A 54,458-nucleotide genomic window follows, 5' to 3' on the forward strand; every position below is an offset into this window, starting at 1 on the left:
AAAGCCCTCGTCGCCGTCGAACACTCCATCCTCACTGCAGCGTGGCACATGCTCACCACCGGTGAACTCTACAACGACCCCGGCGCCGACTACTTCACCCGGCAGACACCCGTTAAAACCATGACCCGGGCCGTCAGACAACTAGAATCCCTCGGCTATCAAGTCATTCTCGAACCCCTGCAACAGACCGGATAACACCGCTCACCCCACCGCACTCACCTAATTTTCATGTCAGAGAGCGTTTGGATGAGACCAAAATGAGTGCAAAGCGTAACCGTTCAGGCATCGTCTCGCCTCGCCATCGCTGGTTCACTGGGAGCAGGCGGATTCCCGCCTTTGTGTGCCGGGGAGGCGACGGCGATGTTTCGTTTTCAGCGGACGGTGGCCTTGGGTGCGGTGCTGGGGCTGGCAGCATGCGCGGCCCCGGCCCCTGCGCCACCCGAGTTGGTCAAGGCCGACGGCGTGGAACGGGTTTCGGTGGACCGCGCGGCTTATGCCGCCGAACTGCGCTCCTTCCGGGCTTCCGCCCTGGGCCTTGGCGAGGCGCTGCTGGCGGACGGCGGCGACGGCGCCAACGGGAACGTCGTGTCCTCGCCCGGGAGCCTGCTGATTGCCCTCGCGATGCTTCGCTCCGGCGCGTCGGGGGAGACCGCGGCCGAGATGGACAGCGTCCTGGGACTCCCCGCAGAGAATCGCGACGAGGCCATGAATGCGGTCCTCAGCTCACTTGCGAAGTTCGACGGCGACCCCGGCGCAGTGGATGAGGACAACCCGCCGCGGAAACCGGTCATGCATGCCGCCAACGGGCTGTTCGTGGACAAGGGTGTGCCCACCGGCGAGTCCTTCCTGGACACCCTTGCCCGGCACTACGGAACCGGTGTGTATCCCGTGGACTTCAGCGATGAGGGTGCAACGAAGCCCGCCATCGATGCGTGGGTCAACAGGAACACGGGCGGCCGGATCAAGGAAGCATCGGCAGAGTACGACCGCCGGAACACCTTCAGCCTCCTCAATTCCCTGTACTTTGCCGCCGCCTGGAGCGCGCCGTTCGACCCGAATGACACCTCGGACCTCCCCTTCACGACAGCTGCCGGCAAGGAAATCAACGCGCCCGCCATGCACAACGAGGTGGAGATGAAGTACGCCGAAGGTGCCGGCTGGCGGGGCGTGGACCTTCCCTACGCCGACGGTTTCGTCATGCGGCTGGTCCTGCCGGCGGCCGGAGTCGACGCGGCCGGCGGAGCCGCGTCCCGTCCCGCCTCGGCTGCCTTCGGTGCGCAAACGCTGGCGGAAATCGCGGACGCCTTCGACACCGCGGCGCTGGAGACGGTGCAGATCCAGCTGCCACGCTGGGACCACAAATGCAGCTTTGACCTGCGGAAGGTGTTTGAGTCCCTGGGGCTCCAGAAGACGCTCGACACCACGGAGGATTTCAACAACATCCAGCCCAGGATGATGATCACCCAGGCCGCGCAGGCCGCCAACATCACGGTGGCCGAAAAGGGCACGGTTGCCGCCGCGGTGACCCAGATCAACGGAGCTGTCACCAGCGCTCCGCCGCAGCCTGAGCGGTCCATCAGCTTCGACCGGCCGTTCCACTACCAGATCGTCCATGTGGAAACCGGCCTGCCGCTGTTTATGGGAACGGTGGCCGACCCGCGCTCGTGACCGCGCCTTCCCCGGACTGAGCCTAACTAACTGGTCTTGCGGGAATTGCGGCGGCGCAGCAGGGCGCCATAGCCGGCAAAGAGCCGCGGCACCACGATGTAGACCGCAACCGGAACCACCACGAGCGTCAGGACGAGTGCCCGGAGCACTGGATGCCAGCCCTCGGTCAGGGGTGCCACCACCATCATGCCCACGGCCACCAGCGGAAAGATGGCCAGCCACGTGATGACGGCGCGGACGTGGATGGACAGCGCCTGCGGCACAGGCCCGTGGGAAGTAACCGGAGCCTGGGTTGGGGCGGCTGGCTCGGGAGCAGTTGCAGTAGTGCTGGGGGTGCTGTTCATGGCTAACTCCAACTAGTTGGTTGCTTTTGATAAAAGCGAGACTAGTACGGGCTCCGTAAAAGTGCAACTACTTGGTTGGAAACGGGTAGAATCGTGACATGGCCTGGAATACTGACCGCACCAAAGCACTGCTGCTGACTGCCGCCACCGAGGAATTCAGCGACAAGGGCCTTGCCGGCGCGCGGGTGGACCGCATTGCGGCCGCCGCGGGCGTGAACAAGGAACGCATCTACCAGTACTTCGGCAAGAAGGACGAGCTGTTCGACGCCGTCCTGGCTGCTGAACTGGTGCGGGTGATGTCCGAAGTCCCCATCGAAGGGCATGGCGCAGCCTCCATCGGGGAGTACGCCGGCAAGCTTTTTGACCGTCACACGAAAGACGGCGCCTTGGCCCGGCTCCTGTTCTGGGAAGGCCTGGAGCGCGGGAGGAATACCGTGGACCGGGCCACACGCGCGGACCACTGCGCCACAAAAGTGGACCAGATGCTGGCAGTCCTGCCCGGAATCGACCGCACGGATGCGGCCGACCTGGTCCTCACCATCGTGACCCTGTGCGACGGCTGGACGGTGCTGCCCCAGATCGACGCCCTCTTGGCGGGCTCCGCTCCGGACCGCCTGGACCGCCGTCGGGCCTTTATTGTGCGGACGGCCACGCTGGTAGCCGACGCCCTGCTGGAAGAGGCCCGGCTGGAAAAGACGCCGTTGGAAGACTCAAGAAGCTAGCGCGCGCCGCCCTGCCAGAGGGCATCGAACGGCGCACCGGAGGCCACACGGTTGCGGATCCCCGCGGTGACAAAGTCCTTGGCGGCCCGGGCAGCCTCCAGCGGCGTGGCGCCCTTGGCCAGCTCGGCCGTCACCGCCGCGGCGAGGGAGCAGCCGGCACCGGACACGGCCACCTCGCCCACCTTGGGAGCGCTCAGGACCTCAAGGGTCTCGCCGTCGTAGTAAACGTCGACGGCGTCCGGGCCTGCCAGCCGCACCCCGCCCTTGGCCAGGACCGCGGCGCCGCTGAGCTCGTGGATGCGGACTGCTGCGGCTTTCAGGGACTCGACATCGGTGATCGCCAGGCCGGACAGCGATTCGGCTTCGAAGTGGTTGGGTGTGACAAATGTGGCCAGCGGCAGGATCTGCGCCTTCAGGGCCTGGTCCGTGTCCAGTGCGTGGCCCGGCTCCTGGCCCTTGCAGATCAGCACCGGATCCAGCACTACATTGCGGAACCGGCCCGATTCCAGCGCCGCGGCGACCGTGCTGATGGTGGCCGGGCTGCCCAGCATGCCGATCTTCACGGTGTCCAGGACCGGACGGCCTGGAGCTGACGGCTCGCCTGGAGCACTCTCGGCGGCGGCGCCCGATGCCGGACCGTAGGCCGCCGTCGTGGCTTCCAACTGGTCCGCAATGACCTGCTGGTCCACCGGCACAAAGCGGTGGTTCCAGTTGTCACCCGGATCGAAGGACACGATGCAGGTCAGGTTGGCGATGCCAAACACGCCCAGCTCCTGGAACGTCTTCAGGTCGGCCTGGGCTCCGGCGCCACCCGTGGCTTCGGATCCCGCGATGGTCAGGACGACGGCGGGAGCGGACACGGGGGACTGAAGGGCAGCTGAAGCTAACGTCATGGCACTATCCTGCCATCCGGCGTCGGCACTGTTGCTCAGTGGGAGAATGTCGTGACAGTGCTAATACAGCCGGCGTCCCGCGCAACGTTCGTTGCGCAAACCGTACGCCGAGCGAACCACTACGAATGGAATCCCCCATGCCTTCCCCCTCAGGCCCTGACGCCCAGCCCATCGCCGGCTCCGCCCGGACGGCGCCGAAATTTGCATCTATCGGTTCGCCATACTTCGGCATCATGCTGGCGTTTATGGCCGTGGTGCTGATCCTGTCCAACATTGGGGCATCCAAGGGCGTCGCGATCGGTCCGATCATCACAGACGGCGGGTTTTTCCTGTTCCCGCTCGCCTACATCCTGGGCGACGTCATCAGTGAGGTCTACGGTTTCAAGGTGGCGCGCAAAGCCATTTTCACCACCTTCGCCCTGTCCGTCTTCGCCTCGGTTTGCTACTGGGTGATCATCGCCCTGCCCGGCTTCGATGACGAGTTCGGCACGTCAAAGCAAGCCGCCCTCGAGGGGGCCCTTGGTCCGGTCCCGCAGATTGTGCTCGCCTCGCTGTTGGCATTCCTGGCCGGCCAGACCATTAACTCGTGGATCCTGGTGAAGATGAAGGCCCGCTCCGGGGAGAAGTCCCTCTGGGCCCGGCTGATGGGTTCCTCAGGCGCGGGCGAGTTCGTGGACACCCTGATTTTCTGCAGCATCGCCGCCTCCGTCATCGGCATCACGGACTTCGGCACGTTCCTGAACTACGTGGTGGTGGGCTTTGTTTACAAGACACTCGTGGAGTTCCTGTTTGTGCCGGTGACGTCCCTCGTGATCGGCTGGATCAAGAAGCGCGAACCGAGCTACGGGGGCTAGGCCCGGCGCCTAGCGGTAGTACTGCGCCAGGGTCTCGGCCTTGAACTCGAAGAAGGTCCCCGCCTCGATGGCCAGCCGGGCGTCGTCCACCATCTTCACCACGAAGCGCTCGTTGTGGATGGAGATCAGCGTGGCCGAGAGCATCTCCTTGGCCTTGAAAAGGTGATGGATGTACGCGCGCGAGTAGTTGGCGCAGGCGTAGCAGTCACAGCCATCCTGGAGCGGGCCGAAGTCGCGCTTGTACTTGGCGCCTGAGAGGTTGAAGCGGCCGGCAGGCGTGTAGAACGCGGAGTTGCGGGCCACCCGGGTGGGGGAGACACAGTCGAAGGTGTCCGCCCCGTTCTCGATGGCGGTGAAGATGTCGTCCGGCTCGGAAATGCCCAGCAGGTGCCGCGGCTTGTCCTCCGGCAGCTCCTCGTTGCACCAGCGCACAATCGTGCCCAGGTTTTCCTTCTCCAGCGCCCCGCCGATGCCGTAGCCGTCGAAGTCCATGGCGCCAAGGTCCCGGCAGGCCTTGCGGCGCAGGTCCTCATACTGCGCACCCTGGATCACGCCGAAGAGGGCCTGGTACGGCTTCCCCACGCGCTCGGAGGTCAGCCGGAAATGCTCCTCCAGGCAGCGCAGGGCCCACAGCCGCGTGCGCTCCAGCGATTCCTCCTGGTAGCCGCGGGAGTTCTGCAGTGTGGTCAGCTCATCGAACGCGAACATGATGTCCGCGCCGATCTGGTGCTGGACCTGCATCGAAATTTCGGGGGAGAACCTGTGGCGGTCGCCGTTGAGGTGGCTCTTGAACCAGACACCGTCGTCGTCGATGTGGGCCAGGCGTTCCTTGCCGGGCGCAACGGCGTCGTCAGGCCCGGACGTATCCACCGACTTCATGTCGATGACCTTCTTGAACCCGGACCCCAGGCTCATCACCTGGAACCCGCCGGAGTCCGTGAATGTGGGCCCGGACCAATTCATAAACGCGCCCAGCCCGCCGGCCTCGTCCAGGATGTCCGCCCCGGGTTGGAGGTACAGGTGGTACGCGTTGGCCAGGAGCGCCTGCGCACCAAGGTCCGCCATGGATTCCGGCAGGACGGACTTTACCGTGGCCTTGGTCCCGACGGCGATGAACGCCGGGGTGCGGATCTCACCATGAGGGGTGGTGATGGTCCCCGTGCGGCCCAGGAATTTTCCGCCGTTGGCAGTTGCCTGCGCGGCCGACGGCGCACAGCTGTCAGCAAGGCGGGTGCCAACGGTGAAGGAGAACTGCGACTGGTTGGCTGCAGCGGCGGAGCCGGCCGCCGCTGCTACGGGATCAGCCGGGACAGCCGAAACGGAGACGGATGGCGCGGGGACGGGGTTGGCTGGCACGGTTCCAGTGTGCCAGCAAACGCCGCCGATCCCTCAGCGGGCCGCTTCCGATGTGGGGTAGTTCTCAGCCCGCCAGCGGTCCCAGAGCGATCGGATCGACTCCAGTTTGTGGGCACCCAGATCGAACGTCGACACGATCACCCTGGCACCACCGTGGGGCCTTACCCCTTCGATGACGGGCTGGTCCGCCACGATCAGCAGGCCGTCCCCGTGCTCCGCGTAGCTGTGGACGGTGAGCCCCACCTGGTGGTTGCTGCGGAACCAGACCTTCCCGGTGATCTCCTCGCCGGTGGACAGCGTCAGCTTGTACGTCTCACCGGGTGCGGGCACGTCCGACAATCCCAGCTTTTCGATTTCGGAATCCGGCGTGCCGGGAAACTCAAAGAACATCGTGTGCCGCTTGCCGTGCGGGTGGTGTTCAAGCGCGAAGCGGAGTTGCTGGAGGAACGTCAGCCAGCCTTGGGTGATGTCCTCGTCCCAGGCCGCCCACTCAGAGTTGTGGTCCAGGGCTGCCCGCGTGACACTGACCAGCGTCCCGGTGGACACCGGCTTCAGGTCGAAAACGTCGCCGCCATTGGTGGTCAGGCTGGTGTGGTCCGGGGCTTCAACCACGTTGCTGCTGAAGTAGATCCCGTCTATCTCGTCGGCCAGTTCGTCAGCCTCCCAGCCGTGCCACTGGGCAACTTTGGCCGGTTCACGCAGCATGGTCCAGACCTGCGGCGCATCAGCATTTATCACCACGCTCAGATTGTTCGTCATAGCCCGAATGTACAACGTGGGCGCAACCCCGGGTAGGGGGCAATTCCCCCACCCCGACTGCTTAGGCCCGGACGGCCTCGAGTTCGTTGCTGATCCGGCGCTGGAGTTCGCCGACGCCGATCGTCTCGGACCCGCCATGTGCGCGCAGGAACAGCAGGGATTCGAGGCGAAGCAGCCGCCACTCCCGCTCGGCCTCGTGGTTGGAGTTGTCGATCGAGCGGAAGATTTCTTTGTCGTAGAGGTTGGGTTCGTTCAGCGAACGCTGGCGTACCTTCGCGTTCATCCGCGCCTTGAATGGGTCCGTTTCCTGGGTTTCCGGCAAACGCAGCAGCTTTTCATAGACTTCGGCGCGCTCCTCCTCCCGCTCCTGGCGGCAGATGAAGCTGGACAACGCCAGCGACGCCTCCACGGACGCCCACCGGCCCGGGTTGCCGTCGAACGGCAGGACGTTGAGCAGGTCCGCCACGGTGAGCGCCCCGTCCGGATCCTTGAGCGTGATGAACAGTTCGTGGGCCAGATCGCTGAGGTCCTTGAGGCAGCTGCCGGACTTGAAGTTGATGCCCTTGGCCAGCTTGTCCGCCAGCAGCAGCACCCCGACGGCGTCCGGGTGTGCTTCCGCGGCGGCCTCCACTACCGCTTCGGGTGTGCCCTGCGGCGCCGGAATCCGCGCCAGTTCTTCCGCGGACGGGCCGCTCACCGCGGGCGGGATGGCCGGCAGGGGAGGCACGACGGCGGCGGGAGCCGCCGGGGCAACATCCGGTTCGCCGGTGTGCTGGGGCTGTTCGGCACGGGGTTGCGCCGCGACCGCAAGCTGCGTGACGGCGTCGGGCGTTGTGCCCAGACCGGGGATGTCCTGAACGGTACTGTCCGGAACCGTGAGGACCGGGATTGTTGTGTCCAGGATCTTTACGGTGGAGCCGGCTGCGATGCGGAGGGTGCCGCCGCCGGTCAGGTTTGCCAGGACCACCGCGGGGGTCCCGAAATCATCCGGTTCAAACTCCACGTGCTGGATTTCGGCGGTGCGTTCACCGTCGGGGAGGAGGAGCTGATCGCCGGTGGTCAGAGATCCAGCCTGCTGTTCGCTGTAGTGCCTGGCGGCTGGGGTTTCGGTCATGGGAGTCCTTAAGTTCTCTTGCGGTCCGCCCTACAGTCTACAAAGCGGGGCGCCGGAAGTCGGGGACGCCGGGGAACCCGCGGGCGTCAGTGACCCACTCCCGCAAAGGCCAGGGCCTGGCGGACCAGGGCGCCGCGTCCGCCGCTGAACTCGAGCTGGACGTCGGGGCTTAGCACTTCGGCCGGAGTCATCCAGGTCAGCTCCAGGGCGTCCTGGCGGGGTTCGCATTCGCCCGTCACGGGGATGACATACGCCAGGGACACGGCGTGCTGGCGGTCGTCAGTGAAGCCGGTCTGGGACGGGGCCGGGAAGTATTCGGCCACCGTGAAGGGGACCGGGCTGATGGGGAGCTGCGGAAAGGCGAGCGGCCCCAGGTCCTTTTCCATATGGCGCAGGAGTGCGGCGCGGATGGTCTCGCGGTAGATCACGCGGCCCGAAACAAGCGACCGGATCATGTTCCCGTCCTCGTCGGCCTGGAGCAGCGTGCCGACCTCGTTCACAAACCCCAACGGATCCAGCCTTACCGGCACGGCCTCCACATAGATCATGGGGAGCCTCCCGCGGGCCTCAAAGAGGTCTTCTTCGGAGAGCCAGCCGGGATTGGGGTCAGGAGTGCGAACGTTCATGGTTAAGTTCTACCCCATCGGACGGCGTCGGACCGCTGAGGGGTGAGCTATCAGCGTAAATCGGCGCCCAAAAGCGCCGGAATCTTACCCCTCGGCCGGATCACTGCGCGGCGCGGCGCTGCGAGATCCAGAGAGTAGGCGGGACATGCGGTGCTGCGGCGTCTTCCGGGGCGGGGCTTGCGGCTCCTGATGCGGCGTCGGGGTTGGCGACATGCAGGGTCCGGCCGAAGGCTTCCTCGGTTTCGCTGACGTCCAGCCCGGCGGCGGTGAGCCGGTCCCGCAAGGCGCCCAGATCGCCGTCGTACTCAAATCCCAGGCCGGACCGCGGCTGCCCGGATGCCGGCCGCACCATCAGCACCCCGCCGTTCTTGGCGGTAAAGTCGGCGGTTTCGTCGGCGTCCGGGACGGGGCGGAACCTGGCGCCGATGTCCTGCAGGGTCACGGCGGCGGCGCCGGGATCCTCCGTAAACCAGACGCCGACGACGGTCAGCGCCGGATCAGCGGCGGCCGCGTTCGCCTCCCGGGCGCCTTTGTCCGCCAGGAAGCTGAAGCCGTCCCGGCCGGTGATGCGGCAGGACTCGCCGTGGTCGGCGGCGATGAGCTCGGCGACCGTGTTCCCGGATTCCTCCGCGGCCAGGGCGGTGCGCCGCGCGAATTCCGCCAGATCGCCCACCTCCACGCCCAAGGCAGTGGTGCCGTCGTCCGTGGCGCCGGCGTCGGCCACATGCAGGGCCAGCCGGCCGGAACCGGCGTCGAACTCCCGCCACTGACCCTGATCAACGGTCTTGGCCAGGCCCAGGGCAGCCAGGAGCTGTTCCCAACTGTCCGGCCGGGAGGTGAAATGGACGGGTCTGACACGCAGCATGGGTTCCTCCTCGAAACCGGGACAGGTCGGCTACCGCCATCATGCCACTTCCAGCAGAGGACGGGCAGAATAAGGCCATGGCCATTGAACTCGAGGAACTGCTGGTAGCGGATGCGGCGGAATGGCGTCGGTGGCTGGAACAGCACCATGCCACCAGCCCCGGCGTGTGGCTGGTGCTGCATAAGAAGGGCGGCAACACCACGGAACTGGACTACGACGCTGCGCTGGACGAGGCGCTCTGCTTCGGGTGGATCGATGGCCAGGTGATTAAGCGCGACGCCGACAGCTACAGCCAGCGCATGACCCGCCGCACCCTCAAGAGTCCGTGGTCAGCCCGGAATGTTGGGCATGTTGCCCGGCTGGAAGCCGCGGGAAAAATGACCGACGCCGGCCGCGCCGCCGTCGACGCCGCCAAGGCGGACGGGCGCTGGGAGATTGCCTATTCCGGGCAGGCGACGGCGGAAGTCCCGCCGGATCTGGCCGCCGCCATCGCTGCCGTCCCCGCGGCCCAGGCCATGTTCGACGTCCTCACCTCCGTGAACCGGTATGCCCTGATTTACCGGACGAATTCCGTGAAGCAGGCCGCCACGCGGGAACGGAAAATCGCCGGCTTTGTGGAGATGCTGGCCCGGGGCGAGGCGCCGTATCCGCAGAAGAGGAAGCCTGCCGTCCCGCCCAACTGAGTAGCAGTAAGTGTCGCTATGAGGGCTCATAAGGACATCTACTGCTACCTAGTTGGGGTCAGTCGTCGAGCGGGAACGCTACCGCTTCGCCGACCACCCGCAGGCAGAGTTCCATGCCCGGGCGGGCGATGGAGGCGTTCCAGTGGCGGATGGTGATGACTTCGCCGCCGCCGGGGTAGCGGTGGTCGGCGCGGTCGGCCAGTTCGGGTGGCACAGAGAGTTTGAGGCGCACGGTGGTTTCCGGGCCGAAGTAGTCGGTGTCCACCACCACGCCGCGGATGGGGCCGTCCTCGGCAATGCGGATCTGCTCCGGACGCAGCATCAGCTGCACCCGGCCCTGGGCCGGCGGGCGGCGGACAGGAACTTCGCCCAGTGAGCACGTGGCAAGCGAGCCTTCCATCCAGGCGTCCAGGAGGACGGCGTCGCCCAGGAATTCCGCGGTGGCGCGGTCGGCGGGGCGGGTATAAACCACAAACGGGTTGCCGATCTGGGCCAGCTTGCCGCCGCGCATCACGGCCACCTGGTCCGCGAAGGACAGGGCCTCGGCCTGGTCGTGGGTGACCAGGACGGTGGTGACGCCGGCTTTGTTGAGGACCTTGGCCACGGCCCGCCGGGTTGCCATGCGCAGGCCGGCGTCCAGGGCTGAAAAGGGCTCGTCCAGCAGCATCAGTTCGGGTTCGCGGGCTAGTGCACGGGCCAGGGCCACACGCTGCTGTTGCCCGCCGGAGAGCTGGTGCGGCCGCCGATTGGCCATGGAGGCGTCCAGGGAGACCATGTCCAGCAGTTCGCTGATGCGGCCCGCGGCCCCGCGGCGGCCACCCGCGAGCTTGGCCGTGTCCAGGCCGAACGCGATGTTCTGGCCCACCGTCAGGTGCGGGAAAAGCGCCCCGTCCTGAGCCACGTACCCCACCTGGCGCTTGTGCGCAGGCAACCACACGCCGTCGCCCGCAACTTTGGCGCCGTTGAGTGAGATGCTGCCGGTGGCGGGGTGTTCAAAGCCGGCGATCAGCCGCAGGAGGGTGGTTTTTCCCGAGCCGGAGGGTCCCACGATGGCGGTGGTCCCGCCCTTGGCCACGGATAGGTTGACGCCTTTGAGGACGGCCTGGGAACCGAAGTTCTTGGTGACGTCGGTGATCTGCAGATGGCTGTTGGTGGTGGGTGCCACCGAAGGCGCGATCCGCGGTTCCGGAAGCCTGGCGGGGGATTGTTCGGTCACTGTCCGGCCACTTTCTTGGACTGCTGGAAGAGAAGGTAGGTCATGGGCGCCGAGAGCAGGATCATCAGCAGGGCATACGGGGCTGCGCCGGCGTAGTCGATTTCGCTGCTCTTGCTCCAGAACGCGCTGGCCAGGGTTCTGGTTCCGTTGGGGGAGAGCAGCAGCGTGGCGGTCAGTTCGGTCACGACGGCGAGGAACACCAGCGCTGCGCCGCCGGCGGCCGCGGGAGCCGTGAGGCGCAACGTGATCTTCAGGAAGGCATTGAACGGAGACCTGCCCAGGGCGCGGGCCGCTTCGTCCAGTTCCTTGGGGGCCTGTGCCAGCCCGGCGCGGATGTTCACCAACGCGCGCGGAATGAACAGCAGCACGTATGCGGCTACCAGCAACCCGGTGGTCTGGTAGATGTCCGGGGCAACGTTGATGGCCACGGTGACGAAGGCAAGACCCACCACGATGCCGGGCATGGAACTGGTGACATAGTTGGAGAGCTCCAGGGACTTGCTGAACCACCCTGGATACCGGACGGCCAGGTACGCCATGGGGAAGGCGACGACGGTCGCGGCCACTGCGCCGGCAAGGCCCAGCCCCAGGGTCTGCAGCAGTGCGGGGACAAACTCGTCCACATCCCAGATCTCGACGCCGCCGGCCACGATCCAGCGGATCACAAACCACAGCGGCAGGCCGAACGCCAGGCCAGTGAGCGCCATCAGTCCCAGCTGGGCGGGAACCTGGTAGCGGTGCAGGGGGAGCCGCAGGGGCTTGGACTGGGCGCCGGAGCCGATCCGCGCGTAGCGTGCCGTGCCGCGGCTGCGGACCTCCACCACCAGGAGTATCAGGCAGAAGAACACCAGGACGCTGGCCAGCATGTTTCCGGCCGTGCCGTTGAACGTGGAAGCGTACTGCTGCATGATCGCCGTCGTAAACGTCTCAAAGCGGATCATCGCGAAGGCGCCGTACTCGGCCAGCAGGTGCAGGCCCACCAGCAGGCCACCGCCGGTGACGGCGATGCGCAGCTGGGGCAGCACCACGCGGAAGAAGACCTGCCAGGGGCCCAGGCCCAGGGACGCCGCCGACTGCTCGATGGCCGGATCCAGCCGGCTGAGCGTGGCAGCGGCCGGAATGTAGACCAGCGGGAAGTAGGACAGAGTCGCGATCAGCGCGCCTGACCAGACGCCTTCCAGGGAAGGGATGGCGGACACCCAGGCGTAGCTGTTCACAAACGCGGGAATGGCCAGCGGCGCCGCCAGGAGCACGGCCCACCACTTGTGGCCCCGCAGCTTGGTGCGTTCCACCAGCCATGCGCCGCCCACGCCCGCCACCAGGGTTGCGGGCACCACGATGAGCATCAGCAGGAGGGTGTTGACCAGCAGTTCGCCCACCCGGGGGCGGAAGATCAGCTTAATGCTGGTATCCCAGCCAGTGACCGCCGTCATGTAGATGACATAGCCCAGCGGGATGAGGGCGAACAGGGCCAGCAGTGTGGCCAGGAGCGCAACCGCCAATGGCGGGCGAGGGCTGTTGCCCTTGCCCGCCATCGCCGCTTTGGCGGTTAGTTCTGGGGTTGAAACCAAAAGCTAGAGCAGACCGGCCTTGGTCATCAGCTCCGTGACCTTCTTGGAGTTCAGTTTGGAGGAGTCAACTGTCGGAGCCTGCAGTTCGGCCAGCGGCACCAACTTGTCGTTGGATGCCACGCCGGCGCCGACGGTGTACTCGAAGTCCTTGCCCGTCTGCAGCTGCTCCTGGCCCTTCTTGCCCGTGATGAAGGCGAGGAACGCGTCGGCAGCGGCCTTGTTCTTGGAGGACTTCAGCACGCCACCGCCTGATACGGAGACAAACGCGCCCGGATCCTGGTTCTTGAAGTAGTGGCTGGCCACGTTCTTGGAGTTCTCGCCGGTCTTGGCCTGGTCACCGAAGTAGTAGTAGTGGTAAATAACGCCACCTTCGATTTCACCGGCGTTGACAGCCTTCATGACCGCACCGTTGCCCTGGTAGCCCTTGAAGTTTTCCTTCATGGCCGTGAGCCACTTCTCGGTTTCGGCCTCGCCCTTGAGTTCAAGGTAGGCGGATACGATCGCCTGGAAGTCGGCGCCGGACGGCGATGCGCCCCAGCGGCCCTTCCACTCCGGACCGGCCAGGTCAGAGAGGGACTTGGGCAGCTTATCTTCGGTGAGCTTTTCCTTGTTGTACACGAACACGGTGGAGCGGGCTGCGACGCCGGTCCACTTGTTGGTGGACGGGCGGTACTCGGCCGGAACCTGCTTCTTGACCTCGTCAGTGAGATCGGCGAACAGGCCTGCGTTTTCCACCTGGGTCATGGCGGGGGAATTCTCGGTGATGAAGACGTCAGCCGGGGACTTGTCGCCCTCCTGGATGATCTGGTTGGACATCTCGGTGTCCTTGCCCTGGCGCAGGGTCACCTTGACGCCGGTCTCCTTGGTGAACTCTTCCACCCAGGCCTTGGTCATGGATTCGTGCTGTGCGTTGTAGACCGTGATCTCACCGGACACCTTGGCGTCTGCAGAGGCGGAACCGGTGGCTGCCGGGGACGTGCTGCCGCCACAGGCGGTCAGTCCGAGGGCTGCGGTGGCGGCGAGTGCGATGCCGGCCAGGGCGCTGTTGCGGATCTTCATCGGGGCTACTTTCTGGGGAAAAGTCTGGCGGACGGTCGGTCCTGGCGAGCCCGGAGTTAGGGTTGGCTCACTCGTGAAACTGTAGGTTAGCCAAACCTAAGACGCCAAGCCGCATCGCCCATAAGTGATCAGGATCACATGCATTACGGAACTGTTGCGTGCCCTAATTCATTCATGGCTCTTGTGGATGGCCGCTGCGGCCTCCAGCGCCATCCAGGCCTGCAGCTGGGTGGAAAGTTCGACGGCGGCGCCTGGCGGGTAGGTTGTGTCCGCCGGTTGTGCCGCGTGGATGGAGAACAGGACGCTCCCAGCCGTGGCTGATGCCGCTCCGCGGCCGGCAGGCCGGCGGCCCGCCCAGAAGGCTTCGGCAGTAGCTGTCACGAGCTCCTTTGCGGTGTTCCGGGCGGACTCCGGGAGCCGGGCATCGACGGCCGCGAGTGCCAGGTACCGGCAGAGAATCCCGGTGAAGAGTCCGCCGTCGCCCGTTCCATCGCAGCGGAGGATGCGCTGCCCCGGTACGGTGAGCCGGTTGGCGACCGCGTCCACCAGTGCCGCGGCCCTGGCGAGGTTGGCGTCGCCACCGAGCTCCAGGAGGGCTCCCAGTACCGGGCCCTGGTTGTAGGTGTAGATGGTGTTCTCCACTAGCACTTCGCCGGCCGCGCTGAGCCGCGCCCCGTCAATATAGAGGCCCTGTGACTCATCAAAGAGGACGGTATTAAGCCAGTCCACCAGCCGCTGCGCCTTGGCCTGCTGGCCTGTCCGGGCGTAGTAGAGCGCTACGGGGGCGGTGGCCGGGGTGTTCTTGAAGTCGCGCTTTTTGCTCCAGAAGGTTCCGCCGCCCAGGTCATCGGTTGAAGCGGAATCGAACTGCAGTGTCAGCGTCTTGCGGACCCCGGCGTTCCGGCGGCGACCGGGCAGCCGCGTCTCCCCGGCCAGGCTTTGCAGGCGGTGCGTCGCCAGCGCCAGCCAGGCCATGTCGTCGTAGTAGTTGTTGACGAAGGTGAAGGCGTTCCGCAGCCGGATGGTGGTGACCAGCCTGGACGCGAGCCTGCCGGCGCTGGGGTGGTCCGGGCCGTTGAACCTTGCGGCGGGGGTTGCTCCGTTGCCCAGTTCGCGGCGACCGGCATCCACCAGGCAGTCCGCATAGTGCGCCTGCCACCAGTAGTGCCAGGGGTGGAGGAGGTTCTTCAGGTGTTTTGACGGCCATTGCACGGCGGCCAAGTGCGTTCCCGGCAGGAACAGCAGCCGCCGGCCGAAGAGTCCGGTGACGGAGCGGGCCGCCACGTTGGCCCGGTCCTGCCAGTGGGCAGGTTCGGCATCCGGCATGGTCATCCGTTCAGCCTAGTGGGTGCGGCCCGCGGGAATTTCAGTTAACATGCACTAACTAATGTTCCGCGCCGGTCTTATGGTGTTGGGGCCGCATCAAGGAGGATGTATGGACGTCTTGGGTACTGTCGCGCTAATTACGGGTGGGGCGTCCGGGCTTGGCGCTGCCACAGCGAAGCGCCTGTTCGACGCCGGCGCCTCGGTGGTGCTGATCGACCTGCCGGCCTCTGCCGGGGCGGCCTACGCCGCCGAGCTCAACGGGACCGCCTCCTCCGGCGGCACCACAGCGGGCAGGGCTGCCGTCTTTGTCCCCGCGGACGTCACCAACGAGGCTGAGGTGCAGGCCGCCGTCGACACAGCCGTGGCGCTGGGATCCCTGCGCATTGTTGTGAACTGCGCCGGCGTCGCCACGCCGGGCAAGGTCCTGGGGCGGGACGGCGTCCTTCCGCTGGACACGTTCAACCGCGTCATCCAGGTCAACCTGATCGGGACATTCAACGTGCTGCGTCTGGCCGCTGCGGCCATGGTTTCAACGGAACCGGTGAGCACGGAGCTCGGCGGCCCCGAGCGCGGCGTCATCATCAACACCGCCTCCGTGGCAGCTTTCGACGGGCAGATTGGCCAGCCCGCCTACGCCGCTTCCAAGGGCGCCGTCGCCGCCATGACGCTGCCGCTGGCCCGCGAGCTGGCCCGCTCCCTGGTGCGGGTAGTGACCATCGCCCCGGGCATCTTCGAAACACCCATGATGGCAACGCTCCCGCAGGACGCGCAGGATTCGCTGGGCCGGCAGGTCCCGCATCCGTCGCGCCTTGGCCGGCCCGCCGAATACGCCAGCCTGGTGGCCCACATTGTGGAAAATGCGATGATCAACGGCGAAACCATCCGGCTCGACGGTGCCATCCGGATGGGCCCGAAATGAACGACCTGCCCACCGCCGACTTTTTTGCGTTCGAGTCACTCCTCAGCTCGAAGGAGCAGGCCAAACTGGCCGAGCTGCGGGAGTTTCTGGCCACGGAGATTGCCCCCTACGCGTCGGACTGGTGGAACAGGGCGGAGTTCCCGGCGCACATCCTGCCCAGGCTCGCCGCGCTGGAGCTGAGCACACCGGCGCAGCGCGGCTACAGCAACCTCTTCGCCGGACTGGTCATCGCAGAGATGACGCGCGTGGATACTTCGATCGCAACATTTTTCCTGGTCCACCACGACCTTTTTGTGGAGTCGCTCTACGGTTTCGGTTCGGCCGGCCAGAAAGAGCGGCTGCTGGCGGACGCCTCAAGCCTGCGCATCACGGGCGCCTTCGCGCTCACCGAACCCGGCCACGGCTCCGACGTTGCCGGCGGGATGGAAACGAGTGCCCGGCGCATCTCCAGCGCAACGGGAGAGCCCGACGACGACGGCGACGCGTGGGTGCTCAACGGCGCCAAGCGCTGGATCGGGAACGGGACGTTCTGCGACTACATGCTCGTGTGGGCCAGGGACGAGGCCGTGGCTGCCAACGGGCAGGGCGCGGTCCGAGGGTTCATCGTTGATGCTTCCTTGCCGGGCGTGAGCCGGAGCCGGATCGAGAACAAGATTGCGCTCCGGACTGTGCAGAACGCGGACATTGTGCTTAGGGATGTCCAGGTCGCCGAGGCCGACCGGTTCGCCGGCATCAGCAGTTTCGAGGACACCAACCAGCTCCTGCGCGGTTCGCGGATCATGGTGGGGTGGCAGGCGGTGGGGCAGCAGCTGGCGGCGTTCGACGTCGCCCGGCAGTACGCCGTCGAACGCCACCAGTTCGGCCGGCCGCTGGCGAAATTCCAGCTCATCCAGCAGCAGCTGGTCACCATGCTGGGCAACGCCGTAGCCAGCATGGCCATGATGGCGCGTATTGCCCAATTGCAGGACGACGGCGTGGCGGACATGCCGCAGGTGGCCCTCGCCAAGTCCTACACCAGCGCCCGGATGCGCGAGACAGTGGCGCTGGGCCGGTCCCTCCTGGGCGGCAACGGCATCGTGACCGACTACCGGATGGCCAAAATCTTCGCCGACGCCGAGGCCATCTACACCTACGAGGGCTCGTTCGAAATCAACACGCTCATTGTGGGCCGGGCCGTCACCGGCGTCTCAGCGATCGTCTGACCCGGCACCGCAGGCTCAGTCGGTGAGCATCGGATCCTTCTCGCCGGCTTCGATCCGGTAGTCCAGGCTGTTGTTCTTCACGGGCATGGGGCAGGTGCCGAACGGGGTGAAGGCGCTGGGGTAGTTGATGGCGCGGTTGAAGTCCAGGACCACGGAGCCATCCGGCCTGGGCCGTGCCGTGGAAACCTTCCGCCAGTCGTCAGTCGAGTCGCCGTTGGTCTCGTCGTGGAACGTGACGGTGAGCGCGCCCAGTTTTTCCTCCTCGGCGTGCAGCCGGTACTCATGGTCGATCCCCGGCAGCCGGAAAACCACCTCGCCCACCGAATAATGCACGCCGTCCACCAGCGGATTGGCCGTTCCGATCGGGACGGCCACCGGTTCCGGATACGCCTCGTAGGCGGCCTCAATCACCAGGTCCGGGTTGTAATCGAAGGTGGGCACGCCGTCGAACTCCGTCAGCACCGGCGAGCCGGAATCGCGGGTCCGGATCGCGTACCGGTCCGCGCGCATGGCGAGTTCCACCACTACCTGCTGCCCGTCCGCGCCGCCGAACTGCACCCACATCAGGGATTCCTCGTTGGCCAGGGAGGCTGTAATGGTCCCGTCAACGGGCTCGCCCGTTTCCACCAGCGTCAGGCCATCCTGCGCCGCAGCGGTGAGTGTCGCCGTCGTGCCGTCCGTTGACCAGAGGCCGGGGGCGAGTTCGACGGCGGCGGGCCGGGATTCCAGCCACTGGAAGGAGGTGGGCGTCAGCCAGCCGTGGCGGGTGGCGAGGGCCTTGTTCCGGTTCGTGCGGAAACGCTGCCAGCGCTCCAGCTGCGCGGTTGCGGTGGTGTCCATGTGTCCATTCCACCACGGACCCCGCGCCGCGTTGCTGCCGCAGACCTTGTCCTGCAGGCGGCAGAGAGTAACGTCGAAAGCGGCGGAGCTTCGTTTCCGGACTCCCACGGCTGACCTTGGAGGAACCATGAAAATCGCGGTCCTGGGCACGGGTTTCGCAGGCCGGACCCTCGCGGGCGCGCTGTCCGCGCTGGGACACGACGTGGTGGTGGGCACCCGCGACCCGGGGGAGACTCTCGCTCGCACCGCGCCGGACGCCATGGGCACCCCGCCGTTCAGCGAATGGCACGCAGCGAACCAGCACATAGCCCTGGAAACGTTCGCGGAGGCAGCAGCCGGGGCGGAACTGATAGTCAACGCAACGAATGGAGCGGGCGCACTCACTGCCCTCAGTGCCGCGCGTTCGGCCAACCTGTCGGGGAAAGTGGTGGTGGACGTTTCCAACCCGCTCGACTTCTCCCAGGGCATGCCGCCGGTGCTGAACCCGGTCAACACGGACAGTAACGCCGAACGGATCCAGCGCGCGTTCCCGGAGGCGCGGGTGGTCAAAACCCTGAACACCATGAACGCAGGGCTGATGGTTGACCCCGGACGCCTGGGCGGCGGGGACCACTCGGTGTTTGTTTCCGGCGACGACGCCGGTGCCAAGAGCACCGTGACGGCGCTCCTCCGGGAGCTGGGCCACCGCGATATTATTGACCTCGGAGACATCACCACCGCCCGGGGAGCGGAGATGATGCTCCCGGTGTGGCTTCGCCTGTGGTCGGCGTTGGGGACTCCGGATTTCAATTTCAAGATCGTCCGCTGAAGTCCGGCGCGGCAGGGCCGGTGACCGGCGCAATATCTGAGACGGATTCCGCCTTCGCCATCCCGTGCAGGTAGCATCGATAGCTAGTAACGTGGCTCACAGTATCCAGCGCAGTGTACGAGCCAAGTCCGAACCCTCGAAAGACAGTTTCCATGGCTAACACTGCAATGAACTCCTCGACCGACCTCGCCTCTGAACTGAGGGCCGACGTCCGGCGCGTCTCCACGCTGCTGGGTGAATCCCTGGTCCGCCAGCACGGACCCGAACTCCTTGCCCTGGTGGAGCAGGTCCGCCTCCTTACCAAGGAGTCCAAGGAAGCCGCCCGCGGCGGTGCCGATGCCACCGGACCGTGGAGCGCGCACGACGTCGTCGAGCAGGTCCGTGAACTGCTCGGCTCCCTGCCGATTGAGCAGGCCACCGACCTGGTGCGTGCGTTCGCGTTCTATTTCCACCTTGCCAACGCGGCCGAGCAGGTCCATCGGGTCCGCGGACTGCGGACCCGGCAGGAGAAGGACGGCTGGCTGGCCAAGGCCGTCACCGAAATTGCCGCCAAGGCCGGGCCCGAAGTCCTGCAGGAAGTGGTCAACGGGCTGGACGTCCGCCCCATCTTCACGGCCCACCCCACCGAGGCTTCGCGCCGTTCCGTGCTGGACAAGATCCGCAAGCTCTCTGATGTCCTGGCCGAGCCCACGAAGGAAGGCACCTCCGCGCGCCGCCGGCAGGACCGCCAGCTTTCGGAGGTCATCGACCAGATGTGGCAGACCGATGAACTGCGCCAGGTGCGCCCCACCCCGGTGGACGAGGCCCGCAACGCGATCTACTACCTCGGCGGCATCCTGACCGACGCCATGCCCGAGATGCTGTCGGATTTCTCGGAACTGCTCGGCGAGCACGGGGTCAGCCTTTCGTCCCAGGACGCACCCATCCGGTTTGGGTCCTGGATCGGCGGCGACCGGGACGGCAACCCCAATGTCACGGCGGCGGTCACCCGGGAAATCCTGCAGATCCAGAACCAGCACGCCGTCCGCATCAGCATCGCAATGATGGATGAGCTGATCTCCATCCTGTCCAACTCCACCGCGTTGTCCGGCGCGGACCAGACCCTGCTGGACTCCATCGACGCGGACCTGAAGAAGCTGCCGGGCCTGGACCGGCGCGTCCTGGAACTCAACGCCCAGGAGCCCTACCGCCTGAAGCTCACCTGCATCAAAGCCAAGCTCATCAACACGGGCAAACGGGTGGCCGCGGACTCCACGCACGAGCACGGCCGTGACTACAGCTCCACCGAGGAACTCCTCAACGACCTCGAACTGCTGGAGCTGTCCCTCCGCAACCACTCGGCGTCGCTCGCTGCCGACGGCGCCCTGGCCCGGGTCCGCCGCGCCGTCGCGTCCTTCGGCCTGCACCTGGCCACGCTGGACATCCGCGAGCACGCCGACCACCACCATGACGCCGTTGGCCAGCTGATGGACCGGCTGGGCGGCCCCGGCATCCGCTATGCCGAACTCAGCCGTGAGGAACGCTTCGAGGTGCTCGGCTCGGAGCTCGCCTCACGCCGGCCGCTGTCCGGCCACCCGATCAAGCTCGACGGCGTCGCTGACGGAACGTACGACGTCTTCCGTGAGATCCGCCGTGCCCTGCGCACGTACGGTCCGGACGTCATCGAGACCTACATCATTTCCATGACCCGCGGCGCGGACGACGTCCTGGCCGCGGCCGTGCTGGCCCGCGAGGCAGGCCTGATCAACCTGTTCGGTGAATCTCCCTACGCCAAGATCGGGTTCGCGCCGCTTCTGGAGACCGTGGAGGAGCTGCGTGCCTCGGCGGAGATCGTGGACCAGCTGCTGTCCGTACCGTCCTACCGCGACCTGGTCCGGCTGCGCGGCGACGTCCAGGAAGTCATGCTGGGATACTCGGACTCCAACAAGGAATCCGGCGTGATGACCAGCCAGTGGGAGATCCACAAGACCCAGCGCAATCTGCGCGACGTTGCGGCCAAGCATGGCGTCCGTGTCCGGTTGTTCCACGGCCGCGGCGGCTCCGTGGGCCGCGGCGGCGGACCCACCTACGACGCCATCATGGCCCAGCCCAACGGCGTGCTGGAAGGCGAGATCAAGTTCACCGAACAGGGCGAGGTCATCTCGGACAAATACTCGCTGCCGGAGCTGGCCCGGGAAAACCTGGAGCTGTCCCTCGCCGCAGTGCTCCAGGGCTCGGCACTGCACCGTGATCCGCGCACGTCGGACGACCAGCGCGAACGGTACGGGCACGTCATGGAAATCATCTCCGACGGCGCTTTCGACCGGTACCGGAACCTGATCGACCATCCTGACCTGCCCGCGTATTTCCTGGCCTCCACTCCGGTGGAGCAGCTGGGCTCGCTGAACATCGGCTCCCGCCCGTCCAAACGCCCGGATTCCGGGGCGGGGCTTGGCGGCCTGCGTGCCATTCCCTGGGTGTTCGGCTGGACCCAGTCCCGGCAGATCGTCCCGGGCTGGTTCGGTGTGGGCTCGGGCCTGAAGGCTGCCCGCGAGGCCGGAAACTCCGCGCAGCTGGTGGAGATGATGGAGAACTGGCACTTCTTCCGGTCGGTTGTCTCCAACGTGGAGATGACGCTGGCCAAGACGGACATGGACATCGCCGGGTACTACGTGGCCACCCTGGTTCCCGAGGACCTGCACCACATTTTCCGGGCCATCCGTGAAGAGTACGAACTCACGGTCACCGAGATCCAGAACCTGACCGGCGAGAACGTGCTCCTGGACGCGCAGCCGACGCTCAAGCGGTCGCTGGAGATCCGGGACCAGTACCTGGACCCCATCAGCTACCTGCAGGTGGAATTGCTCCGCCGCGTGCGGGCTGCCCAGCACGCCGAAGGCGGGAGCATCAGCGGCGCCGAGATCGACGAACGGCTGCAGCGGGCCATGCTGATCACCGTCAACGGGGTGGCGGCCGGCCTGCGCAACACGGGGTAGGACCCATGTTGCACAGCCAGCGGCCCGCTGACCTCTCGGAACGGATCGCTCTTACGGTTTCGGGCAGTGAACATTCGGGTTGTAGGTTGCCAGGGCGCCGTCCGGATTACCTTGCCACAGGTATGCATGGAGGTCGTAGTGGATCGGCATACCGGGAGCGTGCCCGAGCATGGGTCCGTCGAATGCCTTGCCGAACATGCTCGGCCGGTCTGTGTCGGTCGCCAGGTCCTGGTCGGCGTCGACCTTAAACCACTCCGCTGCGACCAATCTGAGCTGGCCCGTTTTGTTCGCTGCATACGTCAGTGCGTCCGGGACCAATCGATCCATCTCACCGAACTGGCTGAAGTTGACGTAGTGAAAACCCATGCCTGGAACGCACTCACCCACGGGCTGGTAGCCCTCGGCAATGGCCGCACTAACGTCGTGATATTGGATTGTGGCCTGTCGCACTTCGGCCAGGTCACTCCGGCCGTCGGCAAAAGCGACGCCGATCCCTAACATTGATGCCAACATGCCGGCCGATACCGCCGCAATCACTCGCATTGTGATCTGTCTCATGTTCAGTCTTCTTTCTTGATGATTGTCAGGTGTGACTATGAGACCGCGGCCACATCCTAGTCCTGTCCCGCGCGGAAAACCATGGTAATGCGGTTCCTGACAGACCTCGGCAGCTGCTTGAGGTTCTTTGCCTGCCGCTGGCGCTGTCCCGCTATCCCACTACAGGGAAGGAACCAGGAACACCCCGTATTAGGGTTGACGCATGCCTTCGTTCCAGACCCGCCTGAAAATCACCGGACTGAAGCCTGGCAACCCGCCGGAAGCCGTGATGGCCGCCGCGGTCGAGGCATTGGAGACCCGTCACCATGTGGAATCCAACCAGATCGAACTTGCCGCCGGCGTCCCCCAACTGAACCTCCGCTTCCTCGTGGAGGCGACCGAATACAGCGGTGAGAACCAGCAGGCGCGCGAATCGGCAGCGATGATGCGCGACGCCGTCGAACGCGTTGCGCTCACCGGCTCACTGACGGTGCTCCGCCGCAACCGCGGGCGCTGGGCACCCGTTTAGCTCACTCGTCCCGGCTCACTCGCCGGGGGCAGGCTCGTCCACCGGTGAGCGCGTTCCGCGCCGGCGGGTGACAATGATGCCGACGGCGGCGCCGATCACCAGGCCCAGCACCACGCCTATCAGCGAACTCGCCCAGAACGGCAGCTTGGTTGCCGATCCCGTGAAGTAGCCCAGGCCCACCAGCCAGCTGGCCCAGAGGACCGCGCCGAGGCCGGCGCACAGGCTGAAACCCCGGGCCGAAACGTCGGCAATGCCCGAAGCCGCCGACGTCGCCAGCCGCCCGCCGGGGATGAAGCGGGCGCCGATGATGGCTCCGTAGGTGGAGGAGCGGCCGGCCTTGGCGATGGCCGCATGGATGCCGTGGTGGACTTTCCGGCCCCAGCGCCAGCGGTCCAGGACGTGGCTGAGCCGGCGCTTGAAGAGCTGGAATACCACCATGTCCCCGGCCCAGGAGGCTACCGCGGACAGTGCCCCCACCAGGAAGACGTTGGCCCGGCCGTCGGCCGAGAGGGCGCCGCCCGTAATCACCACCATCTCTGAGGGGATGGGCGGGAAGATGGCATCGCCGAGGACCACGGGGATGATCCAGAAGTAGATCGCCGCCCCCCAGCTGTCGGCGTTGCCAAAGTCCATGGCCACAAAGTACCGCACTTTTGCGCGGCAGCACGGCCTGAGCCGGCCGGCGGCACGGACTTGCCGGGCGTTGGGTTCGGCGAGTGCTTCAGTACCCGGTGCCGATGTTCCGACGGCGTGGACCTGGGGCTCCGCCGGGAACTTCCCTGGGGACGTGGCTGAGGTGCCGGGCCGCGAGGAAATACCAGTACGGCCAGGCGACCCACGCCGTGGCGCCAAAGGCTATTCCCGCCCCGCCGATGCCCCAGCGGATCCAGGCCGGCGCCTGTTCCACCGCGGTCAGCGCCGCCAGGGGCAACGCCACCACCAAGGCGCCGCCAATGAACTGTCCCAGCCTCGCGAGATCCCGGGGATAGCTGCCCCTCGTGAGCAGCGCCCGGTGGGCCAGCAGGAACCAGCCGGCCTGGACCACCATTGCCCCCACCGAGATGCCGGTGGACACCGTGAAATCGAGCTTCTTCGCGACCAGGAGGAACGAGCTTGCTGATCCTGCGCCGCTGGCCCCGATCACCAGCCATTTGGCGGCCTCGGAGCCGGGTGTGCGGCGCAGGCGCCGGTGAACCTGGACGATCACCGGGATGATCACCAACTGGAAGACGCCGCCGGTGGCATCGTTGATGGTGCCGAAGACGTAGGGTCCGTTCTTTGGCACTTCGATGGCGTACATGGCTCCCAGGGTTGCCACGCCCACGACGCCCAGGCCCGCGGCCACGTAGGCGAACTTGGCCGCCGTGCGGTCTCCGGGGATTTCGATGAGGGTATCCATGATGATTCCTCTATCAGTGAGGATGCTCGATCAGTGCAGGTGCTCGGTCAGTGCGGATGGAACGCCGAGACAAGCTCGCTCAACTGGCTTGAGGGCAGGACACCGAGTTCGCCCTCCAAGCGGCTGGCAAACATCGTGTAGGCGCGGACCGCGGCGGCCCGGTTCCCGGCGGCCAGATGGGCCTGGACCAGCAGCAGATGGGCCGATTCCCTGAGTGGTTCGATGCTTGCAGCGGACAATGCCGCGATGACAGCTCCCCCGGGTTCGCCGGCCGCCAGATGCTGCCGTGCCATGAGCTCCAGTGCGCTGAGGCGCAACTGCCGCATCCGCTCCTGTTCGAAGACCACCCAGTCGTCGTACCAGCCGGGAAGCAGGTCGGCGCGGCTCAAGTCGTCCAGATAGCTGTCAGGAATCCGGGCTTCAGGCTGCGACTGCAGGGTGGCGACGTGGTGCTGCAATGCGGTGACATCGACCCGGACCGATTCGTGAAGCTCCAGCGTGTCCGCGCCGGTCCGGAGGAGGTGCGGGAAGGCGTGGGAGATGCACCAGACGGTGGTTCGCAGGTTCCCGGCAGCCTGCGTTTCGCTGCTTTTGGGCCACAGCAGGCCGGCCAGGAAACTCCGGTGCCTGCAGCCCAGGAGTCCCACACACGCGATGAGCCGCTGTTCCCGGCTGGCCACCGTCACGGTATTGCTGCCGCGGCGCAACCGCCAGGCCCCCAGCAGGCTTAAATGCCAGTCCTGTGCGAGAGCCACCGTCATGCCTATCCCCTTCAAGCGACCGGACAACACGCGATACCCCAGATAACCATCGTGGCACTGGGGCGCATCAAGTCAAGCCAATTTGGAAAGAGGGGGTTTTTGGGGGTTATATACCGGGAATAGGTCCACATGCCCGTCAATTCACATGGCGCCGGTTGTCATTCAGGAAGGGTTGCTGGAATCAGCCCAGCCGATAAGGGGACTTCGGTTTATGCGCTGGCAGTGCTTTCTGAGGCTTTCAGCACATCGAGCCAGCGCTGCACAGCCATAATGATTTCTTCTTCATCGCCGGCCGTTTCCACAATTTCCTGGTCCTGGCCAGGATGACTGGAGATCAGGCGCGCCCGTACGCGGTGGTTCTGGGCAGGCTCCGCCCACGCGCGGATGACCATGGTGCCTTCAATGTCCGCCATGAATCGGCGCCTGCTTTCCTTGTCTGCAATTTACGTCGTCCAGGAACATTACTGTCCGGTATGACCATCCTAGGCAAAGATTATTCGGCGCCCAAGTCAAGACTGCCACCATATTAGTTTCACGAAACAACGGAAAAATAACAGCCCAGTAACGAAGCCGCAACGGGGCGACGCGTTGACTGATCGCGGGACGTCGAAAGGGGGTGATTGACATGATGAAGGAACTTACCGTTCACGAACTGGAAAGCCAGAAGGTGGAGCTGTTGCCTTCGCGGGAGACCCTGTTTCTGGACACGAACTGGGCGGGTGTTTACGCAAGCAACTCGTCTGTGGCCCTGAACGCTGCCTCGTTCTTTGCGCTAGCAGACAGCACTGCGCTTCAGAACATCGCCGTAGTCCAGGGTTAAGTCCGTCTATCATCCGATATCTGGACCCTGGGATTGCCCGGGGGAGAGAGGTGAGGTGCTATGACGGCATCAACCGCGCTATTACCGGTGGATCTCGACGCCGAGGTTGCAGAACTGCTTCCAATGAGGGAAACGCTGTTCTTCAACATCAACGTTGCTCCCGTGATCGCCGTGAACCTGTCGTTCGCCATCAATGCGGCCTCGATCGGTTCAATCGCGAACTCGGCCGCCTGGCAGGAAGTGATTGTCCTGCAGCAGTAGGTCCGCTGGATCAACAGGAAACCCGGAGGGCATGCTTCAGCGTCGGAGCATGCCCGCCGTTCTTAGTGGCTCAACCTAGGTGGGGACCGTGACCACAGCATCCGAAGCTGACTTTGTCCGGCATTGGTCGCCGTCACCCGGGCTTGTTTTCCTGGGACCGGTTGAGGGGTCCGGCCTGAAGGACCGCAGCTACCTGCTGCAGCGCGGAGACGGGCAGATTGTCCAGCTGTCGGAGCTTCTCCAGCTGGTCATGGCCACCGTCTCGCCGCTGAAATCCGCTGATGAGCTGGCGCGCGATGTCAGCGACGCCTACGGCCGCGAACTCAGTGTCAGCGGACTCCTTCACCTCATCGACACCAGGCTGGAGCCGATGGGCCTCGTTCACGACGCCGATACGGACGCCGCTGATGCCGTGCCCCCGCCCACGGCGAACCCGTTACTGGCCCTGCGGCTGCGGGGAACGCTGCTGCCGGAAAAGCTGGTCAACACGCTGGCCATGGTCCTGGCCCCGCTGTATTGGAGTCCGGTGGTGGCCGCCGTCCTGGTCGGGCTGGCCGCCGTCGACCTCCTGGTGCTGGCCAAGGGCGACTTCCTGGCTTCCCTGGAGCAGGTACTTCTCACGCCGGCGCTGCTGCTTGGCATCTTCGCGATGCTGACGGCGGGAGCCGTGATCCACGAACTGGGGCATGCCACTGCGTGCCGGTACGGCGGCGCCAGGCCCGGAGTGATCGGCGTCGGCGTTTACCTGGTCTTCCCGGCATTTTTCACAAACGTCACCGACTCCTACCGGTTGGGCCGGGCTGGCAGGATCCGCACGGACCTTGGCGGGCTGTACTTCAACTGCCTGTGCCTGATCGCCCTGGGCGGCGCCTACCTGCTGACAGGGCAGGGCCTTTTCCTCCTCGCGGCGGCACTGATGCATTTCGAGATGATCCAGCAGCTGGTGCCGACGCTGCGCTTCGACGGCTACTTCGTCCTGGCCGACATCGCCGGTGTCCCTGACCTGTTCAACCGCATCCGCCCGGTTCTGCTCAGCCTCGTTCCCGGGCGCGCGGTGGATCCGCGGGTTGCCGAGCTCCGGACGTTCGCGCGCCGCCTCGTCACTATCTGGGTGGTCACGGTGGTGCCGCTGCTGTGCCTGGCGCTTGGCTGGATGTTGCTGAGCCTCCCCCTGATCATCGAGCAGACCGCTGACGCCATCCGGCAGCATGCGGGGCTCGCCAGCGAGGCCATCGCCGCCGGCGACCCGGCCGCCGCTGCGCTCTCCATCCTGTCCATCCTGATGCTGTCCCTGCCGGTGATCGGCCTGGCCATTCTGCTGTACCGGTTGCTGTCGGTCCTCCTCGACCTGCTTGGCCGCCTGGGCAGGCGCCTGTGGCGAATGACGGCGGAGTCGGAAGGCGTGGTGCCACGGCACCTCCGGGCAGTGAAGCCGCAGGCGGGGAAGTCGTTACAGATGGGGCAGCCGTTACAGCTGGGGAAGCCACTACAGAAAGGAAGGTCCGCCATGGCCATCGCACTCCCTCCCGCGGCCATGCCCGACGAGGTCCCCCCGGCGCCATTGCGTGCTCCCGCCCATTTTCAAGCCCGTGCGGCCATCCCGGCTGGAGCCATTCCCGACGACGTTCCCACCCTCCAGGACTTCCTCGCCGACAGGCCCGCCCGGCCCGCCCCGCTCGCCGAATTGGGCTGGCAGGGTGCCGTCCGGCGGCTCAGCCGCAATTCCCTGAGCCTCGGTCCCGGCAGGCGGGAACTCTCCCACCTGGACGCCGTCGAAGAGGTCCAGCGGCGTCTGGACGGCCCCCGGACCGTCGTCGTCGTTAATCCCAAGGGCGGCGCGCACAAGACCACGGCAACGCTGCTCCTGGCCGCAACGCTGGGCATCCAGCGGGGCGGGTACACGCTCGCCTGGGACAACAATGAAACGCGCGGAACCATGGGGTGGCGGGCGCCGCTGGCCGGGCATGCCGGCACTGCCGTTGACCTGATGCGGGAAGTGGACCGCTTCGAAGACCCCGTCCTGGGCCGGATCGGGGACCTGGACCGCTTTGTGCGTTACCAGGGATCCGCGCAGTTCGATGTGCTGGCCTCGGACGAGGACGCGGCCGGGGCCGCCACCATCGGCAGCCGTGAATTCGACCGGCTGCACACGGCGCTGCGCCGGTTTTACCGGATCATCATGGTGGACACCGGCAACAACATGCGGTCCACGAACTGGGAAGCCGCTGTGGCGGCGGCGGACGAGCTGGTCATCGTTTCCACGGTCCGCGAAGACACAGTGGCCAGTGCGGTCTGGCTCGTGGACGGGCTGCGTGAACGCGGCTACCAGGAGAAAGTCAGCAACGCCGTAACCCTGCTGGCCGCGCCGTCACTGCACACCGATCTGCGGCTTCATGACCGGACCCGGACCCACTTCGAGACGCTGACAAGGGAAGTCCTCGACGTTCCCTATGACAAGTCCCTCGTCTCCGGCGGGCCGCTTAACTACCAGGCGCTGATGCCGGGCACCCGCGAGGCCTGGTTGCGTGCCTCAGCTGCGGTGATGCGGGGTCTTTGAGCCGCACGCCGTAAGTGGGAAACTGGCGGCATGCGGATCACCATCTTCCAAGGCGATATCACCACCCGCACGGTTGACGCGATCGTGAACGCGGCCAACTCCAGTTTGCTGGGCGGTGGCGGTGTGGACGGGGCTGTCCACAGGGCTGCCGGGCCGGAACTGCTGGCCGCCTGCCGCGAACTGCGCGAAACGGACCTGCCGCACGGGCTGGCGCCCGGAGCCGCCGTCGCCACTCCTGGATTCCGGCTGCCGGCACTCTGGGTCATCCACACTGTTGGGCCCAACCGGCGCGTGGGGCAGACCAACCCGGCGCTGCTGGTCTCCTGCTTCAGCGAAAGCCTGCGGCTGGCGGACTCGCTGGGCGCGGCGTCCATCGCCTTCCCCGCGGTGGGCGGGGGAGTGTACGGCTGGCACGGCCGCCAGGTGGCGGAGGCCGCGCACGACGCCGTCACGGGGTTTGGTGCCTCACATCCGGCCAGCGCGCTCGAGTGGGCGGAGTTTGTGCTGTTCAGCCCCGAGATGGAGCAGGCCTTCAGGACGGTGTTTGAGCAGCCTCGCTGAGATTCAGCCCGCTGCGATACTCCACGGGCTTTTTGCTGATGGGATCCACAAAGCGGATGCCGCGGGCCAGCAGTTGGAGCGGTTTGGAGTAGTCGTCCGGCGCCTTGTCCAGCAGGTCCGGATAAAACGAGTCATTCACGATGCCCAGCCCCAGCGAGGCCATATGTACCCTCAGCTGGTGCGTTTTTCCGGAGTGCGGCTCCAGCCGGTAGCGCGCCAGGCGGGCTGGGTTGGTTTCGGCACCGATGCCGACGGCAGGGGTGCCAGGCGCGCGGGTGCCGGCGGCACCTGCCGAAGTGCCGCCGTCGAACGTTTCCAGCCGTTCGATCCGGGTCTCCGCGTTCGGCACGCCCTCGATCACTTCGGCCAGCAGATAGCTGCGGGATTTGGTCATCCGGTTCCGGACCACCACCGGGAAGTCGACGGCGGGGTGTCCGGCGGCGGGCTCCGCGGCGGAGACGCACTCGTATTCCTTCTGCACCTGCCGCTTCTCGAAGAGCACCTGGTAATTTCCGCGGGTTTCCGGGTTGGTGGACAGCAGCAGCACGCCTGCGGTCATCCGGTCCAGGCGGTGCATGGGGATCAGGTCCGGCAGGCTGAGCTGGTTCCGGAGCCGGACGAGCGCCGATTCCTGGATGTAGGTGCCGCCGGGGGTAGTTGGCAGGAAGTGCGGCTTGTCCACCACGAGGAGGTGGTCGTCCTGGTGCAGGATGCTGATTTCCACCGGGATACGGGTCTCCGGCGGCAATGAGCGGTAGTACCAGATGAAGGTGTGGTCCTCGAGCCTGGTGGCCCGGTCCAGGGCGACGCCGCCCTCGCCGACGATCTCGCCGGCGTCGAACCTGTCCTCGATGCCCTGCGGATCGATGTGGCCCCAGCGGTGCATCATGTAGTCCATGGCGGTGGTCCACGGCCCCTCGTCCGGGAGGCGCAGGCGGGTGGCGTTGACGCCTTCGCGCACGGGGAGGGGGGATTGCATCACCGGTCCATTCTACCCGCGGCCGTTCTGGAGCCCCGGCCGTCCGCGGCCGTCCGCGGCCGTCCCGCCCGCGCCCGTTTAGACGGTTCCCTGCGCAGACGATGGTCCGAATCATCGATCGGGCAGGGAACCATCGAATCGGAGCACGGATCCGGCCACCTCGGCACCGACGGTAAAAAAGTTCTTGACAGAAAAAGTTGTCGGTTGGCAGGATGGAAGCATGTTGGACATCGAAGTGATTGAGGACCCGGCCGCGGCGGAAGCGTCGTTGGACCCGATCCGGACGCTCATCCTCCGGGAGCTCGCGGAGCCGGCGTCGGCCACGCAGCTTGCCGCCAAGGTGGGCCTGCCGCGGCAGAAGGTCAACTACCACCTCAAGGCCCTCGAGCGGCACGGGCTGGTGGAGCTGGTGGAGGAGCGGCGCAAGGGGAACGTCACCGAGCGCGTCCTCCAGGCGACGGCGGCTTCGTACCTGATTTCGCCCGTAGCCCTCGCGTCGGTGGCACCGGATCCGCACCGGTTCTCCGACCGGTTCTCCGCCTTCTGGCTGCTGGCGCTCGCCGGCCGGATGGTCCAGGAGGTGGGCAAGCTGATCGCCGGCGCGGCTGCTGCCCGGCAGAAGCTCGCCACGTTCGCGATCGACGGCGAGATCACCTTCCGGACGGCCGCGGACCGGGCAGCGTTTGCCGAGGAGCTCGGCGTCGCCGTGACCCGCCTGGTGGACAAATATCACGACGGCGGCAGCTCACCCGCGACGCCGGGCGGCACTGCCGCGAGCGGCGGACGAAAGCACCGGCTCGTCGTCGCCCTTCATCCCGTGCTCAAAACCCCCATCAAACCCCTTTCAGCGAAGGAGCAGGACAATGACTGACAACCGCGAATTTGAGATCGTGTACGACACCGAACTGCCCGGCACGCCCGAGCGTGTCTGGGAAGCCGTGACCAACGGAACGCCGGCGTGGATGTTCCCCACGGACCAGTGGCCGGACGTCAAGACCGTGCAGGAGCATCCCACCCATCTCGTCTCCCGGATGGACGGCCCGGATGGCTGGTTCAACCAGCTGGAGCACATCCTGGAACCGCTCGAGGGCGGCCGCGCCCGGCTGCACTATGTCCACAGCGGGATCTTCGCCGACAACTGGGACGAACAGTACGACGGCGCCAGCAAGCACACCGAGTTCTACCTGCACACGCTGGGCCAGTACCTGCAGCACTTCGACGGCAAGCCGGTCGTGTTTACGGACATCCAGTCTCCGGCGGCGTCGCAGACCCCGGACGGTTTCGAACGCCTGAAGAAAGCTCTGGGCGTGGATTCTGCGGCGCAGGGTTCCGCTGTTGAGCTGGAGCTCGACGGCGTGGGGCGGCTGTCCGGGGAAGTGGACTTCTCCAGCGAGCACTTCCTGGGCCTGCGGACGTCGGATGCGATGTACCGGTTCTTCGGACGTAATGCCTTCGGCGCTCCCGTGGGCATGACCGTGCACGACTTCAGCGGCAGCGGTGACTCGTCAGCCACCGCCGAGGCCTGGGGCCGCTTCCTCGAAAAGGTCTACGCGTAAGGGCTCCTGAGCCCGGCACCTGAATATCGACTCGCACATTATCTGGCGCACCGGGAAATCCACCTGCGTCAGATAATTTGCGCGTCGCGGGCGGATCGGCGCGTCGGGAATCCAACCGGAGGTCGCCTCAGGCGGCCCAGCCGCGGGCGACGGCGTCAAGGGCAGCGCTATACGCGGCAGCCCAGTCTGCGTCCGGTGGCCCCACTTCAGCCAGTTCCAGGCTCACCAGGCCGTGGACCTGTCCCCAGATGGCGACGGCGACCATCTCGGCAGGTGCCGGCAGCAGCCTCCCCGCCGCCTGGGCGGAGGCGACGGCGTTGATCAGGGGTGTCATGGCATCTGCGGCCACATCCGGGCTTGGCTGGCAATCGACATAGGCTGCCAGGGCGCCGCCGAACATCAGCCGGTAGAGCGCCCGGTGCTCCAAGGCCCATTCACGGTAGGCCACGCCGAGTCCCTGCAGGCCGCCCGCCGCCGCTGCGGCCTGGGAGTCATGGAATGACCGGAACCCGTCGTCCACCACGGCGGTCAGCAGCTGGGATTTGCCGCCGAACAGCGAATAGACGGCCGTGGTGGACGTGCCGGCGGCCGCTGCCACATCCCGCAGATTCACGCGTGCCGGACCGTCTCGGTCTACCAAATCGGCCGTGACGGCCAGCAGGCCCTGCCTGAGGGAATCGTTATGCACCACGGGTCTTGCCATGGAGTCCATTGTTTCATAACCTTGTTTCGTAACGGCGTTATGAAACAAGGTTATGAAACCGCGAACCGAAGGAGTTCCCATGGCGCAGAAGGTATTTCCGGGCCGATACACCGCTGACCCGGGCCGTGAATCGGTGACGGTCTTCCTGATCGGCATGCGGGCGAACCGATGGTGGAAGGTGGGAGCCGTCGGCAGGGTGGCTGCGGCCATGCCGCGGATGCTCCAGCACCTGGCCGCCGACCCCGCGGCAGGAATGCTCGGCTGTGAGCAGTGGTTCGGGCGCACCACCATCCTGCTCAGCTACTGGGAGAGCCCCGAGCACCTGCGGAAGTTCGCCGCGGACCGGGAGTCCCCGCACCATGAACCGTGGCGACGATTCATGAAGGAACTCTCCGGGACCGGCGACGTCGGCGTCTGGCATGAGACGTACCAGGTGCCGGCCGGCGGGATCGAGGTTGTCTACAACGGGATGCCGGAGTTTGGGCTGGCCAAGGCGACGGCGCATGTCCCGGTCGGGGCCGGGACCCATACGGCCAGGCAGCGGATGGGCCGGGCCGCAGGCCGCGGTGCCGGCGGCAGCTGAGCCCGAAAGCCCACAAGCCCGAAAGCCCGGCGCGTCACGCAATGGCCAGTGCCGGCGCGTTCTTCAGGGTCCGGCGGAGCTGCGGGGCGGCGTCGAGCCGGTCCTGGGCTGAGCGCAGGGCCAGGACGGCGGTCTCCAGCTGGTCCGGCGGCAGGGTGAAAGGTACCCGGAGGTAGCGTTCGAACGCGCCTCCGATGCCAAACCGCGGCCCGGCTGCCAGCCGGATACCAAAGTCCGGAGCGATCATCGTCAGCGCCGTGCTAACCGGTGCTGGCAGCCTGCACCAAACGGACAGTCCGCCGGCCGGGCGTGCCGATTCCCAGTCCGGCAAGTGTCCGGCAAGGAGCTCCAGAAGTGCGGCGCGGTTGTCCCGGAGGGCGCTAAGTCGGGCGGGAAGGGGTTCGCTGAGGGAGCGGACAAGGTGGGCGGCCGCCAACTGTTCCATCAGCGGTCCGCCCAGATCCAGGGACGTCCGTGCCGCCGCAAAGCGCTGGATCATGGCTTCGGAGGCGCGGATCCAGCCTGTCCGAAGTCCGGCCCAGTGGGATTTGCTGAGCGAGCCGATGGTGACCACGGCGGGACCGAAGGCTGCCACGGGACTGGTTTCGGCGCCGTCGAGATTCAGCTCGCGGAGAGTCTCGTCCACCACCAGGACCGTCCCGGCAGCGACGGCCGCCCGGACCAGCTGGCGGCGCTGGACATCAGGCATCAGCTGGCCGGTGGGGTTATGGAAGTCCGGCACCACGTACGCCATCCTGGGACGCTGCTCTGTCATGGCGGCCTGCAGGGCGTGCATGTCCCACGCCAGGGCGGGACCGCCGTCGGCCTTTGTGGTGCTGGTGCCGTGTGCTGTGGTGAATGCCACCGGGAGGGGGCGGCACCCGGCCGCCCGGATGGCATCCAGGGCGTTCGGATAGCTGGGGTGTTCCACCAGCACCCTGTCCTGCCGGCCCGCCACGGCGCGGATGATGATGTTCAGGGCGTGCTGCGCGCCCGAGGTCACCAGGATCTGTTCGGCAGTGGTCGGCACGCCGGCCGCCGTATAACGCGCTGCCACGGCTTCGCGCAGGGGGAGCAGACCCATGGCGTCGTAGCCGAATCCCGGCAGCAGGGCGGGAAGTTCGGTGAGGGCTGCCGCGAACGCGCGATGTACCACCTCGCCGCTGGCGGGCAGCGACGCGTAGGCGAGGTCAAGCAGACCCTCCGGTGCCGCGAGCCCGGGAGACGTTGTTCCGGGCGTCCGCCCCGCGGTTGTAAGGCCCGGCTCCGTGAGCACCGTGGCACCCAACGCCGTCAGGCGCGGAATCCGGGTCCGGCCCCTGCTGCCCTGCCCGCTGCTGAGGAAACCCTGCTCGCGGAGGTGGCCGTAGGCGGCTGTGACGGTGGTGCGGCTGACGCCCAGCGCCTCAGACAGTGACCGCTCGCTGGGCAGTGCCGTGTCAAGGGCCACCCGGCCGTCCAGGACCAGGAGGCGGACGACGTCGGCCAGCTCGCGGTAGGCCGGAGCGACGCCGAGGTTCCACTCACCCAGGAGACGGGCCAGCGCAGGCGGGTTCAGTGAGGGGGACATGATGCCAGTATCTCAGACTGGCTATGTAATTCAATGCCAGTTATCTGTCAGAGTGGTCGTTATGTTGACTCGCAGACTACTCCAGCTCTTTACCGGCCTCGCCATGTACGGCATCTCCCTGGCCATGTTCATTCGTGCCGGACTTGGACTGGATCCGTGGGATGTTTTCCATCAGGGAGTGGCCGGCCGGACTGGGCTGAGCATCGGGGCAGTGGTCATCATTGTGAGTTTCCTGGTGCTGCTCCTCTGGATCCCGCTCCGGCAGTGGCCAGGGTTCGGCACGCTCTGCAACGCCGTGCTGGTGGGCGTTTTCGCTGACATCGGCCTCGCGTTGATCCCTGCGTTCTCGCATCTTGGCGGCCAGATCGGCATGCTTGCCGGTGCCGTGCTGCTGAACGGCATCGCGTCCGCCTGCTACATCGGCGCACGGTTCGGTCCGGGGGCCAGGGATGGCCTGATGACCGGGCTGGCGCGGCGCACCGGCTGGTCCGTGCGGGTCTCGCGCACCCTGATCGAAGTGGTGGTGCTGGGAGTCGGCTGGCTGCTGGGCGGTTCCGTGGGCGTGGGCACGGTGGTCTACGCCCTCGCCATCGGGCCCTTGGTCCAGCTGTTGCTTCCGCGGTTTATGGTGCCCGCAGCGCTTCCGTCGGTCACTGCCGTCCTCGAGCCGGCCCCTGTCGAACCCCTTGCCCGGACTTCCTAGGTACCTCAGGGCAGGACCGGCTGGCACTGCGGGCAGAAGTAGATGTCCCGTTCCTCCTCGCCGTTGGGTTTGCCCAGCACGCCGCGGCGGATGGGGGCCCGGCATTTCAGGCACGGCTGGTGTTCGCGCCGGTAAACCCAGTAGCCCGGGCGGCCCGCCCTCCGTCCCACGGGCATGCCTCGCGGGTTGAGGACGGTCACTCGGCGTGCCGGGCCCAGGTTGGCTTCCAACAGCTGCTTGGCATCGGTCACCAGGGTCCGGACGTCGTGGACAGCTGAGACCGGAGTCGCTGGGTGCACCCCGGACAGGAAGCAGGCCTCGCAGCGATAGATGTTGCCGATGCCCGCCAGGTTGCGCTGGTCCAGCAGGGCGACGCCGATGGGTACGTCGGGTGCCGCGCGGATCCGCTGCTCTGCCTCGGCCGGGTCCCAGTCCGGACCCAGCAGGTCCGGGCCCAGGTGGCCCACTATGGTGTCCTCGTCCGCGGTGCGGACCACCTCCACGATGCCCAGGGAGAATCCGACGGCGTCCGCTGCCGCCGTGCGCAGAACGCACCGGGCGGTGAATCCAGGCTTCCGCCAGCGCCCTCCCGGCGGATAGACCTGCCAGGTGCCTTCCATCTTCAGGTGCGAATGGATGGTGAGTTTCCGCTCGTTCGGTCCATTCCCGTCCGGTCCCACCACGCGCATCAGCAGGTGCTTGCCCCGGGGGACCACCTCCGCCACGGTCCAGCCGGCCAGGTTAAGCGTGGCGAACCTCGGCACGCGGAAGTCCGATGCCGTCAGCGTCTGCCCGGCCAAGGCCTGGTGGAGCTCGGCGGCCGCCCGCCAGACGGAGTCGCCCTCAGGCACGGATCCTCAGACCCTTGGGCGTTGAGTATGCCCCGGCGGCCGCGAGTGCGGCCGCCACCGGTGTGTCCAGGATGCCGTGGCCGTTGACCTTTTCCATAATGAGCTTGTCCACCGCTCCCCGGGTGACCACACTGACCAAGGCTGCCCCAGCGGCGGACAGCACGGCCGCGTCGTCGCTGAAGGCCAGCAGCGTTTTCCCGCCCCGTTCCACGTAGAGGACCAGGGCACCGTCCACCAAGACCACCAGCGCCCCGGCTTTCCGCCCAGGCCGGTGGCCCGTTCCTGCCTCCACGTCGAGGGCAGGCCAGGACAAAGCAGCCCCATAGGGGTTGGCGGGATCCGTGGCCGCAAGGGCCAGCGCCATTGGTTCGGGCTTGGCCAGCTGGGTGTCCTCGGCATAGGAGCGCAGCCGGTCCACGGTTGCGGGGACAGCGAACTGGGCGGCCCCGAGGTGCTCGATGAAGTACCCGCGGCGGCAGCGTCCGGCCTCTTCAAGCCGGGCCAGCACCTTGTACATCAGGCCGAACCCGCCCAGGATCTGCTCCGCCATGACCGATCCCCGGGTCACCACGCCATACCGGTCCAGCAACAGCTCAGCCGTGGCGCGGGCGTGGATGGTGGCGTCCAGCTCGGGCGAGGGCAGGGCAGACCAACGCCCCGCGGCCAGCGGAGGTGTGGCCGCCGTGCCCGACAACGAGCCGTACCGTCCGCCGCCCAGCGCAGGGGAACCCAGCCCAGTGGAGGCAAGCCCGGGCGATCCCAGGAGGCCGGTGCCGTGCGAGCGGCCGAGCCGGCTCAGCCTGGGGGCACGGGCGCGGGGCGGGCGGGCCACTTGGCGGTGCGCTGTGTGGCCGCCGGCGATGAGCGCGCGGACCGGGGCGAAAGTGTCGCCTGTGATGCGGCCAGCCCATGCCAGATCCCACAGCGCGGACACTACTTCCTGGTCGCTAAGCACCGAGTCCATGCCACCGGCCACGTCCTTCAGCTGGCGGAAGAAGTAACCGCCGCCGTTGTTCCTCAGGTGGTCAAGCAGGCGTTGCTGCGCGTCGCCGGGTTCGTATTCGACGGCCGGATTCAGCGTCAGTTCGGCGGAATCGGCCAGGTGGAGGCTGACCCAGCCGTCGTTTCCAGGCAGCGCTCCCGCCCCGGACCAGAGGACCTCGCCGGCGGCCATAAGCTCGTCGAGCATGGCGGGCTGGTAGTTCGAAACTCTGCTGGCCAGGACCAGCGGCTCCCACGCCGAAGCCGGTACGGGTACGCCGGAAAGCTGGTCGATCGCGGTGACAATACCGTCCAACCCCCGCAGTGACGGCTGCCCGCGCCCGGTTCCCGGAGTGCGGACATGCTGCCAGGCCGGCAGGAAGCGCCCATAGGCGGCGGCGTCCACCGGTTCCACTTCGGCGCGCAGTGCTGCGAGCGAACGACGCCGGAGCTTGCGGAGCACTTCGGCGTCGCACCATTCGCTGGTGGTAGGGGCGGCAAGATGCGTCTGAGGGGGCTCTGCCGCGAGCGGCTGACCCGTTTGGACATCCTCAACCGGTGTCTCGTCCGGTGGCCCATGGCTGGCCGCCTGTTCCGCTGGAGCGGCGTGTGGCCGGAACTCGCCTTCCACCACCCTGCCGTCCGCGGCGAGCCGTTTCAGCGCGGTGCCGACCACGGCGACGCCGAGCCCCAACCGGGCCGCGGCTTCCGCCGACGTGAACGGTCCGTGAGTACGCGCGTACCGGGAAACCAGGTCGCCCAGGGGGTCTGCAACCGGTTCGATGAAGGCCAGGGGAACGCCCATGGGAAGCGGAACGCCGATGGCATCACGAAGCCGGGCGGCATCCTCGACCGCGGCGTAGCGTTCGGCCCCGCCGATGTTGACTCTTATGGCCCGGTTGGCCCGCAGCAGTGCGGTCAGGTGCGTCGTGGCCAGCGGAGTGTCGGCATCCGGGGTTTCGACAGGCCCAACCACCGGAGTTCCGGTGGGCTCCGGGGTTTGGGCAGGCTCCACCGCCGGCAGTGGCTCGGCCTCCAGGCGGGCGGCGACCTCTTCCGGCGTCAGCGGACCCAGCAACCTGAGCAGGTCGGCGACTCCTTCCACGCCGCGGGCCCGGCGGTCCGGCGCAAGGCGCTGGAGTTCAAGCTCGGTGGCCTCGATGACCTTGGCGTCGAGCAGTTCGCGGAGCTCAACGCGGCCGAGCAGCTCGTTCAGGAGCGTCGAGTCCAGGGCCAGGGCTGCGGCCCGACGCTCGGCCAGGGGCGAGTCCCCTTCATACAGGAACTGGGCCACGTACCCGAACAGCAAGGACTTGGCGAACGGCGACGGCTGCTGCGTGGTGGTCTGCACGATCCTGAGTTCGCGGCGTTCCACCGAGGCCGCAATGTCCTTCAGGGCCGGAAGATCGTACACGTCCTGCAGGCATTCACGGACGGTTTCCAGCACGATGGGGAACGTGGGGTATTTCCGGGCGACGTCGAGCAGCTGTGCCGACCGCTGGCGCTGCTGCCAGAGCGGCTGCCGCTTGCCGGGGGTTTGCCGCGGAAGCAGCAGCGCACGCGCGGCACACTCCCGGAAACGCGAGGCGAACAGTGCGCTGCCGCCCACCTCGGCGGTGACAATCTGCTCCAGCTCGTCGGGATCAAACAGGAAAAGCTCCGCCCCGGGCGGTTCGTCCTCCATCATGGGGACACGGAGCACAATTCCGTCATCGGCGGCCATCGCAGACCCATCCAGGCCGTACCGCTGCTGCAGGCGCTGCCCGACGGCGAGTGCCCAGGGAGCGTGCACCGGCATCCCGAACGGGCTGTGCAGGATCACCCGCCAGTCGCCCAGTTCGTCGTGGAAGCGCTCCACCACCAGCGTGGTGTCGCAGGGGACCACCTCGGTGGCGAGCTTCTGTTCACTGAGGTACTGGATCAGGTTGTTCGCGGCGAATTCATCCAGCCCGCTGGCCTTGCAGCGTTCGGTGGCAGGGCCGACGTCGGACGCGGACAGTTCACGCACGAAGGCGCCCAGCGCGCGGCCCAGGTCAACGGGCCGCCCCAGCGAGTCCCCCTTCCAGAAGGGGAGTTTGCCCGGCTGGCCGAAGGCGGGGGAGACCAGGACGCGGTCGTGGGTGATGTCCTCGATCTTCCAGCTGGTGGCGCCCAGCGCAAAAATGTCACCCACCCGGGACTCGTAGACCATTTCCTCGTCCAGCTCGCCCACGCGGCGGCCGCCTTTTGCCGGTGACGCGGCGGGTTTGCCGTCCGAGCCCGGCGTGCCGGAGCCCTCCACCTCCGTGCCGATGATGTAGACACCGAAAAGGCCACGGTCCGGGATGGTGCCGCCGGACGTCACGGCAAGCCGCTGGGCCCCGGGCCTGCCTTCGATGGTGCCGGCGTTCCGGTCCCAGATGATCCGGGGCCGCAGTTCCGCGAATTCATCGGACGGGTACCGGCCGGCCAGCAGGTCAAGGGTTGCCTCGTAGGCGGACCGGGGGAGGGACGCGAACGGGGCGGACCGCCGGACGGTGGCGAACCATTCCTCCACATCGATGCTGCCCAGGGCGGTGGCCGCGACGGTCTGCTGGGCCAGGATGTCCAACGGATTGGCCGGCACAAAGAGCCGCTCGATCTTCCCTTCGAGCATCCGCTCCACAGTGATGGCCGTGTGCACCAGGTCTGCGCGGTGCTTGGGAAACAGCACTCCCTGCGAAATTTCCCCCACCTGGTGCCCGGCACGGCCCACACGTTGGAGCCCGCTGGCCACCGACGGCGGTGATTCCACCTGCACCACGAGGTCCACAGCGCCCATGTCGATGCCGAGTTCCAGGGACGAAGTGGCCACGACGCAGCGCAGCCGGCCGGACTTGAGATCGTCCTCAATGAGCGCCCGCTGGTCCTTGGAAACCGAGCCGTGGTGGGCGCGGGCCAGCAAAGGATCGGCTCCCGCCGTGCTGCCGGCCTGCGCCATCATGTGGGCCGGCGTCGCGGTGGACGCAGGCGTGGAAGCCGGGGTGAAGGCAGGACTGAAGGCAGGACTGAATACCCCGTCGCTGGACGGAAAACCTGGATCTGCGGCACCGGCGTCAGACGAGTCCCAGCCGCCGCCGACCGCGATCAGTTGCCGTTCGGCGTAGATCTCGTTGAGCCGCGCGGTGAGCCGTTCAGCCAGGCGACGGGAGTTGGCGAAGACGATGGTGGACTGGTTGGCCAGCACCAGGTCAACGATCTTTTCCTCCACGTGGGGCCAGATCGAGGCCTGGGGCTGCAGCCCGGATGCCGGACCGGAATCGAAGGCGCCAGCGGCGCCCGGGAGGTCGGACATGTCCTCCACCGGGACGGATACGGTGAGGTCCCAGTTTTTCCGTGACGGCGGGGCCACGATTTCCACCGGCGCAGCACCGGCCAGGAACTGGGCCACCAACTCGCGGGGCTCCACCGTTGCGGAGAGCCCGATCCGCTGGGCGGGCTTGGCAAGCAGTGCATCCAGCCGTTCCAGCGAGACCGCCAGGTGCGCGCCACGCTTGGTTCCGGCGACGGCGTGGACCTCGTCAACGATGATGGTGTCCACCTCGGTGAGGGTCTCACGCGCCCTGGAGGTGAGCATCAGGAACAGAGATTCCGGTGTGGTGATGAGGATGTCCGGCGGGTTGCTGAGCAGCGCGCGACGGTCCGCCGTCGTGGTGTCACCGGACCGGACCCCCACGGTGATCAGGGGCGCCGGAAGTCCCAGCCGCTTGGCAGTCTGGGTGATCCCGATCAGCGGCGAGCGGAGGTTGCGTTCCACATCCACACCGAGGGCTTTCAGCGGCGAGATGTACAGGACGCGGGTCTTGCGTTTGGGCGGGCGGGGGCGCCGTCCTTTGGCTTGCCCTTTCACCGCCCCTTTGACCGATACAGCATCCATGCCCGGCAATACAGCGTCACCCGGTTCCGGACCGGGGGAAGGAGCCTCAACAAGCAAACGATCCAAAGCCCAGAGGAACGCCGCGAGCGTCTTGCCGGACCCGGTGGGTGCCACCACCAGCGCATGCGAGCCGGACGAGATCGCGTTCCAGGCGCCGGTCTGGGCAGGGGTGGGCTCCGCGAACGCGCCCAGGAACCAGTCCCGGGTGGGCCGGCTGAAACGGCCCATGGGTTCCTCTTTGCGCCCGGCCGGGCGGGCTGCGTGGCCCGCTTCCGCTGGCTGATCCTCCTGCATTCCTCCATCATGCCCTACCCCACCGACAGTATTGCCGGCACCGCCGGAGGCGCGGATCAACCCTGCTCAAGCCTGGGAAGATCGTTGGTGGCGGGTCCTTCGAGGAGCTTGCCGTCGGGGCCGAAGCGCGAGCCGTGGAGCGGGCAGTCCCAGGTCAGCTCGCTGTCGTTCCAGTGGACAATCCCGCCCAGATGGGTGCAGACGGCGGAGAGCCTGCACGTGGTGCCGTCCACCGTGGAGACCGCGGCCGGCCGCGCGCCGTCGCGGTAAACCATCGCGTCGCCGTCGGCCGGTACGGGACCTCCGGGGGGTGGGCCCGTCGGCACCCCGGTTTCGGCAGGCTCAACGGCAGGCTCAACCACCGGCCTGCCACTCACCGACTTGCCAACCGCCAGCTTCCCCCAGTCGGTGGCCAGCCGCGCAGCCACTCCGGCGTTGACGGCGACGGCGGCCATTGCCCCGCCCGGAGACGTCACGCGGTGATGGATCGTGTTGGCCCAGCGGAGGCTGCCGCCGAGGATGTCCGCGGAGATGCCAAGGGCGGCGGCCACCGCGTTGGTCATGCCCCACTTGTTGTAACCGGTACCGAAGAAGATGTGGCCCCGGCCCCGTGGCAGTCTGCCGAAGAAGGGCATGAGGTTGGTGGCCTGGTAGTCCTGGGCCGACCACGTGTGGGTGGTTACCGCACCCGGGAAGTGTCCTGTAGCCCAGTCCAAGAGGCCAGACAGATGGGACTTTTCCGATTCAGTCCGCCCCACCTGATGCCCGTGCCCGCCCACCAGCAGGAACTGACGGCCGTCAGCCGCATAATCCCGCAAGGAGTGGGTGGGTTCCTCGGCCGAGAGGTACATTCCGGGCGGCGCGGTGACTCCGGCAGGCAGCTCCAGGGCCGCGGCGTAGGAACGTAAGGGCTTGAGCTTGGTGAAGTAGAGCCCGCGGTCCAGGACGGGGATTCCGGTGGCGAGAACAACGTTGTTGGCGGTGACGGTGCCCTGGTCGGTGTGGACAGTTAACGGCCCGCTCCCGGAGACATTCCGCAGCCGGGTTCCGCCCACCACGCTCCCGCCGCGGGCGCGGACGTCCCCGAGTAAGGCCCCCAGGACGTCCATGGGATTGATCTGGGCCTGATTGGTCAGGAGCAGGGCGCCCTGGACAGGGAAGGGGAGGCGTGCATCGCGGACGTACTCGACGTCCAGGCCGGCGGTGGTCGCCGCGCCGAGTTCCTCGAGCAGCCGCTCCGTCCCCTGGGCGGTGGTGGCGTACGTGTAGGCATCACGGCGCTGATACGGCACGTGGTGATCGTCGAGATAGCGGAGCAACCACGACTGCCCCTCCCGGTTGGCTTCTACATAGGCCCCAACCTGCTTCTGCGCATACTGCCTGGCCAGGGCAGCCAGGACGGTCCCCTGCAGCAGGCTCACTTTCGCCGTTGTTTTTCCGGTGGTCACAGCCCCGGGAAACCAGGCCTCCAGGACCAGGACCCGCTGCCCGGACCGGGCCAACAGAAGCGCGGTGACCAGCCCCGTCAGCCCGGCTCCTGCCACCACGGTGTCGTAGCTGCTGCCTGCCTCGAACGTGTCAGTCTCGAACGTGTCAGTGCTGAAGGATTGCCCGCGGTCCAACCAGAGCGACGTCATGGAAGCTAAGTGTACTTATCACGCCGCGTCAGGCCCAGATCGTCGGGCGCAGATCGTCGGGCGCAGAGCATCAGGCGGGCTGGAACGCCCCGACGCTCAGGAGGGCGATGTTCGCGTTGCTGCACGCGCTGGTGGGCTGCGGCAGGAACAAGGATGCCGTGTCCTCCGGCGGGTAGATGCGGTAACCGGCCGCGTCCGTCAGCGCGCAGTCGCTGTAATTCGCGGCCTGGGTGTACCGGAGCACGGCGGTTCCGGCCTGGCCCGGCGCCAGCAGGACGTCCGCGATGGGGGTGGTTTCGTCGCGGGTCGCCGCCGCGCCGATCGGTGCGCCGTCGGCGTTGGCGGTCAGCGACACCCCCGGGTAGCCCTTGAGCAGGCAGGGCGCCGTGCCCGTATTCGTGAGGTTCAGTTTCATGTAGACGCTGCCCGCCGCGCCCCCGCCGGACGCATCGGTGGCCGCGGACAGCGTGGCCGCTTTGCAGAGCCCGGGACCGGCCTGGGTGGTGCCGGACGACGACGGCGACTGGGACGCGCCCGGAGACGCCGGCGTGGTGGACGGGCTGGCGGAGGTGGTCCCCGGCGTCGTCGTCCCCTGCGTCTGCGGCTGGCTCGGTCCGCAGGCGGTGAGCATCAGCGCCGCCGCCGCGACCGCCGTCGTAGAAACAAACACCCGTGACATTCGCTGAGAGCTCATGCCATAACAGTTGCGGCCCGTGTGGCTGGAGTCAACGATGCCACGGGCCGTCGGGAGGATTTGATGCCCGGATCGTGATCATCCGGGCATCAAATCCCGCGATGTTACGTGGCGGAGTCCTGCCGGGGCTTCGAGCCGCTGCGTGCGAAGGCAACTCCGCCCAGGGCGAGTCCGCCGAGACCTGCGGCAAGCCCCGCCCAGCTGCGGGCGTCCGCCCCGCTGTCAGTCACGGCGGCTGCTTGCTCGGTGGCCGGGGTTTCGGTGGTGTGCGCCGCGGAAGCAGCGCCGTGGCCGTCCGCGCTGGCCGGCTCGGTGATGGTGATGGACGGCGCCGGCGCCTTCAGCGAATGCGGGTCCTGGCCGTCCTTGGCGATCTCCGACCAATCAGTCTGCCCCGTTTCGCACGACTGCAGCGTGGGGAAGTACAGCGTGGAGCCGGCCGCGTCAGGCAGCTTGACCGACAGCACCAGGGCATCGCGAAGCTCATGCTCCAGCGGGGCTTTTGCCGTGTACACAATCTGGCTGGTGCGCTTGGTGATGGACGAGCCGTCGGCCAGTTTTTTCGGCTCGGCGAGCTGTTCGGTCACCTTTTCCACGGTCCAGTTGGGGTTCACCGTGGGCTGGGCGTCGTTGAGTTCGGCCGGCAAGGTGATGGTCACCTTGATGGTGCCGGACTCCTCGCAGCCGTGCGGAATGCCGAAGGTCAGCAGGGCATACGAGTTGGCGTCAGTCTTGTCCGGCTTGACGCCGACGTGGGCGGACGCCCCTGCTGCTGCGGTCAGGATCAGGACAGCTGCGCCGCCGGTGGCTGCCGCAGCGGTGAGGGTGCGGCGAAGGAAGGTGGTGGTCATGGGGTTGCCTTTCGGACGCACGCCGGGTGGGGGCGTGCGGAAGTACGGGATGGGGCCCGCGGCCTGCGGAAGTGCGGTGCGGGCGGGGTCAGGAAAGCACGACGGCGGAAGGCGGGCCGCGTCGGCTGTGTTGCCTGAGGTTCCGCCAGGGGCGGAGGGGGAGAACCGCTGGCGGGCCGGGCGCCGCACGCGGTGTGCCGGCGTCGGGCGTCACTGCTTCGGGGAGCCGGACGAGGGGCCTCAGCCACGCGGCCAGTGCCCACAGCGCGGCCTCGCCCTTGGCAAGCAGGAGGGCGCACGCGGCGGTGGCGAGTGCGTGGGTCAGGAGCATCAGGATGCCCGCGGATCCGGGATCGTGGACGTGGACGTGGCCGACGGCCGCGATGGCGGCGGCGCCGGACAGGTGGGCGTTATGGAGCCCGGGGGCAGCAGTGCTCACAGCGGTACCTGAGGAACTGAAAGCCGTGAAGGCTTCGTGCAGGATGAACTGGCCCGCGCCGAGGACGCCGAGCAGAGCCGGAAAATTGAGCCGCAGCCTCGTGGCGGAGGTGGCTGCCAGGACTGTCAGTGCGAGCACGGCCAGCATGATGCCTGGGGCGGGAAGGTCGCCGCCGCCGGCCACGTGGGCGCCTGCGGCAAGTGTCAGGATTCCCGTGGACAGGGACGCGGCGCGAAGGAAATGGAAGGGTGGCCGGGCGTGGTTGGTGCGCACGGATCCAGATTCTACCGGCCTTTGCGCGGGCCACCGGTGTGTGACGGTCCGTGCAGCGCAATCACGTTGGACGGATATTCTGTCGTTTCGGATGGTGCGGCTGGCAACTTCAAGAAACCCAGGGCCAGGTCGAGGCACTGGATGGCGACCGGGGGAACGCGGTAATCGGTCGCCGCCTCCACCAATCCGAGTTCGGCGAGAAGGGTCAGCTTCTGCTGTGCCTGCAGGGCCGCGAACGACGCGTAGATCTCTTCGAGGCCCGTTTCTTCGACTTCCGTGTCTTCAAGGTCTACGTCTTCAAGGTCTGCGTCCCTGAGCAAGGCGCCCTCAAGGTCCGGCGACGCCATCCGTTCGAGTTCCGCCACGGGCATCGGTTCATCGGTGGTGCCATAGGTGAGGACGGCCAGCAGGGTCCCGGCTACCGCGTCCTGGTCCCACACCTGGTCCTCGTCGGTGAGCACTCCGACCAAAAGGACCACCGACAGCATCCGGCGGATGTCCAGCCGTTCCTTGGTATTCGTGCTGTTCCAGGCGGCCACTTCCGGGCCGGGAACGGCTTTGGTGGATCCGAGCCTGATCAGATTTGCCCCCACCATGGCTGACCAGATCTCGCGGAGCACCGGTACGTCGTGCATGGTTCCGACTTCCAGCAACGTTTTGGGCCGGCTCTCGGCAGTTTCCAAATCGAAAAGTGGGAGGGTCCGGCTCGCGGCCCGCTTTCCGCGGGCATGTACTCCTACGGCAGCAGCTGCCGGCTCGATGTCCTTAAGCCGCAGGGCACCCGTGCTGGTGATTTCCTTGCCGGTTCCGATCCAGTCCAGCAGGGCGGTGGCATGCTGGATCAGCGGCATGGCACTGAACGCAGCCTCCTGGTGGTCGTCGCTGAGGTCAGGTACCTGGATAACCGGCAATTGCGGGACAGCGGCGGCGATACCGTTTCCGAGCGCTGTATGGAGTTCCTCGAAATCGGCGTCCGTGCCGCTCCAGCGGCCGGTCCCTTTCAGGAAATGGATGTACGAGTGAAGGGCGAAGTAGATGTCGTCGAAGGCCTCATCCATGTCGTCCGGGTCCAACGACGCCGCGATGGCTCCGGCCGCCTGCTCCACGCCTTCGCTGTCGATAGCGGTGGCCGAACTCGAACCGTTGATGGCGTGCTGCGCCGTGAGGAAAAGCTTGACCAGTTCGAGGGACTCGAAGGCATCAGCCGGGTCCGGGGCTTCAGCCGCGTTCCATTGAAGAAACTCGACAGCCATCGAGTCAATCACCCGGTGGTTCAGGACCAGCTGCAGCGGCATCTTGGGGGCCGAGGGAACAGCCTTGAGGTGCCGCCGGTCCTTGTTCTTGTTCTTGCTCTTGCTCTTGGGTTTGCCGGTCTTTTTGGTCAAGGTTGCCTCCGGTGTCAACGGGCGATCGTCCCACATTCGATGGCTGGGATAACCGCGGATGTATCGAGCTTACAAAGCCGGCCCGCCGGCGAGCAGTTCCGCCAGGACATCAGTGGCGGAATCATGCCGGATCAGCGGTGTGGCCTGCCCCGCCCACAGCGACATAAGCTCCGTGTTTCCGTGGGCGGCTGCCTCCGGGCGGAAGCGGCCGGTGAGCCAGTTCTGGACAGGGAACGGGGCTGTGTTCAGTTCTGACAGTTCGGCGATGATGCGGTTGGGGATGCCGCGGGCAAGCCGTCCGCTGAGGGCTCGTGTCAGCACTGTTTCCCGCGGGGCCCGGCTGTGGAGGATGGCCCGGTAGGCCGGCACAGCCGCGGATTCGCGGGTGGCCAGGAACGCCGAGCCCACCTGGACCGCGTCGGCGCCGAGGGCTCGTGCAGCAGCGTAGCCGCGGCGGTCCGCAATGCCGCCGGCGGCGATGACCGGAATGCCGACGGCGTCAACCACCTGCGGAACAAGTGCAAAGGTTCCGATCAGGGACTCCTCCGCGGGCTTCAGGAACGAGACGCGGTGGCCGCCGGATTCCATGCCGCTGGCAACCACGGCATCCACGCCGCCTGCTTCCAGGGCAACGGCTTCCGCGACCGTGGTGGCGGTTCCCACCACCACGATTCCACGCCGGTGCGCCGCCTCAACCAGTTCCGGCGCGGGCACACCGAACACAAAGCTGACGACGGCGGGACCCGCCTCCAGGGTTGCCTCCACCTGCTCGTCGTAGTCAGGCAGGTAGCGGTCCGGCATGAGGGGAACCGGCAGGCCCAGTTCATCAAAGTACGGCTTCAGGGTCCCGACGTAGTGGTCGAAATCCGGCTGGGGGAGCGAGGTGGTTTCGTCGCCGGTGGGAATCCAGAGGTTGAGGGCGAACGGCTTCGCCGTTGCCTTCTTGAGCTCGGCTGCCGTGTTCCGAATGGCGTCGGCGCCGTAACCGTAGAGGCCGTAGGAACCCAGCCCGCCGCCGTCGCTCACGGCTGCCGTCAGCTCCACGGAAGAGACGCCACCGAAGGGGCCCAGCACCACCGGAACGTCCGTGCCGAACAGTTCGGTGATGCGATTTGGGCTGGCTGAAGTGCTGTTCTCGAGAGTCATGCGGTGGCTCCTGGCAGATCGACGTCGGCTTCAGGACCAGTCTCGCAGGGCTGGCGGCCGGTGCCCAACCTGTGGCTGGGTTCAGTCTGTCTCCGGGCCTGAGCAGTAATGGCAGTCGTCTGGGCAGGTCTCGGCCACTGCTTGCTCCAAGGGATTTCGAGGTCTTCGCAGACCTGGAAGAGTCTGCGTCCAGCCATTGGCGCGATTCGTCGTCGAAGTCACGGTTGGTCCTTAAAGATCGGGTGCCGGTCAGGTATGCCGGTCCAATTCATCCAACCCGAAGGGCAAGGGTCTGCTCAATGGAGGATGTGACCACGGTTGCCGCACCCCTTTGTGCAGGCATCCAGTAGGGCCATGTACCGCGACATTGGGGCGGGCTAGACTGCTGGCGTAAGTCGCCAACCACCTCAGGGAGCACATGATGAACTACTCAGGAACTGGCAACGAAAAAGCCACCCCGGCCAGCGAACTCAACAGGACCCACGTGGGTCAGACCGTCAGTTTTGAGCCAGACGAATTCACGCTGGTGTTCGGAAAAATCGCGGCCATTGCACGCAAGGAAGGCGGCGTGACCATCGCCCTGCAGGGCGTCGAAGGAAGTGGCGGCCTGCAGTCCAGCTACAGCCTCCCGGGGAGTCAGCACGTCTACCTGCAGCCGGACATGCTCACCAATACCGAGTCCACCATCAAGGACCTCTTCGGCAAGGTCCAGGAAAACCTGCGCGGCGGGCACAAGGGAGATGACAGGACGGACAAGCTCTGACGGAGGAGCTGTCAGCCGGTACAACAAAGCCCTTGCCTTCGAAAACGCGGAGGGCCCGAATTGGGCTGGGCGTAGGGTGGAAGCTGGACGGAAGGAGCACTTCATGAAGAAAATCCTCATGGTACTGACCAGCGTTTCCGAGATCGGCGATACCGGAGAGAAGACCGGGTACAACGTAGCCGAGGCTGCACATCCCTGGAAGGTCTTCAAGGATTCCGGGCATTTCGTCGACTTTGCCTCCATCAAGGGTGGCCAGCCCCCGCGCGACGAGGTGGACTCAAAAGATCCCATCCAGGTTGCCTTCACGGAGGACGAGACCACGCGCGCCGGTCTCTACAACACTGCCCGCGTTGACGTCGTGGATCCCGACCAGTACGACGCCGTCTTCCTCGTGGGAGGCCACGGCACCATGTGGGACTTCCCGGACAGCGAAGGCCTGCAGAACCTCGTAGCCAGCGTCTACAACGCCGGCGGCGTGGTGGGCGCTGTCTGTCACGGGCCGGCCGGACTGCTTAAGGCCGAGTTGGCCAACGGCTTTCGGCTGGTCGAGGGCAGGAAGGTCGCTGCCTTCACCAACGACGAGGAGGTTGCCGCAGGGAAGGACAAGGTCATCCCGTTCTTTCTGGCAGACCGGCTTGAGGAGCAGGGTGCCACCCATGTCTCCGCTGGTGTCTTTGAGGAAATGGTCGTAGTCGACGACCGGCTGGTGACCGGCCAGAACCCGGCCTCAGCCGCCGGCGTGGCCAAAGAGATGGAGAAGCTCCTGGCAGAGGTCATCCATCAGGAAAAGGCCGAGGAGCAGCACGAGGCGGAGGCTCTGCGCGCCGAGAAGGACGCCGAAAAGAGCGCCAAGAAGGCTGCTGCGGCTGGGACTGAGCACTAGCTAGCGCCTTCAGGAGCACTGAAACTGGCGGCCGCCCCGCGACGGGGCGGCCGCCAGCAGGCTTCCAGCCGGTGCACGCCTACGTCACGAAGTGAAGATGCGGCTGTTGACTGTCTTATCGGTCGGGTCGACCCAACCTTGGTAATGACCAAAGAACCCGAAGCCCGGGCACTCATGGCAGTCTTCGACCGCCGGACAGAACGCTTTCCCGATGAATAGCGTTCCGTCGTCCTTGTGGAACGGGCCGCGAAGCTTCGACTCGCACACCCGTGGTTCTCGGCGGCGGGTGTCACGACTCGCCCTCATCCAGGCCACAGGGAAGGGCTCTCGGGTCGGTGGTAGCTCCTGCCCAATCCCAAGTTGACCCCCACCTGTCCCTCGATTTCTATTCGCGGCTTCCGGGCTGCGTTGCATCGAAGAACGGGACCTCACTGACTTGGACGGCATCCACGTCCGTTCCTTTTTCGTGAATAAAATCGAGGTCTTCACGGGACAGCATCATCTGCCCGTGCCCGTCGACTTCGATATGCCCGGCGGCGTATTGTTTGATCCGGGCGGTGACGGTTCGAGGCACTATCACGCATCCCGGATTGTCCACCAGCCACGTGCGCGTCTTGGAATCAAGCCGGTCCCACTCGTCTTTGAGTGTCATTTCGTTCATGCCGTTTCCCCGTTTCCCCTGGGACCCAATGCCGGGGCAGGGATTCCGCTCAGAATACGCCCCGCCTCAGGAGAAGAACAGTATTCGACGAGACTCACCTATAGTGCTCGCGAAACGGGGTGCGTGCCACATTTGAGAAACGCTCGCGAAATCGCATGCCTCTTCGGGGACTGCGGGGACGTAAGGGAAGGACCTATCTATGGCAACGCGTAGGGAAATCACGAAGAAATACGCAGCGGATTATGCGAACTCATGAGTTAAATAATTCTTGCGTCAAATCAGCATGTTTTATGGAAAATTGAAACTTTCTCAACGCTGCATGAATTCAAACCATAATGTCAGTTATGTTGTGGGCCTAGAAGCCAACCAACGGCCCGGCGCACGATCAGATGGTCGGTCAAAGTTCAGAACACGTTCCGAGCTTGTGTTGGGGCGTGAGCGCACCAATCAGAGCCCGGACGGCGTTTCAGTCTTCTGAACTGCATCCGGCCCGGACAACGAGTGAATGATCGACCCAGTCGCCGAAACGTGCGCAGCAGCGGAAAGTGCTGAGGAAACCGATGCAGATACTGCACCGCACGGCAATTGTCCTGGAGGGATTATGATGCAAATCACATCCCGGTATGGCGAATGTCGGTGAGTGCATCTAAAGTGCATGTCATGATGAGGCATGATGTCTGACACTTCCCAACCCTTCGCTATCAGCGACGCACCCCTTGGGGGTCTCCCGTCGGCTGACACGACACTGCTCGCGAACGCGCCCCTGGAGGTCGCCATCTGCGAGGTCAGATTCACGGCTGAGAGCATTGGTGTGCCTGTTGAGACTGCCGAGCGCGTCCGAAACTCCCTCTCTGAGTCGCTGGGCATCGATTTCACCAGCATTCAGCCCGCCACTCAAAACACCATGGAAATCAACTTGAATGCCGGGGGTGCATCCTGGTCGGGCGACGAGACGAGAGGTTGGCAGATCGCGTCGGCGAACGGCCAGCACAGCGCGACCGTTTTTCCAGGCAGCGTGATCTGGCAAGTTGCCGACTACAAGCGATGGAGTATCAGCATGCGGCGCCCGCTCGACATGCTCCTAGGCGCCATCGCAACGGACTTGTCGCCGTCGCTGATACAGCGAATCGGACTCCGCTATGTAGACCGCTTTGTCGATCACTCTTGTCTGAAGCCGCAGGACTGGGAAGGGAAAATCGACGGAACCCTGCTTGGCCCCATTTGCAATCCGGGTTTCGGATCGTTGGTCACGGGTGCCCAGCAGCAGGTGGAGCTCGCTCTCGACGGCCGTCACGGATCTGTGCTGCGACATGGCCCAATTCCGGATCCGGCCTCGAAAAGCATCAACTATCTGTTAGACCTTGACGTTTTTGCCAATGCAACGTGGCCGTTCAGGGTTGAAGAGGTGCTGGATACCGCCGAGAGACTGAACCGAACGGCGCTAAGCCTGTTTCAGGCGTGTGTCTCGTCCGACTATTTGAAATCGCTTCAGGGAGAAGGGCAGAGCTGATGACAGCAATGGCAGTACCCTCACGCTCCGGGATGGCCACGCCCTGGCTGTCGAGCTTGAACAAGGGCTTCCTGGGCCGCGCCCCCGAGGACGACATCGAGCTGACTCCCCTGGCCACTGCACCGGTCGTTCCCGCCCTGCGTGAAGCCGTTCTACGGTTCGAGGAGACATTCAATCCGATCCACGATCACGAGACAGTTCGGGTCGTGATCGGCGGTTACGCGCCCTGCCGGACGTGGATCTCAAGTGCCAGCATCTCCGGACCGCTCCAAGTAGTCTTCATTGGCGAGACTCCAGCCGTAGGAGACACCGCCTTACCGGTCGACCCGGAAACGGCTGACCCATTGGCAGTGTTCGACCGATTGCAGATCGAGCTCGGAGTCACACAGAAGGACCTGCTTGCCGCTACCGGCATCAAGCGCAGGACGTACTACTCGTGGAAGAAGCCTTCGACGCCCCGGCCCCGTCCAACAAGTCTGGGAGCCCTGTGGCATCTCGCCGACGCCCTGGTGGATCTGCGAGAAGAAATCGGCCGACCGGTTGCTGCTTGGCTGCATGCATTGCCGGAGCGAGAGGTTGCGCTCCGGGAGGGCCGTTTCGACGACCTCGTGGACCTCGCCGTGGCGATGCCAAGACCAAGCCGGCGGGCGATGGGGACGTCCCTCCGTCTGGGCGTCAGTCCGGACATTGACGTGCCGATCACACGACCCGGCAGACCGAAGGTCACCGTGATCGAGCGAGGTGGACGCCGTTGACGGTCGATTCCCTGCTGCCCGATCCGTGGCCAGAAGAGGTTGCCGCCGCACTCGATATATGGCGGCAAGGTCATCTGATCCGCGGCGATCTCGGGGCATGGTTGGCAACTGCCGGTTGTGTGGACCTGGTAACCGGTGACGATTTCTCCGACAGAGGCGGGGGGCTGCTCGCCGCCGCAGCCGAGATTGGTGACACGGGCTATTTCGCGGTGGTCTCCCAAACCTGCGACATCGCGGCCGCCGGACCTGGAAGGCGCCATCCGTTTGTCCAGGTATGTCCAGTGCGGGATCTAGAAGCTGCGGCATTTAGCCCGCAGAAGCTCCAACAAGCCCGAGACGGCGAACTTGTCGAATACGTTTACCTCACAAGGCCGCCAGTTACAGGCAAGGAATGGGCTATCGATCTGCGCATGTCGGTACCGCTCAGCAAAGGATCACTCGTTGGGAGCCGCCCCATTGAGGGCTTCGGCTCCGAAGAAGACGAACTCGGTCTGGCTGCCAGGATCGGTGCAAAGTTTGAGCGCCCGGCACTGCATGACTACCTGTCCAAGGACCTCACCGATGCCTTAAGCGTCCTTGTCACGAAGGCGCGAAAAGTGTCTGCGGACTGGTGCGAGGACGTCGAGCAGTTCCGGCTTGAGATCGAAGGTCCTCGTCTGGTGCCAAAGCGTGTTCGTCTGGTCGTCATTACCGACGTGAGCTTCAGCTCACCCCTCCAGCTACCGCGGAAGCACGCCCTCCGTGAACTTTGGAAGGCGCAGAAGCGCCCGATGAAGCGCGTTGGCATCGAGCAAGCACCAATCGCATTTCGACACATTGAGGATCTGAAAGCCAAGGACTACCGGAACTCCATCCCGCTCAGCATCCCGGCGCTTGGCCGGGGCCGATTTGACTGACCACGGGCTGAAACCAGGGGCGAGGCGGGGGCGGGCATGGCCGGTGAACCCGAGGGCTGGCCGCTGACAATGGATCTAAGCCTTCTTTCCGAGGGCCGTCCGTCCGGGAACGGGATCGCGGGGGGTGAATCGGGCTGCGTCATTGGTTGTTGAGACGCCTCTAGGTCACCGGGGCGCTGGTAGCTGCGGCGGGTTCACTGGGGAGCGAATTTCTGGGACTTGACAAGGCCGTTTCATGACGTGTTGGGGGCGCCCAGCTCAGTCCCAGGGGCTCACCGGAAGGCCTGCACGTTCCATTCGCGGACGTCGCTTGGGTGGACGACGGACTCGGTGACGAAGGGGTCGTGCGCGAGGAACTCCTCTGCCCTGTGCCTGCTGGCGAAAACCGCCATGGAGCCGTTTGCCACAGGGTCGTCGAAGGTCCCGATGGCCAGCACGCCGCCGCCTTGGGCGAATTGTTCTAAGTAGGCGTGATGGCGCGGGCTCCATTTTGGCCGAAGAGTGCGAGACGACGACTGCCAGCTGCGACATGGGATACTCCGGATTGGCGGAATCAACCTGGATTGGGTCAGTAAAGTCCCTGACTCCGCCCCCGCAGGCCCGCCAGGTCATGGATGAGGTATAGAGGGTCGTGGACGGTTCGGCGCAACCGGTCCAAGGTGTGCACTGCGATGGCGTCTCCCTCCCTGGCTTCGTGAAGCCCGGGCCGGTTAGTGGTGGATCCGGCCATCTGGGTAGCGAAACATTTGTCTCTAGGCTCGCGCTCTGCGTGGAAGTTTTGCCAATTCTTTGCCAATGAGCCCTATCCGGGCAAAACAAAGGCCCCTGCTTCCCTTGTAAACAAAGGGAAGCAGGGGCCTCGCTATCTGGCGGTGACGGTGGGATTTGAACCCACGTTGGCTTTGACACCAAACAACATTTCGAGTGTTGCACCTTCGGCCGCTCGGACACGTCACCAACCTGACTAGGTTACCGGAGCATGCCGCCCATCCACAAAACGGCGCGCGTCCACCCCGCTCATGGCGCGGCTCTTTGCTCGAATTCCTGCCAGAGGTCCTCCGCCCGCAGAGTTATGCACATAGCCGTTCAGCGTCGCCATTATTGATGCTCCTATTGCTGTCAATGTTCCTTGAGCCAGGCTGAGTAGCGCTCGTAGAACTCGTCATCGCGTGTTTGGCCGCGCTCGAGCCGGGATAGCGAACTGGGCCAGACGCGGAGTGCATCG

Annotated in this window: 53 protein-coding genes, 1 tRNA gene and 1 pseudogene; 23 read left to right on the plus strand and 32 right to left on the minus strand. The window is 66.0% G+C overall.

The window, feature by feature from the left end; all coding sequences use genetic code 11:
- Together NFC73_RS19080 and NFC73_RS19085 are read left to right on the plus strand one after the other, a co-directional pair.
- Window positions 1-195, plus strand: a pseudogene (locus NFC73_RS19080) (IS110 family transposase); the annotation flags it as partial.
- 165 nt (window positions 196-360) lie between these two features.
- The gene (locus NFC73_RS19085; RefSeq protein ID WP_254752822.1) at window positions 361-1,668 is read left to right on the plus strand and encodes a serpin family protein; all 1,308 of its coding nucleotides are present in this window, start codon (window positions 361-363) and stop codon (window positions 1,666-1,668) included.
- Between the two features lie 26 nt (window positions 1,669-1,694).
- Here NFC73_RS19085 and NFC73_RS19090 read toward each other — a convergent pair whose 3' ends face one another.
- Window positions 1,695-2,012 (minus strand): hypothetical protein, encoded by a 318-nt coding sequence (locus tag NFC73_RS19090; RefSeq protein ID WP_254752824.1) that lies wholly within the window; start codon window positions 2,010-2,012, stop codon window positions 1,695-1,697.
- A 98-nt stretch (window positions 2,013-2,110) separates the two neighbouring features.
- Here NFC73_RS19090 and NFC73_RS19095 point away from each other — a divergent pair, with 98 nt between their 5' ends.
- A complete protein-coding gene (locus NFC73_RS19095; RefSeq protein WP_254752826.1) occupies window positions 2,111-2,734 on the plus strand; it encodes a TetR/AcrR family transcriptional regulator in 624 nt (207 codons plus the stop codon).
- Here NFC73_RS19095 and NFC73_RS19100 read toward each other — a convergent pair.
- Complete coding sequence (locus NFC73_RS19100; protein ID WP_254752828.1) at window positions 2,731-3,627, minus strand: hydroxymethylpyrimidine/phosphomethylpyrimidine kinase; 897 nt, start codon at window positions 3,625-3,627, stop codon at window positions 2,731-2,733. The genes NFC73_RS19095 and NFC73_RS19100 overlap by 4 nt on opposite strands.
- A gap of 137 nt (window positions 3,628-3,764) precedes the next feature.
- On the opposite strand from NFC73_RS19100, the gene NFC73_RS19105 reads away from it, so the two are divergent.
- Complete coding sequence (locus NFC73_RS19105) at window positions 3,765-4,481, plus strand: queuosine precursor transporter (protein ID WP_254752830.1); 717 nt, start codon at window positions 3,765-3,767, stop codon at window positions 4,479-4,481.
- 9 nt (window positions 4,482-4,490) lie between these two features.
- Here NFC73_RS19105 and tgt read toward each other — a convergent pair whose 3' ends face one another.
- From tgt to NFC73_RS19130, 5 genes are all read right to left on the minus strand, one after another.
- On the minus strand, window positions 4,491-5,837 hold the full coding sequence (gene tgt / locus NFC73_RS19110) for a tRNA guanosine(34) transglycosylase Tgt (protein WP_254752832.1): 1,347 nt from the start codon (window positions 5,835-5,837) through the stop codon (window positions 4,491-4,493).
- A gap of 33 nt (window positions 5,838-5,870) precedes the next feature.
- On the minus strand, window positions 5,871-6,596 hold the full coding sequence (locus NFC73_RS19115) for an SRPBCC family protein (RefSeq protein ID WP_254752834.1): 726 nt from the start codon (window positions 6,594-6,596) through the stop codon (window positions 5,871-5,873).
- Between the two features lie 61 nt (window positions 6,597-6,657).
- Window positions 6,658-7,710: a DUF6707 family protein gene (locus NFC73_RS19120; protein ID WP_254752836.1), complete on the minus strand. Its 1,053-nt coding sequence runs from the start codon at window positions 7,708-7,710 to the stop codon at window positions 6,658-6,660.
- 86 nt (window positions 7,711-7,796) lie between these two features.
- Complete coding sequence (locus tag NFC73_RS19125; RefSeq protein ID WP_056349560.1) at window positions 7,797-8,336, minus strand: NUDIX hydrolase family protein; 540 nt, start codon at window positions 8,334-8,336, stop codon at window positions 7,797-7,799.
- A gap of 100 nt (window positions 8,337-8,436) precedes the next feature.
- A complete protein-coding gene (locus tag NFC73_RS19130) occupies window positions 8,437-9,201 on the minus strand; it encodes a VOC family protein (protein WP_254752838.1) in 765 nt (254 codons plus the stop codon).
- Window positions 9,202-9,278: 77 nt separating this feature from the next.
- Here NFC73_RS19130 and NFC73_RS19135 point away from each other — a divergent pair, with 77 nt between their 5' ends.
- A complete protein-coding gene (locus NFC73_RS19135; RefSeq protein WP_254752840.1) occupies window positions 9,279-9,884 on the plus strand; it encodes a YdeI/OmpD-associated family protein in 606 nt (201 codons plus the stop codon).
- Between the two features lie 58 nt (window positions 9,885-9,942).
- On the opposite strand, the gene NFC73_RS19140 is transcribed toward NFC73_RS19135, so the two are convergent.
- From NFC73_RS19140 to NFC73_RS19155, 4 genes are all read right to left on the minus strand, one after another.
- Window positions 9,943-11,100, minus strand: coding sequence for an ABC transporter ATP-binding protein (locus tag NFC73_RS19140; RefSeq protein ID WP_254752842.1), 1,158 nt, complete (start codon window positions 11,098-11,100; stop codon window positions 9,943-9,945).
- Window positions 11,097-12,635 carry an ABC transporter permease gene (locus tag NFC73_RS19145; protein ID WP_254752912.1) on the minus strand — a complete coding sequence of 513 codons (1,539 nt, stop codon included), beginning with the start codon at window positions 12,633-12,635 and terminating at the stop codon, window positions 11,097-11,099. Before NFC73_RS19145 ends, NFC73_RS19140 begins: the two co-directional genes overlap by 4 nt.
- Window positions 12,636-12,674: 39 nt before the next feature.
- The gene (locus NFC73_RS19150; RefSeq protein ID WP_254752844.1) at window positions 12,675-13,730 is read right to left on the minus strand and encodes an iron ABC transporter substrate-binding protein; all 1,056 of its coding nucleotides are present in this window, start codon (window positions 13,728-13,730) and stop codon (window positions 12,675-12,677) included.
- Between the two features lie 168 nt (window positions 13,731-13,898).
- Window positions 13,899-15,062 carry a glycoside hydrolase family 76 protein gene (locus NFC73_RS19155; protein ID WP_254752846.1) on the minus strand — a complete coding sequence of 388 codons (1,164 nt, stop codon included), beginning with the start codon at window positions 15,060-15,062 and terminating at the stop codon, window positions 13,899-13,901.
- Between the two features lie 103 nt (window positions 15,063-15,165).
- Between NFC73_RS19155 and NFC73_RS19160 the strand changes: the two genes are divergently transcribed.
- Together NFC73_RS19160 and NFC73_RS19165 are read left to right on the plus strand one after the other, a co-directional pair.
- Window positions 15,166-15,975: an SDR family NAD(P)-dependent oxidoreductase gene (locus NFC73_RS19160; RefSeq protein ID WP_254752848.1), complete on the plus strand. Its 810-nt coding sequence runs from the start codon at window positions 15,166-15,168 to the stop codon at window positions 15,973-15,975.
- Window positions 15,972-17,177, plus strand: coding sequence for an acyl-CoA dehydrogenase family protein (locus NFC73_RS19165; protein WP_254752850.1), 1,206 nt, complete (start codon window positions 15,972-15,974; stop codon window positions 17,175-17,177). The genes NFC73_RS19160 and NFC73_RS19165 overlap by 4 nt, the downstream gene beginning before the upstream one ends.
- 15 nt (window positions 17,178-17,192) lie before the next feature.
- Here NFC73_RS19165 and NFC73_RS19170 read toward each other — a convergent pair whose 3' ends face one another.
- Complete coding sequence (locus tag NFC73_RS19170) at window positions 17,193-18,017, minus strand: DUF1684 domain-containing protein (RefSeq protein WP_254752852.1); 825 nt, start codon at window positions 18,015-18,017, stop codon at window positions 17,193-17,195.
- 127 nt (window positions 18,018-18,144) lie between these two features.
- Here NFC73_RS19170 and NFC73_RS19175 point away from each other — a divergent pair, with 127 nt between their 5' ends.
- Both NFC73_RS19175 and ppc read left to right on the plus strand, forming a co-directional pair.
- Window positions 18,145-18,825: an NADPH-dependent F420 reductase gene (locus NFC73_RS19175; protein ID WP_254752854.1), complete on the plus strand. Its 681-nt coding sequence runs from the start codon at window positions 18,145-18,147 to the stop codon at window positions 18,823-18,825.
- Window positions 18,826-18,977: 152 nt separating this feature from the next.
- On the plus strand, window positions 18,978-21,800 hold the full coding sequence (gene ppc, locus NFC73_RS19180) for a phosphoenolpyruvate carboxylase (RefSeq protein WP_254752856.1): 2,823 nt from the start codon (window positions 18,978-18,980) through the stop codon (window positions 21,798-21,800).
- Window positions 21,801-21,851: 51 nt separating this feature from the next.
- Here ppc and NFC73_RS19185 read toward each other — a convergent pair whose 3' ends face one another.
- Window positions 21,852-22,358 (minus strand): hypothetical protein, encoded by a 507-nt coding sequence (locus NFC73_RS19185; protein WP_254752858.1) that lies wholly within the window; start codon window positions 22,356-22,358, stop codon window positions 21,852-21,854.
- 202 nt (window positions 22,359-22,560) lie between these two features.
- Between NFC73_RS19185 and NFC73_RS19190 the strand changes: the two genes are divergently transcribed.
- Window positions 22,561-22,866 (plus strand): hypothetical protein, encoded by a 306-nt coding sequence (locus tag NFC73_RS19190; RefSeq protein WP_058930109.1) that lies wholly within the window; start codon window positions 22,561-22,563, stop codon window positions 22,864-22,866.
- Between the two features lie 15 nt (window positions 22,867-22,881).
- Here the strand turns inward: NFC73_RS19190 and NFC73_RS19195 are convergent, their stop codons facing one another.
- The 4 genes from NFC73_RS19195 to NFC73_RS19210 all read right to left on the minus strand — a co-directional run bounded on the left by NFC73_RS19195 (window position 22,882) and on the right by NFC73_RS19210 (window position 25,439).
- On the minus strand, window positions 22,882-23,499 hold the full coding sequence (locus NFC73_RS19195; RefSeq protein ID WP_254752860.1) for a DedA family protein: 618 nt from the start codon (window positions 23,497-23,499) through the stop codon (window positions 22,882-22,884).
- Between the two features lie 88 nt (window positions 23,500-23,587).
- Window positions 23,588-24,265, minus strand: coding sequence for a hypothetical protein (locus NFC73_RS19200; protein WP_254752862.1), 678 nt, complete (start codon window positions 24,263-24,265; stop codon window positions 23,588-23,590).
- A gap of 47 nt (window positions 24,266-24,312) precedes the next feature.
- Window positions 24,313-25,026, minus strand: coding sequence for an AfsR/SARP family transcriptional regulator (locus tag NFC73_RS19205; protein WP_254752864.1), 714 nt, complete (start codon window positions 25,024-25,026; stop codon window positions 24,313-24,315).
- A gap of 209 nt (window positions 25,027-25,235) precedes the next feature.
- Window positions 25,236-25,439, minus strand: a complete 204-nt coding sequence (locus NFC73_RS19210) for a hypothetical protein (protein ID WP_141139389.1) — start codon at window positions 25,437-25,439, stop codon at window positions 25,236-25,238.
- 212 nt (window positions 25,440-25,651) lie between these two features.
- Between NFC73_RS19210 and NFC73_RS19215 the strand changes: the two genes are divergently transcribed.
- The 4 genes from NFC73_RS19215 (at window position 25,652) to NFC73_RS19230 (ending at window position 29,225) form a co-directional block, all read left to right on the plus strand.
- On the plus strand, window positions 25,652-25,846 hold the full coding sequence (locus NFC73_RS19215) for a hypothetical protein (protein WP_254752866.1): 195 nt from the start codon (window positions 25,652-25,654) through the stop codon (window positions 25,844-25,846).
- A gap of 60 nt (window positions 25,847-25,906) precedes the next feature.
- Window positions 25,907-26,107, plus strand: coding sequence for a hypothetical protein (locus tag NFC73_RS19220; protein ID WP_141139390.1), 201 nt, complete (start codon window positions 25,907-25,909; stop codon window positions 26,105-26,107).
- Between the two features lie 88 nt (window positions 26,108-26,195).
- Window positions 26,196-28,664, plus strand: a complete 2,469-nt coding sequence (locus tag NFC73_RS19225; protein WP_254752868.1) for a MinD/ParA family ATP-binding protein — start codon at window positions 26,196-26,198, stop codon at window positions 28,662-28,664.
- A 30-nt stretch (window positions 28,665-28,694) separates the two neighbouring features.
- Window positions 28,695-29,225 (plus strand): O-acetyl-ADP-ribose deacetylase, encoded by a 531-nt coding sequence (locus NFC73_RS19230; RefSeq protein ID WP_254752870.1) that lies wholly within the window; start codon window positions 28,695-28,697, stop codon window positions 29,223-29,225.
- Here NFC73_RS19230 and NFC73_RS19235 read toward each other — a convergent pair.
- The gene (locus NFC73_RS19235; protein WP_254752914.1) at window positions 29,197-30,204 is read right to left on the minus strand and encodes an RluA family pseudouridine synthase; all 1,008 of its coding nucleotides are present in this window, start codon (window positions 30,202-30,204) and stop codon (window positions 29,197-29,199) included. The two genes, NFC73_RS19230 and NFC73_RS19235, sit on opposite strands and share 29 nt — an antisense overlap.
- A 220-nt stretch (window positions 30,205-30,424) precedes the next feature.
- Here NFC73_RS19235 and NFC73_RS19240 point away from each other — a divergent pair, with 220 nt between their 5' ends.
- Together NFC73_RS19240 and NFC73_RS19245 are read left to right on the plus strand one after the other, a co-directional pair.
- Entirely contained in the window at window positions 30,425-31,075 is a 651-nt protein-coding gene (locus tag NFC73_RS19240) for a winged helix-turn-helix domain-containing protein (protein WP_254752872.1), read from the plus strand.
- Window positions 31,068-31,760 carry an SRPBCC family protein gene (locus tag NFC73_RS19245; protein ID WP_254752874.1) on the plus strand — a complete coding sequence of 231 codons (693 nt, stop codon included), beginning with the start codon at window positions 31,068-31,070 and terminating at the stop codon, window positions 31,758-31,760. Before NFC73_RS19240 ends, NFC73_RS19245 begins: the two co-directional genes overlap by 8 nt.
- Window positions 31,761-31,887: 127 nt before the next feature.
- Here NFC73_RS19245 and NFC73_RS19250 read toward each other — a convergent pair whose 3' ends face one another.
- On the minus strand, window positions 31,888-32,463 hold the full coding sequence (locus NFC73_RS19250; RefSeq protein WP_254752876.1) for a TetR/AcrR family transcriptional regulator: 576 nt from the start codon (window positions 32,461-32,463) through the stop codon (window positions 31,888-31,890).
- A gap of 79 nt (window positions 32,464-32,542) precedes the next feature.
- Here NFC73_RS19250 and NFC73_RS19255 point away from each other — a divergent pair, with 79 nt between their 5' ends.
- Window positions 32,543-33,046, plus strand: a complete 504-nt coding sequence (locus NFC73_RS19255) for a DUF4188 domain-containing protein (RefSeq protein ID WP_254752878.1) — start codon at window positions 32,543-32,545, stop codon at window positions 33,044-33,046.
- Window positions 33,047-33,080: 34 nt separating this feature from the next.
- Here the strand turns inward: NFC73_RS19255 and yczR are convergent, their stop codons facing one another.
- Window positions 33,081-34,616 (minus strand): MocR-like transcription factor YczR, encoded by a 1,536-nt coding sequence (gene yczR / locus NFC73_RS19260; RefSeq protein ID WP_254752879.1) that lies wholly within the window; start codon window positions 34,614-34,616, stop codon window positions 33,081-33,083.
- Between the two features lie 61 nt (window positions 34,617-34,677).
- On the opposite strand from yczR, the gene yczE reads away from it, so the two are divergent.
- On the plus strand, window positions 34,678-35,319 hold the full coding sequence (gene yczE / locus NFC73_RS19265) for a membrane protein YczE (RefSeq protein ID WP_254752881.1): 642 nt from the start codon (window positions 34,678-34,680) through the stop codon (window positions 35,317-35,319).
- A 5-nt stretch (window positions 35,320-35,324) separates the two neighbouring features.
- Here the strand turns inward: yczE and NFC73_RS19270 are convergent, their stop codons facing one another.
- From NFC73_RS19270 to NFC73_RS19305, 8 genes are all read right to left on the minus strand, one after another.
- Window positions 35,325-36,170, minus strand: coding sequence for an Fpg/Nei family DNA glycosylase (locus NFC73_RS19270; protein ID WP_254752883.1), 846 nt, complete (start codon window positions 36,168-36,170; stop codon window positions 35,325-35,327).
- Window positions 36,163-41,274, minus strand: coding sequence for a DNA glycosylase AlkZ-like family protein (locus NFC73_RS19275; protein ID WP_254752916.1), 5,112 nt, complete (start codon window positions 41,272-41,274; stop codon window positions 36,163-36,165). Before NFC73_RS19275 ends, NFC73_RS19270 begins: the two co-directional genes overlap by 8 nt.
- 122 nt (window positions 41,275-41,396) lie before the next feature.
- On the minus strand, window positions 41,397-42,977 hold the full coding sequence (locus tag NFC73_RS19280; RefSeq protein ID WP_254752885.1) for an FAD-dependent oxidoreductase: 1,581 nt from the start codon (window positions 42,975-42,977) through the stop codon (window positions 41,397-41,399).
- 70 nt (window positions 42,978-43,047) lie between these two features.
- Window positions 43,048-43,671 (minus strand): DUF4232 domain-containing protein, encoded by a 624-nt coding sequence (locus NFC73_RS19285; protein ID WP_254752887.1) that lies wholly within the window; start codon window positions 43,669-43,671, stop codon window positions 43,048-43,050.
- Window positions 43,672-43,775: 104 nt separating this feature from the next.
- Window positions 43,776-44,522, minus strand: coding sequence for a YcnI family copper-binding membrane protein (locus tag NFC73_RS19290; protein WP_254752889.1), 747 nt, complete (start codon window positions 44,520-44,522; stop codon window positions 43,776-43,778).
- Between the two features lie 88 nt (window positions 44,523-44,610).
- Window positions 44,611-45,234, minus strand: coding sequence for a hypothetical protein (locus NFC73_RS19295; protein ID WP_254752891.1), 624 nt, complete (start codon window positions 45,232-45,234; stop codon window positions 44,611-44,613).
- 11 nt (window positions 45,235-45,245) lie between these two features.
- A complete protein-coding gene (locus tag NFC73_RS19300; RefSeq protein WP_254752893.1) occupies window positions 45,246-46,619 on the minus strand; it encodes a hypothetical protein in 1,374 nt (457 codons plus the stop codon).
- A gap of 69 nt (window positions 46,620-46,688) precedes the next feature.
- A complete protein-coding gene (locus NFC73_RS19305) occupies window positions 46,689-47,765 on the minus strand; it encodes an NAD(P)H-dependent flavin oxidoreductase (protein WP_254752895.1) in 1,077 nt (358 codons plus the stop codon).
- A gap of 418 nt (window positions 47,766-48,183) precedes the next feature.
- Between NFC73_RS19305 and NFC73_RS19310 the strand changes: the two genes are divergently transcribed.
- Both NFC73_RS19310 and NFC73_RS19315 read left to right on the plus strand, forming a co-directional pair.
- Window positions 48,184-48,528, plus strand: coding sequence for a hypothetical protein (locus NFC73_RS19310; RefSeq protein ID WP_308292696.1), 345 nt, complete (start codon window positions 48,184-48,186; stop codon window positions 48,526-48,528).
- A 103-nt stretch (window positions 48,529-48,631) separates the two neighbouring features.
- A complete protein-coding gene (locus NFC73_RS19315; RefSeq protein WP_254752897.1) occupies window positions 48,632-49,411 on the plus strand; it encodes a type 1 glutamine amidotransferase domain-containing protein in 780 nt (259 codons plus the stop codon).
- A 385-nt stretch (window positions 49,412-49,796) separates the two neighbouring features.
- Here NFC73_RS19315 and NFC73_RS19320 read toward each other — a convergent pair whose 3' ends face one another.
- Window positions 49,797-50,072 (minus strand): hypothetical protein, encoded by a 276-nt coding sequence (locus tag NFC73_RS19320; protein WP_254752900.1) that lies wholly within the window; start codon window positions 50,070-50,072, stop codon window positions 49,797-49,799.
- Window positions 50,073-50,742: 670 nt separating this feature from the next.
- Here NFC73_RS19320 and NFC73_RS19325 point away from each other — a divergent pair.
- Genes NFC73_RS19325 through NFC73_RS19335 form a run of 3 tightly spaced genes read left to right on the plus strand, consistent with a single transcriptional unit; the run spans window position 50,743 to window position 53,233 of the window.
- Window positions 50,743-51,582 (plus strand): TIGR04255 family protein, encoded by an 840-nt coding sequence (locus NFC73_RS19325; protein ID WP_254752902.1) that lies wholly within the window; start codon window positions 50,743-50,745, stop codon window positions 51,580-51,582.
- Window positions 51,582-52,337: a hypothetical protein gene (locus NFC73_RS19330; RefSeq protein ID WP_254752904.1), complete on the plus strand. Its 756-nt coding sequence runs from the start codon at window positions 51,582-51,584 to the stop codon at window positions 52,335-52,337. Before NFC73_RS19325 ends, NFC73_RS19330 begins: the two co-directional genes overlap by 1 nt.
- Window positions 52,334-53,233 (plus strand): hypothetical protein, encoded by a 900-nt coding sequence (locus tag NFC73_RS19335; protein ID WP_254752906.1) that lies wholly within the window; start codon window positions 52,334-52,336, stop codon window positions 53,231-53,233. The genes NFC73_RS19330 and NFC73_RS19335 overlap by 4 nt, the downstream gene beginning before the upstream one ends.
- A gap of 272 nt (window positions 53,234-53,505) precedes the next feature.
- On the opposite strand, the gene NFC73_RS19340 is transcribed toward NFC73_RS19335, so the two are convergent.
- From NFC73_RS19340 to NFC73_RS19350, 3 genes are all read right to left on the minus strand, one after another.
- Entirely contained in the window at window positions 53,506-53,670 is a 165-nt protein-coding gene (locus NFC73_RS19340; RefSeq protein WP_254752908.1) for a YciI family protein, read from the minus strand.
- A gap of 131 nt (window positions 53,671-53,801) precedes the next feature.
- On the minus strand, window positions 53,802-53,963 hold the full coding sequence (locus NFC73_RS19345; RefSeq protein ID WP_254752910.1) for a recombinase family protein: 162 nt from the start codon (window positions 53,961-53,963) through the stop codon (window positions 53,802-53,804).
- A gap of 137 nt (window positions 53,964-54,100) precedes the next feature.
- Window positions 54,101-54,190 (minus strand) — tRNA-Ser (locus tag NFC73_RS19350).
- Between the last annotated feature and the right edge of the window lie 268 nt (window positions 54,191-54,458).

The sequence above is a fragment of the Pseudarthrobacter humi genome (assembly GCF_024294965.1).
In the GTDB taxonomy this organism is placed as follows: Bacteria; Actinomycetota; Actinomycetes; order Actinomycetales; family Micrococcaceae; genus Arthrobacter; species Arthrobacter humi.

Excerpts from the sequence above, each read along its gene's own strand:
- NFC73_RS19085 (WP_254752822.1), top strand. The coding sequence starts at position 361 with ATGTTTCGTTTTCAGCGGACGGTGGCCTTGGGTGCGGTGCTGGGGCTG.
- NFC73_RS19090 (WP_254752824.1), bottom strand. The coding sequence starts at position 2,012 with ATGAACAGCACCCCCAGCACTACTGCAACTGCTCCCGAGCCAGCCGCC.
- NFC73_RS19095 (WP_254752826.1), top strand. The coding sequence starts at position 2,111 with ATGGCCTGGAATACTGACCGCACCAAAGCACTGCTGCTGACTGCCGCC.
- NFC73_RS19100 (WP_254752828.1), bottom strand. The coding sequence starts at position 3,627 with ATGACGTTAGCTTCAGCTGCCCTTCAGTCCCCCGTGTCCGCTCCCGCC.
- NFC73_RS19105 (WP_254752830.1), top strand. The coding sequence starts at position 3,765 with ATGCCTTCCCCCTCAGGCCCTGACGCCCAGCCCATCGCCGGCTCCGCC.
- NFC73_RS19115 (WP_254752834.1), bottom strand. The coding sequence starts at position 6,596 with ATGACGAACAATCTGAGCGTGGTGATAAATGCTGATGCGCCGCAGGTC.
- NFC73_RS19120 (WP_254752836.1), bottom strand. The coding sequence starts at position 7,710 with ATGACCGAAACCCCAGCCGCCAGGCACTACAGCGAACAGCAGGCTGGA.
- NFC73_RS19125 (WP_056349560.1), bottom strand. The coding sequence starts at position 8,336 with ATGAACGTTCGCACTCCTGACCCCAATCCCGGCTGGCTCTCCGAAGAA.
- NFC73_RS19130 (WP_254752838.1), bottom strand. The coding sequence starts at position 9,201 with ATGCTGCGTGTCAGACCCGTCCATTTCACCTCCCGGCCGGACAGTTGG.
- NFC73_RS19135 (WP_254752840.1), top strand. The coding sequence starts at position 9,279 with ATGGCCATTGAACTCGAGGAACTGCTGGTAGCGGATGCGGCGGAATGG.
- NFC73_RS19145 (WP_254752912.1), bottom strand. The coding sequence starts at position 12,635 with ATGGCGGGCAAGGGCAACAGCCCTCGCCCGCCATTGGCGGTTGCGCTC.
- NFC73_RS19150 (WP_254752844.1), bottom strand. The coding sequence starts at position 13,730 with ATGAAGATCCGCAACAGCGCCCTGGCCGGCATCGCACTCGCCGCCACC.
- NFC73_RS19155 (WP_254752846.1), bottom strand. The coding sequence starts at position 15,062 with ATGACCATGCCGGATGCCGAACCTGCCCACTGGCAGGACCGGGCCAAC.
- NFC73_RS19160 (WP_254752848.1), top strand. The coding sequence starts at position 15,166 with ATGGACGTCTTGGGTACTGTCGCGCTAATTACGGGTGGGGCGTCCGGG.
- NFC73_RS19165 (WP_254752850.1), top strand. The coding sequence starts at position 15,972 with ATGAACGACCTGCCCACCGCCGACTTTTTTGCGTTCGAGTCACTCCTC.
- NFC73_RS19170 (WP_254752852.1), bottom strand. The coding sequence starts at position 18,017 with ATGGACACCACCGCAACCGCGCAGCTGGAGCGCTGGCAGCGTTTCCGC.
- NFC73_RS19175 (WP_254752854.1), top strand. The coding sequence starts at position 18,145 with ATGAAAATCGCGGTCCTGGGCACGGGTTTCGCAGGCCGGACCCTCGCG.
- ppc (WP_254752856.1), top strand. The coding sequence starts at position 18,978 with ATGGCTAACACTGCAATGAACTCCTCGACCGACCTCGCCTCTGAACTG.
- NFC73_RS19185 (WP_254752858.1), bottom strand. The coding sequence starts at position 22,358 with ATGAGACAGATCACAATGCGAGTGATTGCGGCGGTATCGGCCGGCATG.
- NFC73_RS19190 (WP_058930109.1), top strand. The coding sequence starts at position 22,561 with ATGCCTTCGTTCCAGACCCGCCTGAAAATCACCGGACTGAAGCCTGGC.
- NFC73_RS19195 (WP_254752860.1), bottom strand. The coding sequence starts at position 23,499 with ATGGACTTTGGCAACGCCGACAGCTGGGGGGCGGCGATCTACTTCTGG.
- NFC73_RS19200 (WP_254752862.1), bottom strand. The coding sequence starts at position 24,265 with ATGGATACCCTCATCGAAATCCCCGGAGACCGCACGGCGGCCAAGTTC.
- NFC73_RS19205 (WP_254752864.1), bottom strand. The coding sequence starts at position 25,026 with ATGACGGTGGCTCTCGCACAGGACTGGCATTTAAGCCTGCTGGGGGCC.
- NFC73_RS19210 (WP_141139389.1), bottom strand. The coding sequence starts at position 25,439 with ATGGCGGACATTGAAGGCACCATGGTCATCCGCGCGTGGGCGGAGCCT.
- NFC73_RS19215 (WP_254752866.1), top strand. The coding sequence starts at position 25,652 with ATGATGAAGGAACTTACCGTTCACGAACTGGAAAGCCAGAAGGTGGAG.
- NFC73_RS19220 (WP_141139390.1), top strand. The coding sequence starts at position 25,907 with ATGACGGCATCAACCGCGCTATTACCGGTGGATCTCGACGCCGAGGTT.
- NFC73_RS19230 (WP_254752870.1), top strand. The coding sequence starts at position 28,695 with ATGCGGATCACCATCTTCCAAGGCGATATCACCACCCGCACGGTTGAC.
- NFC73_RS19235 (WP_254752914.1), bottom strand. The coding sequence starts at position 30,204 with ATGCAATCCCCCCTCCCCGTGCGCGAAGGCGTCAACGCCACCCGCCTG.
- NFC73_RS19240 (WP_254752872.1), top strand. The coding sequence starts at position 30,425 with ATGTTGGACATCGAAGTGATTGAGGACCCGGCCGCGGCGGAAGCGTCG.
- NFC73_RS19245 (WP_254752874.1), top strand. The coding sequence starts at position 31,068 with ATGACTGACAACCGCGAATTTGAGATCGTGTACGACACCGAACTGCCC.
- NFC73_RS19250 (WP_254752876.1), bottom strand. The coding sequence starts at position 32,463 with ATGGCAAGACCCGTGGTGCATAACGATTCCCTCAGGCAGGGCCTGCTG.
- NFC73_RS19255 (WP_254752878.1), top strand. The coding sequence starts at position 32,543 with ATGGCGCAGAAGGTATTTCCGGGCCGATACACCGCTGACCCGGGCCGT.
- yczR (WP_254752879.1), bottom strand. The coding sequence starts at position 34,616 with ATGTCCCCCTCACTGAACCCGCCTGCGCTGGCCCGTCTCCTGGGTGAG.
- yczE (WP_254752881.1), top strand. The coding sequence starts at position 34,678 with ATGTTGACTCGCAGACTACTCCAGCTCTTTACCGGCCTCGCCATGTAC.
- NFC73_RS19275 (WP_254752916.1), bottom strand. The coding sequence starts at position 41,274 with ATGGGCCGTTTCAGCCGGCCCACCCGGGACTGGTTCCTGGGCGCGTTC.
- NFC73_RS19280 (WP_254752885.1), bottom strand. The coding sequence starts at position 42,977 with ATGACGTCGCTCTGGTTGGACCGCGGGCAATCCTTCAGCACTGACACG.
- NFC73_RS19285 (WP_254752887.1), bottom strand. The coding sequence starts at position 43,671 with ATGAGCTCTCAGCGAATGTCACGGGTGTTTGTTTCTACGACGGCGGTC.
- NFC73_RS19290 (WP_254752889.1), bottom strand. The coding sequence starts at position 44,522 with ATGACCACCACCTTCCTTCGCCGCACCCTCACCGCTGCGGCAGCCACC.
- NFC73_RS19305 (WP_254752895.1), bottom strand. The coding sequence starts at position 47,765 with ATGACTCTCGAGAACAGCACTTCAGCCAGCCCAAATCGCATCACCGAA.
- NFC73_RS19310 (WP_308292696.1), top strand. The coding sequence starts at position 48,184 with ATGATGAACTACTCAGGAACTGGCAACGAAAAAGCCACCCCGGCCAGC.
- NFC73_RS19315 (WP_254752897.1), top strand. The coding sequence starts at position 48,632 with ATGAAGAAAATCCTCATGGTACTGACCAGCGTTTCCGAGATCGGCGAT.
- NFC73_RS19320 (WP_254752900.1), bottom strand. The coding sequence starts at position 50,072 with ATGAACGAAATGACACTCAAAGACGAGTGGGACCGGCTTGATTCCAAG.
- NFC73_RS19325 (WP_254752902.1), top strand. The coding sequence starts at position 50,743 with ATGATGTCTGACACTTCCCAACCCTTCGCTATCAGCGACGCACCCCTT.
- NFC73_RS19330 (WP_254752904.1), top strand. The coding sequence starts at position 51,582 with ATGACAGCAATGGCAGTACCCTCACGCTCCGGGATGGCCACGCCCTGG.
- NFC73_RS19345 (WP_254752910.1), bottom strand. The coding sequence starts at position 53,963 with ATGGCCGGATCCACCACTAACCGGCCCGGGCTTCACGAAGCCAGGGAG.